The organism is Gilliamella sp. Lep-s35, assembly GCF_009795845.1.
GTDB lineage: Bacteria > Pseudomonadota > Gammaproteobacteria > Enterobacterales > Orbaceae > Gilliamella.
Genome location: NZ_WTEX01000004.1, coordinates 57,672 through 115,342, shown reverse-complemented (window position 1 = coordinate 115,342; position 57,671 = coordinate 57,672). Strand labels below are relative to the sequence as shown.

Here is a 57,671-nt window from a genome sequence, read left to right as displayed (position 1 = left end):
GTTTATTGTTTAATAATTTTAATTGAAATGCCTGCAAATCAATTTCGGGATTCCTTTGGTTATTTATTAGTATAGATAATCTTAAAATTTGTATTAATGATATGATATGTTTGTGTTCAAACAAGCTAAAATAAGGTATAGCATCAATATTAATCGATTTCCGATGATAACGAACAAGAGTTGATAGCAATAATTGTTGTTCTTCATTGAATCCCGGTAGATTACTATTTTTTAAAATATAACTTGAATGCTTATGAATTGAAGAAAAGTTAATCGTTAACCCCACTTCATGTAACAGGGCAGCCCAATATAAAATAGATTCAGTATTGGGGGGAATGGTAATTGACGCTTGTTGTTGCCATTGTGAGAAAAAATATTTTGCAGTTTTAACAACTTGTTTTGCATGGCGTTGATCTATGTTGTAATGTTCTGAAAGCGATTGTGCCGTGTTTTGTCTAATATCTTGGCAATTAGGACCGCCAATTAATTCATAAAATACACCTTCTCGTAATGCGCATGGGCTAAATTGTAAGGTTTTTAATCCCAATGCATTAAAAATACCACTAAATATAGCTAGCCCACTAACAAAGACATTTTTCCTTTCTTGGGACAGTGAAGGGTAGTTAATATCGTGAAAGGATTCAAATTCTAAAATATAACCAATTAAATCATCGAGCCTTTTAGGCGTAATAATGCCATCATAGACACAGACACCAAGATCTAATAATATTTGATAAATCGATTTTATGGTTCCTGATGTACCAAATGCGACAGTGATATTTAAGTTTTTTATGGTATTAACAATGCTTTCAATTTGTTGCTCTGCTGCAAGTTTTGCTTGTTGAAAAGAAGCCGCATTAATTTTTTGGTCATGAAAAAAACGTTTTGCATAAGTGACACACCCCATGGGGCGGCTAGCAGCGATCAACGGTTTTAAATCATTTCCTTTTCCTATTGCAATTTCAGTCGATCCTCCGCCAATATCAATTACGAATTTTGTATCAGTTGAAGACGTTGATTCAGCTGTCATTGTACCTAAATAAACAAGACGCGCTTCTTCTTGACCTGAAATAATTTCAATGGGGAAAGGAAATACGTTAGCTGCAGCCATTAAAAATTTATGCTTATTTTTTGCTACTCGTAATGTATGAGTTGCAACAACTCGAACATGTTCTGGAGGAAATCCATTTAGTCGCTCAGCAAATAGCGCAAGACACTGTGCTCCTCGCATTATGCTTGATTCACTTAGTTCATTATTAGCATTAAGCCCTGTCGCGAGATGTATATTTTTTTTATTTTTATAAATTACCTGTATCGCACCATTAATAAAACGGGCAATTACCATATGAAAGCTATTTGAACCAAGATCGACTACCGCATATTCATTGAATTTTTTCATTTTAAAAATCCTTATTCAAATGATTCTATCTGTTTCAAATAATCATAAATAGCATATTGAGCTCTAGTTTTTTTCTTATTGCCTCTTTGTACATAATTATTTGTTGCATCTTTATCAATGATGCGGGCTTTTACGTTATCATTGCACTGTATATCAAAAATATTATGAATTGTTGATTTTATTATTGGATCAAAAATCTTTACGCCCACTTCAATACGATTATCTATATTACGAGGCATCCAATCGGCAGAAGAGATATAGGTATCTTTTTTGCCATCGTTTTCAAAAATATAAACACGAGCATGTTCTAAAAATTGATCCACAATACTGGTTACATAAATATTCTCACTCAAATTGGGGATTTGTGGTACTAATACACAAGTTCCCCGTACAACCATTCTAATTTTTACACCAGCACACGATGCACGATAAAGCTCATCGATCATTTCTTTATCGGTAATGGCATTTAGTTTTAGATAAATTCCTGATTTTTTACCTGCTTTGGCGTTATTTATTTCTCGTTCAATAAATTCATTAAAGCGTAATCGTGTATTTTGTGGTGAAACAAGTAAATGGTTGAAAGTTACCGGTTTAAATGGATTTTCGATAAAATTAAAAACTTTTTTAACTTCTTCAGTAATTGCAGGATCAGCTGTTAACAGTGAAAAATCAGTATAAATTCGGGCGGTTCTTTCGTTAAAGTTACCTGAACCAATATGAGCATAACGAACAATTTCGTCGTTTTCTTTACGATCAATCAAAAATAATTTAGCGTGAATTTTGAGCTTTGGTTGTGAATAGATAACTTTAATTCCACTACTAATTAATCGTTTAGCCCATTTTATATTTGCTTCTTCGTCAAATCGGGCTTGTAGTTCAACCACTACGGTCACTTTTTTACCATTATTAGCGGCATTAATTGCAGCATGGATAAAGCGTGAGTCTTTGGCTACTCGATAAATGTTCATTCGAATATGAGTAACAGAGGGATCAAACGAGGCTTGCCGCATAATTTCTAGAACATGACCAAAAGAGTAGTAAGGGTAATAGAGCAATACATCTCTATCTTTAATTGCATCAAATGCATTACGAAACTGTTTAAATCGATTATAACTTAGGCTTGGGATTTTTTTATTTAATAGGCTTTTTTGTCCAAAATCAGGAAATCTGACAAGATCTTTAAAATTAGGATAACGCCCTCCAGGCATTGCATCTTGTTCGGTTAATCGTAATTTATTGATCAATAATTCAAATAAAGCTTTGGGCATATCTTTTTGATAAGTAAAACGTACGGGCTGTGCTGTTAAGCGTTGTTTTAAACCTTGAGACATGAGTTCAAGTAAGCTATCTAACTCAGTATTTAATTCGTATTCCGCATCTCTATTGATATTAATTGAATAAGCATTTAATTCTTTAGCATCAAAAAACTCTTTAAAAATGTCTGATAAACAGTATCGTAATATGTTATCTAGGAAAATAATAGACTTATTTTTAGTTGATACTTCTGACGGTAATAATACAAAACGAGGGATATTATCGGTTGGTAGTTCAAGAAGTGCATAACTGATGTTATCCTGACAAATAATTTCTACCGCTAAATAGGCATGATCATCTTTTAAAAATTGAATAAGCTCGGTATGACTATCAAGCAAAATAGGCGTGATATATTGTCTAAGATTTTGTTTATAATAATTTTTTATCCAATTCTCTTGATACGATGAAAGTTGTCTTTCATTAATCAGGAATATTTGATTCCTAGCCATTTCTAATAATAATTCATTATAAAGCTGATCAAATTGCAGTTCTAATTGGATAACTTTTTGATTTACTTGTCGTAATAAATTTTTAGCATTAGATGAAGAATGAACTTGTTCTTGTTCTATAAGTACATATTTTTTTAAGTTGGCAAACTGGACTTTATAAAATTCATCAAGGTTACTTGAGTATATACCCAGAAAATGTATTCGCTCGATAAGCGGATTGCTTTTATCGGCAGCTTCTTGTAAAACTCGCTGATTGAAAGATAACCAGCTAAGTTCTTTAGGTAAATATACTTTTTCTTCAATCATGGTCGTGTGTTAACTCTATCAATAATATTTCATACAGAATAACTTATGTAAATAAAAAAGCTAGCAGGTCGCTAGCTTTTTTTATTTTATATAAAGAAAATTTAACGTTAAATACGATGAACCGATGTTGTGTTAGTTGTTCCACTTGGTACCAATGCACCAGACACCATCACAATAATTTCACCTTGCTGTAAACCACATACTTTTACAGCCATCTCTTTACCTAAACGGTAAAAATCATCAGTTGAGTTAATTGAATCAATTAAAATTGGTTCTACACCTTTAGTTACAGCTAATTGATTAACTGTTTTTTGACTTGATGAAAGTGCTAAAATACGAGCTCTTGGGAAGTAATGACGGACTTCACGAGCAGATTTACCACTGCGAGTTGCAACCACAATTAACGGTGCATTTAAACGTTCTGCGATTTCTACAGCACCACAACAAACTGCTGAGGTTATACTTAATTTTTCATCTTTTGATGTTAATTCTAACGAAGCAGGAATTGTTTTGTCTGTGCGTTTACAGATAGTTGCCATGACATTGACTGTTTCAAGCGGATATTTACCTTTAGCACTTTCGCCTGAAAGCATAACAGCATCTGTTCCGTCAATAATAGCGTTAGCCACATCACCGGCTTCAGCACGAGTAGGGCGTGGATTTTTAATCATTGAATCAAGCATTTGTGTTGCGGTAATAACTGGTTTTGAAGCTTTATTACATTTTTTGATCATCATTTTTTGAGCAAAAATAACTTCTTCAACTGCAATTTCAACACCTAAATCACCACGAGCAACCATTATACCGTCAGAAGCTTCAAGAATTTCATCAAAGTTATCTAAACCTTCTTGATTTTCGATTTTAGAAATGATTTTAATGTCTTCTCCACCGTGAGCTTTTAAATGAGTACGAATATCTTCAACATCAGAACGTTTACGAATAAATGATGCAGCAATAAAGTCAACACCTTGTTCACAACCAAAAATAAGGTCATTTTTGTCTTTTTCTGCAAGTGCAGGTAACTTAATTGAAACACCCGGTAAATTAATACCTTTGTTTTCACCAAGATCACCATTATTTAAAACCGTACAGATAACTTCATTACCTTTGATTTCTTTAACATCCATTGCAATTAAACCATCATCGACAAGTACACGATTACCAGGTTTAAGGTCATGTGCAAAGCCATCATAAGTTACAGCTACCCGTTGGGCATTTCCAACAACGGTTTTGTCTGTGGTAAAGGTAAATGTTTGACCTGCTACAAGTGATACATCATTACCACCTTCTAACTTTATGGTACGAATTTCAGGTCCTTTTGTATCTAGCATAATAGCAGCTTTTAAACCTGTTTCTTGCATCACTTCACGTAAGTTTTTAATACGGTTGCCATGTTCTTCATAATCGCCATGAGAAAAATTTAAACGCATAACATTCATGCCTGCATTTAATAATTTTGCTAACATTTCTTTTGGTTCAGATTTTGGCCCAATAGTACAAACAATTTTTGTCTTTTTCATAATATTATCTACTAATAGTTAAGGTTAATGTTTAGATTTTAAATAAACTGAGTTTGCGCAAAAAAAAACCAATGCTGACGCATTGGCATATAAAAAGGTATAAGTACCTGATGGAGGTTACTTTTTTACATACAATATTTGAAAAATTAACTACTTTCATCAAAAATTTGGATCCTTTAAAAACTGGGTATATTATAGCCTTAACTACATTTTAAATAAAGTTTTTTATCATTAATTGGGATTGTCTTTGATGAAAATTAAGAAGAGAAACATCTTAGCGTTGATATTTGTTTATAAGATGTTTCTAAATGGATTACATTAAATCTTTGAGTTGATAAATAAGTTCGTTTTCCTGGTTCTTTAAAGTTAACTGTCCCTTATCCAAGCTTACTGTCGCCCCTTCTGTTATTAGTTTTGTGATAATACCATCTAAGTTATCTAGCTGAGCATCATTACAAATCATTTTAGTCATACCAACACTAGGAGCTTTGATTTTTTCGTTTTCCAATGTCACTTTAGCAACAAATCTGTTACACATTTTTCCAATAACGTTCATGTTTTCGCCAAATTCTATTTCAGTTTCTTTATCAGCAGGAACATCTTGCCCATTTGCTTTTATTAGCACAAAACGATGGTGAGTAAGATCTTCCGCTTTTATTTTGTTCGTTTCACCGCAGCCAGACAAAGTTAAGGTACTAGCAAATAGTGTTGTGGTAAGTATTAATGTCTTTTTCATATTAACTCCTAATGATAGGTAAAATTTGTTATAATTAATCTTATAGAAAATTTCATGATATTTATTTTACTCTTTATGTTATCTCAACAGCAATTAAAATTTTTAGAATCAATGACTTTCTTAGATAAGAATAAAATTTTAAGATCGTCTAAAAACAGCCAGAATAGAGTTGGAATGGATTTAGATATAACTCAAGCAGTGTTACATTATCAAACTAGGTTAAGATTATTACCAAGTCAAATTATATTTCCTAATAATTTACCTGTTGTTGAAAAAAAACAAGAAATTTATAACGCAATTAAACATCATCAAGTCGTCATAATTGCGGGTGAAACTGGCTCAGGTAAAACCACGCAAATTCCCAAAATCTGTTTAGAATTAGGTTTAGGCGTCAAAGGCTATATTGGTCATACGCAACCAAGACGATTAGCAGCACGTTCAGTAGCTAACCGTATAGCTGAAGAGTTAAAAACAGAAATAGGGCAGTTAGTTGGTTTCAAAGTTAGATTTTCAGATCATGTTAGTGATACAACACTAATCAAATTAATGACTGATGGCATATTGCTTGCAGAAATTCAAAAAGATAAACTGTTATTACAATACGACACCATTATTATTGATGAGGCTCATGAACGTAGTTTAAATATTGATTTTATTCTTGGTTATCTTAAACAATTATTACCGAAGCGCCCTGATTTAAAAGTTATAATAACATCAGCAACGATTGATGTTGAACGATTTTCAAAACATTTTAATCAAGCTCCAATTATTGAAGTATCAGGAAGAACTTATCCTGTTGAAGTGAGGTATCGTCCACCGATATTAGATAACGATGATAATTCGGATGATAAAAATAGCGATTTTCAACCTATTATTAATGCAATTGATGAGCTGTCAGCAGAAAGCTCTGGCGATATACTGATTTTTTTAACAGGCGAAAGAGAGATTCGAGATCTTGCTGATACATTGAACAAATTAGATCTTCGTCATACAGATATTTTACCTTTATATGCAAGATTATCAGCATCTGAGCAAAATCGAATTTTTCAGTCACACACTAAAAGGCGAATAGTTCTAGCGACTAATGTGGCAGAAACCTCTTTAACTGTACCTGGAATTAAATATGTTATTGATCCTGGTTTAGCTAGAATTAGTCGCTATAGTTACCGTACTAAAGTTCAGCGGTTGCCCATTGAACCAATATCCCAAGCATCAGCTAATCAACGTAAAGGACGATGTGGGCGAACTTCTGATGGTATTTGTATACGTTTATATGATGAACAAGATTTCTTGTCACGTCCTGAGTTTACTGAACCTGAAATTTTACGAACCAATTTAGCATCAGTGATATTACAAATGACTTCTTTAGGCTTAGGTGACATTACAGCCTTTCCTTTTGTTGAATCACCTAACGCAAAATATATTCGTGATGGTATCCGATTATTAGAAGAGCTCGGCGCAATATTTACCAAGCATCATCGATATCATTTAACCGAAATAGGAAAAATTTTAGCGCAATTACCAATTGATCCAAGATTGGCCAGAATGCTTGTTGAAGCAAGACGATTAGGTTGCACCAAAGAAATCATGATAATTACTGCAGCTTTATCGATTCAAGATCCAAGAGAAAGACCTTTTGATAAACAACAAGCTTCAGATGAAAAACATCGTCGTTTTATTGATAAGGAATCAGATTTTATTTCTTTGATTAATCTATGGAATTATATTAAAGAACAGCAAAATATATTATCAGGAAACCAATTTAGACGATTATGTCAAAAAGAGTTTCTAAATTATCTTCGTATTCGAGAATGGCAAGATGTTTATACACAAATAAGACAAACGATAAAACAATTGGCTTTTCCTATAAATAGTCAATTAGCTGATTATCGTTCACTTCATATAGCTTTATTGAGTGGTCTACTATCCCATATCGGTATGAAAGATCTTGAAAAAAACGAGTATATTGGTGCTCGTAATATTAAATTCGCAATTTTTCCTAATTCAGCTCTTTTCAAAAATCAGCCTAAATGGTGTATAGCTAGTGAATTGGTTGAAACAAGTCGCTTATGGGGAAGAACTGTCGCTAAGATAGATGCTGGATGGATTGAATCGATAGCAAAACATCTGGTTAAGTATAGTTATAGTGAACTAAGATGGTCAAAAAAGCAGGGCACCACAATAGCGAACGAAAAAGTAACTTTATTTGGTTTACCAATTGTTGCAAGTAGAATTGTAAATTATAGTAAAATCGATCCTATTTTAAGTCGCAGCTTATTTATTCGGCATGCATTAGTTGAAGGTGATTGGCTAACAAATCATAAATTTTATAAGCAAAATCAAAAATTGATCAATGAAGTTGAAGATCTTGAACATAAGTCCCGTCGACAAGATATTTTAATTGATGATAATGAACTTTTTGATTTTTATGATAAACGAATTGATAAGTCTGTCATTTCATCAAAACATTTTGACACATGGTGGAAACAAAAACAAAAATTGGCTCCTGACTTCCTTAATGTTGAAAAAGAAATGTTGATCAAACAATCGGTTGAACTAGTTAATTTAAATGATTTTCCAGATTTTTGGTATCAAGATAATTTTAAGTTAGCATTGAGTTATCAATTTGATATTGGACATAAGCGTGACGGTGTCACAATAAAAATACCACTTGATCTATTAAACCAAATTAAAAATAGGGGATTTGATTGGCAAGTACCAGGTTTTAGAAAAGATTTAGTTATAGCATTAATAAAATCATTACCAAAAGCATTGCGCCGAAATTTTGTTCCTGCGCCAAACTATGCTGATGCATTTTTGAGTAGAGTCGTTTCAACAGACATACCTTTACTTGAAAGTTTGGAAACTGAATTTCACAAAATAACCGGTGTGAAAATTACAACTGAAGATTGGCAGCTTAATCAAATTCCTGATTATTTAAAAATAACTTTTAGTATTGTTGATCAAAATAATAAAGAAATTGCGGCTAATAAAGACCTAACTTTCTTAAAAGAACAACTTAAAAATGAAGTTCAGCAAGTGTTATCCTCTTTAACAACTAAAAAAGCATCTCAACTTGAACGAACTAATTTAGTTGACTGGAATTTTGGTCATTTGCCTAGTGTCTATGAAGAAGCTAACAATAATTATACGATAAAAGCTTACCCAGCAATCATTGATAATCAACATTCTGTGAGCATAAAATTAGTGGATAATCAAGATGAACAACAAAGATTAACTAAATTAGGCTTAAGACGCTTATTTATGCTCAATATACCATCACCAATTAAATACTTACATGAAAAACTACCAAATAAATCTAAATTAGGCTTGTATTTCAATAGTTTTGGGACGGTACTAAGTTTGATTGATGACTGCATTGCTTGTGGTATTGATTATTTAATTGAAAAAAATGGTCAACTTATTCAAAGTGAAGATTCCTATCAGGCATTATTGGATTATATCAAAGGTAAGATTAATGAAATTGTAGTCGATATTGCAAAACAAGTCGAATCCATTTTAACTCTACATTATAACATTAGTAAAAAGTTAAAAGGGCGCATTGATTTATCATTGGCCTTCGCGTTATCAGACATAAAAAAACAACTCGATCATCTTGTTTATAAAGGATTTGTTGCACAGTCAGGTTACAAGAGATTGCCTGATATTTTTCGATATTTATCTGCAATTGAAAAAAGAATTGAAAAATTGATGTTAAATTTCACTAAAGATAAACAATCGATGAATGTAATTGAAGAGATCGAAAATCAATATGAAAAATGGCTTAATAACTTATCAGAAAATTCAAAATTACAAGAAAAAGTAATAAATATACGTTGGATGATTGAAGAATTAAGGGTAAACCTATTTGCTCAGCAATTAGGTACACCATATCCCATTTCAGCAAAACGTATTAAGCAACAAATCGATACGGTAAAATCAGAATTACAATAATCAAATAAAAAATATTTTATTCGATAAAAAGAGGGCGCATATGCGCCCCATTATCTATGTAAATTATCGATAAAGATCAACAAAAACAGTTATATTTGGGCCATTTGAATCATGAGCAATTCGAGCTATATGATAATATTTAGCACCCGCATCAATAGCTCGTTTACCAGCCTGATAAGAAATTTCTTGATCAGTGACATAGTATCCTCTAAATTTTATTGTATTAAATGCAACCATTTTTGCTGCAGTTGCATCATTCAATTCTTGAATTTTTCGCCCATCAGGAAGTGTGACAGTGTAACGATTAACGCGTTGAGGTTCTGATACTGGAGTAGCTTCAGATTTAGTGGTGCTAGTTGATATAGATGTTTCAGATTTGTTACTTGGCTGGTCAACAACTTTTACTTTATTATTAAATTTATCTGCATAAAATTTTTCATTAAAAGCAGAAGGGGAATAGTAACCTGGTTTTTCAACTTGCATTGCTGCATCACCACCTTGAGCAAGAGCTTTTTGCCCTGCTTCTGAATCGTATGGAATAGCATCTTCTGGTTGGAGTTTACGTTCTGGTGCATCTTTCTTAAATAAATAAGCAGCAACTTGTATATTACTACCAAATTCAGAACGTGAATCAATATAATAAGCATAAGCACCTTTTGATGAGGCTTCTTTAGCAACAGCCTGATTTATATCATATTCATTAGGAAAATATCCACGAATACGAACAATATTAAAAGGTTCTAAACGGATTGCTTTAGACTTTGGATATTCATATATACCTTCAAATTTACGCAAATTTTCAGCTTGCTCTTCTGCTTTTGGGGCATCAGCTTTATATAATTTAGCGTAAACAATGCGTAAAGTATCATTAGAGGGGCTAATATTGGTTGTAGTTATAAAAAAGGAAGCTGCACCTTCCTTATCTGCAGCTTTTGACATAGCTAAAACATAATCACTATCAGTATAAAATGCACCACGAATAGTTATGCTCTTAAACGACTGTAAATCTTTAGCTTGTTGCTCAGTTAGTTGTTGAGCCGCAAACGAGGAAAAAGGGATTGCTAGAGCCATAGTTCCTAAAATAAATGTTTTCTTTAAACTTGTCATACATTAAGACCTTACAATAAATTATTGCGATTATTTTAACATAAATAAATTTAATTACCTAAACTCATCAAAGCATTTAAGTCTTTAATAAATATATGTTTTCCTTTAGCTGATAAAATATTTTGCTCTTGTAATTTTGTTAAACTTCTACTAATAGTTTCAATTGTTAACCCCAAATAGTTAGCAATATCAGCTCGACTCATCATAAGCTTTATATTTAATGAAGAATGACCTTTTTGTTCATAACGTCGATAGAGAGAATAAATAAAAGTCGCAAGTCTTTCATCTGCTTTTTTTTGTGAATAGCATAATACCAATTTTTGATAATTATAAATATCAGAGCTTAGTAAATTAAATATCATATCCCTAACATTTTTTTGTGTATCAATTAGAGACATTAATTCATCATAATAAAGTTCGCAGACAAGACTATTACTAAGAGCTTGGATATTATTGTTATATTTTTTTGTTGAAATTGAATCTAAACCAACAATATCACCAGGTAAATAAAGGCCATTAATTTGTTGGTAATTATCTGAAGTTGTAACAAAAGTTTTTAATGCACCTGAATGTATAATATAAAATTTTGTAAAAGGTGTATTTTCTGTAACTAGTATTTCATCTTTGGCATAAGGCATTTTCCGATCTAATATATTACCTAAATTATTATTAAGTAACCTAGGAATACAAAGAGAACTTATACTACATAATTCACATGGTACTGAATAGCTTTTTGAACGTAATTTCTTAAAAATGTTTTGCATATCAACAAAAAATATTCATAGTTTATTATGATATTAGGTTACCATATTTTGTAGATAAAACAAAAATTACTCATTACTTTTATTTTACCTATAAATTCATAGCACCACATATTATTTAACATAATATAGATTATGCGAACCACGATAAACGTACGTGAATTCTGTGGATGTGAACCATAAAATCATGCCGTCAATTCAAATTAAGCCATCAAATCCACTAACCTTATAATTAATCTACAAATTAATAATACATAGACAATAAAGCAAATAAAATCAACACGTTAAAATAATCTATATTATGTTAAATAATATGTGGTGCTATGAATTTAATAACAAGTTATAATATTTATCTGAACTTTATAACTTGTTATTAAATATTTTAACTTTTAGTTATTAAAATAACTTCACTTCCTGGAAGTGGCATTTTTAAAATATGTTTTTTGATTTTCCCCCAAACTTGCATTTCACAAGCTTTACAATTGAATTTTAATAATAATTCCTCATTATTTTGAATCAATTTCATTGGTGTTACTTTAGTTTTCACTCCTTGAATACCTTTAGCTTGCTTTGGGCATAAATTAAATGCAAAACGTAAGCAATGTTTGGTTATCATTAATGGTGCATCTTCTTTAACCTCATGCGCTTCATAAGCACTTTCAATTAATTCTACACCATGCTGTGTATAAAATTCTCTTGCCTTGTAATTATAAACATTGGCCAAAAAACTCAACTGATGTTCAGGATAAATTGGAACAGGCTTTTGTTCTGGTTTACGTTTTTGTGGATGATAGCTTGCTAATCTTGCTATAGTTAATTTATCGATAGTATCTCTTCTAAGCTGATTTAATTGACTACTTGGAATAAAATAAATTTTTGATAAATTTAATTTAAAATCTGTTAAGTAATAGATACTTTGACCTAGCTTTGATAAATTATCTTTAAAATTTTTCAGTGATTTATCTGGTTGTTCTGCAAGTTCGAAAGAACCATTTAGTTCCATATTAACGCAAATACCCTCTTCACTTTTAGCTATTAATTCAATACCGTTTTCAGTATTATTTAATATAAATGATACACCAATACGACGAATGCTTGATTCTTTTAATAAGTTTTGTTGCCAGGTATGATCAAGGTTTCGATTTACCAAATAAGGTAATTTAACAGATAAAAGTGGTTCAGGAATTTCATTTGGATAAATTCTATATTGGTTAACCGAAAGTTTTTCAACTTTATCAGCTCTAAAACCAAAAATTTCTCGTTTAATAAGTACATTCAAACCATCACCATTAGATAATGTATTTTCTGACTTGATTTCAATAGATTGAGGTGTAACTTTAGTTATTTCACCAACTTGTAAGCCAATAAATTTAGGAGAATCAAATGCACCAATATTGGGTTTTCTACCATTAATAAAATAATCAGTACTACCTCGATGAAATGTTCGATTTGGATCTGGCGTAAAAAAATGCTCCGTCTTACCGCTTGAGGCTGGAAATAAGTCTGGTGATTCAGATAAAATCTTATCTAATTTTTGACGATAAAATGCAGTGATATTTTTAACATAACTTACATCTTTATAACGCCCTTCTATTTTAAACGATCTTACACCTGCTTGAATTAATTTTTGCAAATTGTCTGATTGATTATTATCTTTCATTGATAATAGATGTTTTTCATAAGCAACAATACGTCCTTGATCATCTTTTAAAGTAAAAGGAAGACGACAAGCTTGTGAACAATCGCCTCGATTTGCACTACGCCCTGTCTGTGCATGCGAGATATAACACTGTCCTGAAAATGCCACACAAAGTGCACCATGTATAAAAAATTCTATTTTTGCATCAATTTTCTCATGAATTTTAGCTATCTCAGTTAAATTAAGCTCACGAGCTAATACTATTTGCGAAAATCCTACATCAGATAAAAATTTGGCTTTTTCAGGTGTTCTTATATCCATTTGAGTACTAGCATGTAAATCAATAGGAGGAATATCCATACTCAAAATACCCATATCTTGCACAATTAATGCATCCACACCCGCATCATAAAATTCCCATATCAATTGCCTTGCTAGTTCAAGTTCATTATCGTGAAGTATGGTATTTAAAGTTACAAAAACTTTTGCATAATAGCGATGAGCAAATTCTACTAACTGAGCAATATCACTTACCGAATTACCAGCATTATGCCTAGCACCAAAGTTTGGTCCTCCAATATATACAGCATCTGCACCATGTAATATTGCCTGCTTTGCTATTTCGATATTTTTGGCAGGACTAAGTAATTCTAATTTATTATTGGTGATGTGATTTGACATTATTGACTCTTTGAAATATAGCTAATTGATAGTTTGTTCTTTATTTTACAAGCATTATTTATTCAATAACACTTGTAAAAAAGTTTCAGGAAAGTATGTGTTTGCGTATAAAATCTGTTATGAACTAGTTAATTATTAACTTTGATAAGTTCGGTTCCGTAAAGCTTCTATACGTTTTTCTAATGGCGGATGAGACATAAACAATTCAGAAAATTTTGCTTTTTTCGCACCATTAATGCAGAATGCTAAAATTGAAGTATCTTCACTTGGTTCATGGCTAGTTTTTAGTTTTTCTAACGCAGCAATCATCTTTATGCTGCCTACTAATTTAGCCGAACCAGCATCAGCGTGAAATTCTCGATAACGAGAAAACCACATTGCTATAAGGCTTGCTAAAATACCAAATACTGTTTCAAATACCATAACTATCAAGAAATACGCTAATTGTGATAAACCACGATTACGATCATCCAATGCTTGAGCTACAAGGGATGCTAACATTCTTGAAATAAAAATAACAAAAGTATTAAGTACACCTTGTAATAAAGTCATAGTGACCATATCACCATTAGCAATATGACTCATTTCATGACCAATTACCGCTTCAGCTTCATCTTGAGTCATAGTATTTAATAAGCCAGAACTTACTGCAACAAGAGAACTATTTTTAGTTGCGCCGGTTGCAAAAGCATTAACATCTTGAGCATGATAGATGGCAACATCTGGCATTTTTATATTAAGTTCTGTTGATAAACGACGAACAATATCAAGCAACCATTGTTCTTGACTATTACTTGGTTGAGTAATGATCTCTCCCCCTACTGACCGCAAAGCCATTCGCTTAGATAAAAGAAGGGATATAAAAGATCCTCCAAAACCAAATATTGCTGCAAAAATAAGTAAACCTAGCGTACTATGTGAATCAACGCCTAAGATACTTAGAATGATTCCAAATACAAACATAACGGCTAAGTTAGTTAGAATAAACAATCCAACTCGCATCATAATTTTTCTCTCTTTTGGTATAATAATTTTGAATAAAAAAATCGCAATACTGCAATTAAAATACATTTTATGTATGATCGCAAAAATAAATTACAGATACAACTATCAACGTAAGTATATTTTATAATGAGATAATATTTGTTTATTTAACAAACATAATATGAATGGTTAGATAGAAATTAAAAAATGATATGGAGGAAACCCTATCAGCCACATCCCACACACATATGTTTTACTTTGGCTGCTTCCTTCCGGACCTGACCTGATGAGCAAAAAAATGTTGCAAGAGGACCCATAGAGTCTCCATTGAGGAGGCAATATTATGCTTTATTTTAGAAATTAATACAACTTATTTTTGTTAAAAAAGAAATTAGCCTTTCAGGTATTTTAACAAAAGAAAGGCCATTGCATTGAAAATATAAATTTATAAACTTAGATGACTAAGTTTTTTTCTACACGTTCTCTAAATTTAATTCCTGGCCTAAATGTAACAACTCTTCGAGCTGAAATATCTACACTTTCTCCTGTTTTAGGGTTACGACCTGGGCGTGAATTTTTATCACGTACTGCAAAATTACCAAACCCTGATAATTTTACTGGCTCCCCTTTTTCTAAAGCCACGCGGATCTCTTCAAAAAAGAGTTCAACAAGGACTTTAGCTTCTTGGCGATCAATATTAAATTTTTCGGCAAGACGATCTGCTATATCTGCTTTAGTTAATGTCATATTATTATTCTCTTAATAAGGCTTTAAAACGATTTTGTAAAGCAATAACGCACTTGTTTACAATGTTTGTTATATCTTCATCTTCAAGTGTACGTGATTTATCTTGTAAAATCAAACTGATAGCAAGGCTTTTTTGATCTTCTTTGATATTTTCACCTGTATAAACATCAAAAAGATTAACTTTAATAAGTTGCTCACCACCTGCTTTTTTACACTCTAAAATAATATCTGCTGCTGATATTGTTTTTGAAACAATAATAGCAATATCTCGTTTATTAGACGGATATTTGGATAAGTCCTGAACAACGGGAACCTTTTTTCCAGTAATTTTATCTAAATTTATTTCAAAAACAAGAGTTTTACTATTTAAAGACAGTTTTTTTTCAATTTCTGGATGTAAGACACCAAAATAACCTATTGGTTCTTCATTTAAATAAATCGCAGCACTTTGTCCTGGATGTAAGGCTGATAATTGAGGTTTTTTAAACAGCACGTTATCAGCACATCCCAAAAGAGACAAAATTGATTCAATATCACCTTTAAGATCATAAAAATCCACGTTCTTTTTTGGAAGTCCCCAATGTTCTTCGTATAAATTTCCAGAAACAATGCCTGATAACATTAATTCTTGATGTACACCAAATTCACATTTTTCATCAGGTACAAAACGTAAACCAGTTTCAAATAATCGAATACGTGTTTGCTGACGGTTTTGATTATATAAAGCTGCATCTAATAAGCCTGACCATAGTGATAAACGCATAACTGACATTTCACTTGAAATAGGATTAGGTAATTTTATTTCATCTTGCTCAGGATGAAGAATTTGCTGAATTTTTGGATCAACAAAGCTGTATGTAACTGCCTCTTGATACCCCCTATCAACCAATAAATCTTTTACTCTTCGTAATGATATTTGACTTTCTGGTTTTGGTTTCATTATAGATTCAATTTTCAGGTTAGCATTTGGGATATTGTTATATCCGTAAATTCGAGCTATTTCTTCAACTAGATCTTCTTCAATTTGTAAATCAAATCGCCAACTTGGTGATTTTACAATCCAAACATTATTGTTATATTCAACATCACAACCAAGTCTGTTTAAAATATCACTAATTTTTTGCGTTTCGATTTGATAACCAATGATACGATCAATTTTATTACGGTGTAACTCAATAGTTGCCTGTGTAGGAAGATCATTTTGATTTGTGACATCAATAATTGGACCTACTTCACCACCACAAATTTCAATTACTAATTGACTAGCTCTTTCCATTGCCACCAACTGTAAAGCTGGATCAACGCCACGTTCATAACGGTGAGAAGCATCGGTATGTAGACCATACTCACGAGCTTTTCCTATTATTGCTAATGGATTAAAAAATGCTGACTCAAGAAATATATCTTTAGTTGATTGAGTTACGCCTGATTTTTCACCGCCCATAATTCCTGCTAATGCTAAAATTTTTTGGTGATCAGCAATAACTAAGGTTTTGTTATTAAGTTTAACTTCATTACCATTGAGTAAAACTAGTTTTTCATTTTCTTTAGCATAACGGACAACAATGCCCTTTTCTATCTGAGCCAAATCGAAGGCATGCATTGGATGACCAAGCTCTAATAACACATAGTTAGTAATATCAACAACAGCATCAATTGAACGAATTCCACCTCTACGTAATTTTTCTTTCATCCAAAGCGGTGTTGTAGCATTAACATTAATATTTTTTATAACTCTACCCAAATAACGTGGCGCAGCTTTAGTTTCATCGACCTGAATAGGTAATGTATCGGTCATTGTTGCTGGAACGCTGTCTACTTTCATTTCTTTCATAACTATATTGTTAACTGCAGAAATATCTCTAGCAATACCAACAATACCAAAACAATCTGCACGGTTTGGTGTTACACTAATATCAATTATTACATCATTAAGATTTAAATATTCGCGAATATCCATGCCTAAAGGCGCATCATCAGGTAATTCAATAATTCCATTATGATCATCAGAAATACCCAACTCAGAATAAGAACAAAGCATCCCTTCTGAAGGTTCTCCTCGCAGTTTGGCTGCTTTAATTTTAAAATCACCAGGTAATATAGCTCCGACTGTAGCACAAGCAACGGTTAATCCTTGACGGCAATTTGGTGCTCCACAGACAATATCAAGTAATTCTGGTTTACCTATATCAACTTTTGTAACACGTAATTTATCTGCATTCGGATGCTGCATACATTCAACAACTTTGCCAACAACCACGCCAGAAAAATCACCAGCAACCTTTTCAATATCATCAACTTCTAAACCAGCCATTGTTAATTGATCGGCTAACGTTTCGCTACTAATTTCTGGATTGATCCATTCACGTAGCCAACTTTCACTAAATTTCATGCTTTGATCTCCAGAATCAATTAAATTGTTTTAAAAAGCGTAAATCATTTTCAAAGAAAGAACGTAAATCAGTGACACCGTAACGTAACATAGTTAATCGTTCTATCCCCATGCCAAATGCAAAACCGCTATATACTTCAGGATCAATACCAACATTACGTAATACATTAGGGTGAACCATTCCACAACCTAATACTTCTAACCATTTACCATTTTTAGCTTTAATATCAACTTCGGCTGAAGGTTCGGTAAATGGGAAATAGCCTGGTCTAAAACGAATTTCCATATCATCTTCAAAAAAGCAATGTAGAAAATCGTGTAATAATCCTTTTAAATGAGTAAAGCTGATATCTTTATCAACAAGCAACCCCTCCATTTGGTGGAACATTGGCGTGTGAGTTTGATCGTAATCATTACGGTAAGTTCGCCCTGGAGCAATAATTCGAATCGGTGGTTTTTGGTTTTCCATTGTACGAATTTGTACGGTTGAAGTTTGTGTTCTTAATAATCGTTTTGCATCAAACCAAAATGTATCGTGATCAGCTCGAGCAGGATGATGAGCAGGAATATTTAATGCATCAAAATTATGGTAATCGTCTTCAATTTCTGGGCCTGTTTCAACAACAAAACCTAATTCACCAAAAAAATCGACTAAGCGATTGATTGTTTTAGTAACGGGATGCAATCCACCTAATTCAAGAGTTTTACCTGGTAAAGTAATATCTATTGTTTCATTAGCTAATTTTGCATCAAGAGCCTGACGCTCTAAAAAATTGCGCTTTTGATTTAATATTTCAACGACTTTTTGTTTTGCGTCATTGATTTTTTGACCGACAGCTGGGCGCTCATCAGCAGGAACATCACGTAATGAGGCCATTTGCATTGTAAAATGGCCTTTTTTACCAAAATATTCTACTCGAATTTGTTCGATCATATTAATGTCATTAGCACTTTCAATAGCGGATTTGGCTTTATTTACCAGTTCAACTAATTGAGACATATAGTTCTCCTGCTTATTGTTCATTATATAAAAAAAGCCTCTTTTTGAGGCTTTTATAATCATTTTTTGTTTTTTCTTTGCCTCACGAATTAGTATTACTAAAGAAGCCAAAAAAGAAACAAAAAACAACTAAATTCATAATTAAATTACTCTTTATGATAAAAATCAAAAATTAAAATAATAAAAGCCGAGATAACTCGGCTCTCATAAATATTATAGTGCAGCCTTAGCTTTTTCAACTAATGCAGCAAATGCATTTTTATCAAATACTGCAATATCAGCAAGGATCTTACGATCGATCTCAATTGAAGCTTTCTTTAAACCATTAATAAAACGGCTATATGAAAGACCACATTGGCGTGCTGCAGCATTGATACGCACAATCCATAATTGACGGAATTGACGTTTACGTTGACGACGGTCACGGTAAGCATACTGTCCAGCTTTGATTACAGCTTGGAAAGCAACACGATACACACGTGAACGAGCACCATAATAACCTTTTGCTTGTTTTAAAATTTTCTTGTGACGTGCACGAGCAATAACACCACGTTTAACACGAGCCATAAACTATATCCTCTAAATAATTAACCAATAAATTAAGCGTATGGAACACACGCAGTAACTAAACCTAAATCGCCTTTTGACACAGTTGTCAAACCACGTAAATGACGTTTACGTTTGGTTGATTTTTTAGTTAAGATATGACTCTTGTTAGCTTGCTTATGCTTAAAGCCACCAGAAGCTGTTTTTTTAAAGCGCTTTGCTGCGCCTCTTACAGTTTTAATTTTAGGCATTTTATTAATTTCCACTTCGCATTGTTAATAAAAATAAAATAATGGTGTAACTTTCAATAAATCAAAAATTAGCTTGTAAAACCATTATTTCTTCTTCGGCGCAAGTACCATTATCATTTGACGACCTTCGATCTTAGTTGGATAAGATTCAATGATTGCCAAATCAGCTAAGTCCTCTTTAATGCGATCAAGCATTTCAGAACCTAACTGCTGGTGAGCCATTTCACGACCACGAAAACGCAGCGTGACTTTAGCTTTATCGCCATCTTCAAGAAAGCGAATCAGGCTGCGGAGTTTTACCTGATAATCGCCTTCGTCTGTACCAGGTCGGAATTTAATTTCCTTGACCTGAACAACCTTTTGCTTTTTCTTTTGCTCTTTTGTTGCTTTACTCTTTTCGTAGAGGAATTTGCCATAATCCATAATTCGACAAACAGGTGGCTCTGCATTAGGGCTTATTTCAACTAAATCAAGAGTTGCTTCTTCCGCTTGTTTTAAAGCTTCGTCTAAGCTTACAATACCGAGCTGCTCACCATCGACGCCGGTTAACCTCACCTCGCGCGCAGTAATTTCATCGTTAATTTTATGCGCACGTGTTGACTGAATTCGTTTACTGACTTTAATATCTTATTCCTCCAAATTAATTTATCATTAATTCATTTGTTCTAATGAACGACTATGAATTTCGTTAAGCAACAATTCTATAACATGTTTCACTTCAAAGCTACCAAGATCTTTACCTTGGCGAGTTCGAACTGAAATAGTTCCCGATTCCATTTCTTTGTCTCCACAGACAAACATATATGGAACACGTTTCAATGTGTGCTCACGAATTTTAAACCCAATTTTCTCATTTCTCAAGTCTGCTTTTGCTCTAATACCAACTTTTTGTAATTGTTCGGATAATTGTTTGGCATATTGAGCTTGATTATCAGTAATATTGATTACAACAACTTGTAGTGGAGAAAGCCAAGTAGGGAAAAAACCTGCACAGTTTTCAGTTAAAATCCCCATAAAACGCTCCATTGACCCTAAAATAGCTCTATGGATCATAACAGGAATATGACGTTCATTATCTTCACCAACATAAGTTGCGTCCAAACGCTCTGGTAACATAAAGTCGAGCTGAACTGTACCACATTGCCACGCACGACCTAAACAGTCATGTAGTGTAAACTCAATTTTGGGTCCATAAAAGGCACCTTCGCCTGGTAGATATTCAAATTCGATACCATTTTCAGTTAAACATTCAGCTAAATCTTTTTCAGCAAGATCCCAAGTTTCATCTTTACCAATTCGTTTTTCTGGGCGAGTTGACAGTTTAACCGTAATATCGGTAAAACCAAAAGTACTATAAGTATCATAAACCATTTTGATACAACTATTCACTTCACTACGAATTTGACTTTCAGTACAGAAAATATGAGCATCATCTTGAGTAAAACCTCGAACCCGCATTAAGCCATGTAAAGATCCTGAAGGCTCATTTCGATGACAACTACCAAATTCTGCCATACGTAATGGTAAATCACGGTAAGATTTTAACCCTTGATTAAAAATCTGTACGTGTCCTGGGCAGTTCATTGGTTTAATACAATATTCGCGGTTTTCTGAAGATGTTACAAACATTAATTCTTTGTAGTTACCCCAATGTCCTGTTTTTTCCCACAAAATTCGATCCATCATAAATGGACCTTTTACTTCTTGGTAATCATATTCCTTTAATTTGGTACGAACAAAAACCTCAAGTTCACGGAAAATAATCCAACCATCATTATGCCAAAATACCATGCCTGGCGCTTCTTCTTGCATATGATAAAGATCAAGCTGCTTACCTATTTTACGATGATCTCGTTTAGCGGCTTCTTCTAAAAATTGTAAATAGCTATCAAGTTGTTTTTTATCTGCCCATGCTGTTCCATAAATACGTTGTAACATTTTATTATCACTGTTACCGCGCCAATAAGCTCCAGCAATTTTTTGCAATTTAAAATGATGGCAAAAACGCATATTAGGTACATGCGGTCCACGACACATATCAATATACTCTTCATGATGATAAAGTGCTGGTGTTGCATCTTTAGAGATATTCTCATCTAAAATTGCAATTTTATAAGGTTCATGACGATTCCAAAAAGTTTCTCTGGCTTGTTCCCAACTAACGACTTCCTTTTTCACATCGTAGTTTTTCTTTGCCAGCTCATGCATGCGTTTTTCTAGTGCATCAAGGTCTTCCTGAGTTAAAGAGTGATCTAAATCAACATCATAATAAAAGCCATTATCAATTGTTGGACCTATTGCCATTTGCACATTAGGCCATAGTTGTTTAATTGCGTGACCCAATAAATGTGCACAAGAATGACGAATAATTTCGAGTCCATCTTCATCTTTAGCTGTAATGATAGCTAATGTTGCATCTTCAGTAATGACATCACAAGCATCTTTACGTTCACCATTTACACGCCCTGCTATACAAGCTTTTGCTAGTCCAGCACCTATACTTTGAGCGACTTCTAAAATGGTAACAGGCTTATCAAATTGACGTTGACTTCCGTCAGGAAGAGTAATTATTGGCATAATAAATCCTTAAACAGTGGTGCGCCACACGAAAGCGCACTTGCATACATAAAAAATAGACCAAATATACTATCACTTGTCATCAAGATTTTAAATAAAAAAATCATTTTCATGCCGTTCTCAATAAATTTAGAAACATAAACTAAAATACATAGTTACTTGAAACATATTTACAAATATAGAAATTACTCACTTTACTTATATTATTTAAGAAACGCCTAAGTTAGTAACGCAATTTTCTACCTAAGTTTTATTTTTTCATGAGTCATTTACACAGCTGTTCCTTTTTAGATTATATTTCCTGTAAAAAATATTCAGGAGTCTATACCGTTTGGAGATAAAAAAATAAAAAAAGAGTAACATGCATATTTAATTGTGATGTGGCATAATCAGCAAATATTTAGCGACTCAAAAATATAATGCAAAGCTAAAAGTTATAACATGCGTAAACCACATAAAACAGTTTTTGATAAAACATCTTATACGTTTTTAGTGAATTATTTTAGCCATGAACGAATCTTGAGCAGATTGTTTTTTTATACGGATTAATAATATATAACTACTATGAATATTTGGATTGATGCAGATGCATGCCCTGCCCCAATTAAAGAGATTTTATATCGAGCAGCAAATCGTAAAGCAATTAATACCACATTGGTTGCTAATCAGCGGTTAACAATCCCTTTTTCGCCTTATATTAAGGCGTTACAAGTAGAGAAAGGGTTTGATATTGCTGATAATAAAATTATTGAGTTAGTCAAAACAAATGATTTAGTTATTACATCTGATATCCCACTTGCTGCAGATGTTTTAAATAAAGGTGCTTTTGTACTTACACCGCGAGGGGAAAAATATACACTTGATACAATTAAAGAACGATTAACTATACGAGATTTCATGGAAACCATGCGTGCCAGCGGAGTACAGTCTAAAGGACCTGCTACGTTTAACAGTAAAGACCGAGAAAAATTTGCAAACCAACTTGATATATTACTTAATCAAATATCCAAAAAAGTTTAACTATTTTATTACACATTATTTTAAAAATTGACAAAACTAAATTTTTAAAAATAACTCTCTACTTTTAAAAGGTTTTGAGCCAACATAAGGCTTTAACGCCATTCTGGTAAAACGCTTAGCTGCTTTTAGTGTCTCTTCATTATTAAATTGACGTTTTCCTAAAGCTAAAACTTGTTCACCTGTAAAACTAGTACTATTTTGTAATAAACTACTCATAAACCCTTTTTCAGATTGATATTGATAATGCATGGATTCAATAATGGCATCACCAGTGACATAACAATGGAAAAAATCAACTTGGTAACCTAAGTTTTCTAATAATGATAATTCGAATGTACGCAATACATTTTCAGCGGGTATTTGCTGAGCTAATTGCTGTAGGCTTTTTAAATAATTATCAAAAAGAGTGGGGATTTCAGTTTCTGCAACTAAAACCCGATGCAATAACTCATTTAAATAAAATGCACTATATAAGAAAACAGAAACCAACGGCAATGCAAGAGACATAGCTTCAACTTTCCGCAACGTTTTAATATTCCCTTGCCCTGAATATTGTACTATTAACGGCGTAAAAGGTTGCAACATCCCTTTTAATGCAGAACTTTTGCGTCTAGCTCCTTTCGCCAAAACAGTAACTTTGCCTACATTTTCAACAAACAGATCGGCCAATAAACTGCTTTCTGTATAAGAACGAGTATGTAGTATAAATGCTCTTTGCCAATTTTCCATTCATAATGCCTTTTAATTACATCACGATTTTTTGATTAATAATTGTATTTGACCAAAATTTAAATCATTCTATGAAATTTTCACCTGAAATTTAATTAAAGATCCGGTATAATCAACATAAAAAATAGGATTATAGGATAAATAAAAGATAAACTATGGAACTTTTCTCAATAATTTTACTTCTTGTGTTAATTGTATCACTTTCTGGTGTCGTTGTTAAAATGTTACCAATACAAATTCCACTGCCTCTAATGCAAATATTATTAGGTTGCATGTTAGCTGCCTTTGGTGTTTATGTAGAATTTGATCCTAAACTATTTCTTGTTTTATTTATTCCTCCTTTACTTTTTGCTGATGGACGCAAAACCTCGGTAAAGGACTTCATCTATAATAGTAGAGAAATTGTTGGACTGGCTTTAGTGTTAGTTGTTATTTCCATTATTGCCTTGGGTTATATTCTTCATTGGATATTACCAAATGTTGAATTAGCAGCAGGGTTAGCCTTAGCCGCTGTACTATCTCCAACCGATGCTGTAGCATTAAGCGGTATTGTGGGTAAAGGTCGTATTGAAAAAGAAAAAATGGAAATTATTGAAGGCGAAGCCTTAATGAACGATGCATCGGGCCTTGTTTCATTAAATTTTGCCATTGCAATCGCAGCTGGATTATTGCAGTTTGATCTATTACAAATTAGTGTTACCTTTTTTGTTGTTGCGATTGGTGGTTTAGCTATTGGTGTTGTATTTACTTGGCTATATGCACGTATTTTACGTAAAATAAATCAGCTGACTCACAATGATCCTGCGATTCAAATTGTATTATTATTCTTACTTCCATTTGCAGCTTATATTATGGCAGAAGAATGCCACTGCTCAGGTATTTTAGCTGCAGTAAGTGCAGGCATGACCGTAAACCATTCAGGTATGATGCGAAACGCTCCATTAACTACACGTTTACAATCAGATAGCACTTGGTCAATGTTAACTTTTGTGTTTAATGGATTTGTCTTTGTCTTATTAGGTATTCAATTACCAAAAATTTTGAGTAATACCTTTACCGAAAACCAAACTGACTCATCAATTGAAGTATGGCAATTATGTTTAATTGTTATATTTGTTTTTGCTGTATTAATGGGGACACGCTTTGCTTGGCTATGGGCAATGAAACATATGCCAACAATGCCATTTGGAAGCAAGCGACCTCTTGCATTTAAATCATACTCGAATCGAGATCTACTTATTTCAACATTTGCAGGGGTTCGAGGTGCTATAACTTTAGCTGGTGTATTATCTATTCCAATGACAATTGCTGGTCGATATCAACTTGTTTTTATTGCAACAGGTATTATTTTAATCTCGTTAATTGTAGCAGTAATTGTCTTACCTATTTTATTACGAGGTAGTGTTATTTTAGATAATTCAGAACAAGATAATGAAATATTGACAGTAAAAGGTCATATGGCCGAAGAGGCAATTATTAGTTTGGAAAAAATGCAAAATAATTTACTACAAGAAACAGCTGAAGACAGAATGGATCAAGAAATTATTCATGAAGTTGGATCTCGTGTTATCGGTTCATTACGACGTAGAACTGGCCTTAAAGATTTAGAGCAAAAAGCACTCGAAGCAGAAAATTTAGAAAGACGTATGCGTTTAGTTGCTATAGGTGCAGAACGAACAGCACTTTTACAAATGAAAGTTCGTAATGAAGTTAGTGAAGAGGTTTTTGAGCATTTAAATACTGACTTAGATATTTATGAAAAAATGATTTCTGGAGATGTATAAATGATAGAAAACCATCATTCCTTTATTGGAAAAATACATTCAGCATTTGTAGATAAAGCCCCACAAGCATTGGGGCTTACCTTACGTTGTATTCCATTTAACTTGAAAAAACAGGTTATTGAGCAATTATTACAATTACAATTTAAGCATTCTCTGGAAGATGGCGATCTTGATTTTTTAGAAAATCGCTGGCTTAAAATAGAAGTTACCGATCTAGGACTTATCTGGTTTGTTAGCTTGATCAACAATAAATTGGTTGTGAGTCGAGAAGAGATTCCCGATGTGAGTTTTACTGGTAATGCTAATGATTTAATTATGATAGCAACCAGACGACAAGATCCTGACACCCTATTTTTTCAACGTCGCTTAATTGTTGAAGGCGATACTGAATTAGGTCTTTACGTTAAAAATTTAATGGATTCAATTGAATTAGATACCATGCCTAAATTGTTAAGACTAACGCTTGAAAAGCTTGCAAACATCATTGAAAGTGCACCAACTAATTAAGTTTATTTTGTCCACTTTATCTTAAGAATAATATAATCACTCTTGTTGTCATTAGGGCCGTAAGGCTAACAATAAAATGATTTAGCCAAATCAGGAACTTTATATATAAGCACCCTATCTTTTACATATGATAAGGTGTTAGTTTTTTATGCATTTTTATTATTGTATTTTCTTAAGTTATTTAAAAAATATAAACAATGCATACATCTCACTTTGCCTTGGCAATTTGTGCTTTTAGCATGGCTAATCGGCTTTGTCCTTGTTGCATTTTCTTTTCGTGGGATAGTTCGTTACGTTGATCTTGCCATACTAAATCGTCTTGAGGCAGTTCTAATAAAAAACGGCTAGGTTCGGTATATATTGTTTCACCAAATTGTTTACGTTGCCGGCTAAATGAGAAAGTTAGTTCTTGCTGTGCGCGGGTAATACCAACATAAGCGAGGCGACGCTCTTCTTCAATATTATCTTCATCAATACTGTTTTGGTGTGGTAATAACCCTTCAGACATACCAACTAAATAGACGTAAGGAAATTCTAATCCTTTAGATGCATGCAGTGTCATAAGCTGAACTTGATCTAGCTCTTCTTCTGTTTCGTTACGTTCTAACATGTCACGCAAGGTGAACCTTGCCACCGCTTGTTCAAGGGTCATACTTTCATCAATATCATCACCTTGCAACATGTCATTTAACCAGCTAACGAGCTGCTCGACATTACGCATACGCATTTCACCTGATTTTGGGGAGGTTGAAGTTTCATAAATCCAACTTTCATAATTGATACCATGTAGTAGCTCATAAATTGCGTTCATTGGTTCGCTGTGTGATTTTTGAATTAGTGTATCAAACCAATGGATAAACGTATGCAGCGTTTCCATCCGTTTACCAGAAAGTAATTCAGTTAAGCCCATGTCGTGGCTAGCTTGGTATAAGCTAACACCACGATGATTTGCCCATTCACCTAGTTTTTGAACAGTTGCAGGACCAATTTCACGTTTTGGCGTGTTGATAATACGAATAAATGCATTATCATCATCAGGATTAGTCAATAAGCGCAAATATGCCATTAAATCTTTAATTTCTATGCGAGAAAAAAAGGAAGTTCCACCCGATACTCGATACGGTATGCGATATTGCATTAACATTTTTTCAATGAGACGTGCTTGGTGATTGCCACGATACAATATTGCGTATTGACCATATTGGCTATTATTAGCAAATCGGTGACCCACTAAGTCATTAACAACTTTTTCCGTTTCTTGCTCTTCACTATCAGCTGAAATAACTCTTAATGCCTCACCATAACCATGTTCTGAAAACAGTTTTTTTTCAAAAATATGTGGATTATTTTCAATTAAAATATTAGCCACTTTTAAAATTCGTCCCGAAGAACGGTAGTTTTGTTCAAGTTTTATGACTTCTAAATTGGGAAAATCTTGTTTTAGTAATACTAAATTTTGCGGTTTTGCCCCTCGCCATGAGTAAATGGATTGATCATCATCACCAACAACTGTAAATTTGGCCCGATTACCAACTAGCAATTTAATAAACTCATACTGACTTGTATTAGTATCTTGATATTCATCAACCAATAAATAACGGACTTTATTTTGCCACTTTTCACGCACTTCCTCGTTATTTTTTAGTAATAGGGTAGGAAGTAAAATAAGATCATCAAAATCGAGAATACTACATGCTTTTAACTGTTTTTCATAAAGCTGATAACAGTGAGCAAATAATTTTTCTTTATTTGTTTGCGCTCTTGCCATCGCAATCGTTGAATCAACAATATCATTTTTCCAATTAGAAATAGTCGAACGCAATTGATTAATCAGATCTTTATCACCTTCTAACCATTGGTGAGTTAACTCTTTGAGTAATGCGATTTGATCATGATCATCAAATAACGAAAAGTTGGATTTAATGCCTAAATGCTTATATTCTCGGCGAACAATATCCAAACCTAGCGTATGAAAGGTTGAAATTTTAAGTCCTCTCGCCTCTTGTTTACTAAGAGATTGTGCTATACGTTCTTTCATTTCACGTGCAGCTTTATTAGTAAAGGTAACCGCAACAATATGCCGTGGTAAATACTCTTTAACACGAATTAAATAAGCAATTTTGTTAATAATAACTCGAGTTTTTCCTGAACCTGCTCCCGCTAAAACAAGGCAAGGACCTGAAACATATTCGACAGCTTTTTGTTGACTTGAATTTAAACGCACAGAATAAAACCATTAGGAAAATTGTGAGCTAGTATATAACGATATACTAGCTTCGTGCAATTATCACATTATTAAGTGAAGAACATTGCTATTTTGTAAATTATTATTGGATGAAGGTTAAGGCCTGTTCAACCACCTCTATTCCCACACCTTTTTTATGAGCATTTTCGCTCAAATAACGCCGCCATTGTTTTGCGCCTTTAAATCCATTAAATAACCCTAAAGTATGGCGCATAATGTGGTTTAGTTGTGCCCCTTGCGTTAATTGTTGCTCAATATAGGGATACAGCGTTCGAATTGCTGATTTTGGCTCAATTATTGGCGCATTTAATCCAAAAATTTGTGAATCAATTTGGGTTAGTAAAAGCGGATTTTGATAAGCTTCACGCCCTACCATCACACCATCAACATGCTGTAGGTGATGTTTGATTTCATCAATGGTTTTAATGCCTCCATTAATCGCTATCGTTAAATTGGGATAATCTTGTTTGAGCTTATAAACACGATCATAGTCAAGTGGAGGCACTTCTCGATTTTCCTTTGGACTTAGTCCCGATAACCAAGCTTTACGAGCATGCACAATAAAGGTACTAGTATAAGGCATTACAGTTTCAATGAAGTGACATAAAAAATCATAACTATCAAAATCATCAATGCCAATTCTTGTTTTTACCGTTACAGGAATATCAACCTGGGCTTGCATCTGCTCAACGCAGTCAGCCACTAAATTTGCATTACCCATTAAACAAGCACCAAACATCCCATTTTGTACCCGATCTGATGGGCAACCTACGTTTAAGTTGATTTCATCATAACCACGTTCTTGCGCTAATTTTGCACATTGTGCCAATGCTTTGGGATCGCTACCGCCAAGTTGTAAACTAACAGGATGCTCTTCATGATTGAAATCTAAATAATCACTTTTCCCAAATAAAATGGCGCCAGTTGTCACCATTTCTGTATATAGCAATGTTTGTTTTGTTAGAATTCTATGAAAATAACGGCAATGTTTATCAGTCCAATCAAGCATAGGAGCGATAGAAAATTTATTTTTTGTTGAATTCATTGACACACCAATGTTTATAGCTGTTTTTACTGATTATTTCAGAAATATTATTTTTGCTTATTTTACCTATTTTGATATATTTTTTCATCATCAGGATCCCACACAGGCTCCCACGCAATAGGACAAAATAATTTAGGGTAAACAATTTATGGCTCATTATATCATAGAGAAACGTATTCGTGCAGACGGAACACCTCGATGTCGTTGTACCGTTGAAATAAAAGAAAAAACCAAGATTATTTATCGTGAATCAAAAACATTTAGCAAACAACAAATATAGCAAAAACATGGGGAACAAACCAGGTATCGAAAATAGAGCAATTCGGGATCCCACAAAAACGATATAACAAAATTAACATTAGGGAATCTTTTAGATAAATACTTATCTGATCCAAATCTTGGTGAAAAAGCAGGACTAACAAAAAGATATGTTAGCACAGTGTCCTTATACTACTACATGTATTTATTCCGATAATAAACGTGAATATCAAGGCACAAGTGAACACCTATTTGTTAAAACGTACCATAGCCATCGTATTAATCAAAAATTCACCAAACCCACCTGCCCACAAACGAATGGGAAAGCCGAAATAGTGATACGTGTATGTCAGATTAAGTTTGAGCTGATGCGGAAATTATAAAATCAACATTTACGTTACACGCATCAAAATATTTAAAAATTGTCGCCATGTTTGCCTTGTCTGGATGCTTTTCTAATTTGTTTAAGTTTGATGGTGCGACGTTCATTTTTCTAGCTAGCTCTGATTGTGTTAAGTTTGCATGTTCTCTTGCCTCAATTAACGCCTCACGCAATTTCCAAGCCCTGTCAGCATCTTCGTACGCTTTTTTAGCTTCAGGAGAATTGAGCATTTCTTTTTTTAATTCTTCCCATGTTGTGTTATGTTTAGTCATTTTCAATCATCTCCTTTAATCTTTCACGTGCTATTTTGAGTGACGCGCTCGGTGTTTTTTCTGTTTTTTTCACAAATGCATGTAGTAAAAATATTACGCTTCCTTTTTGATATGCGTAGATAGTTCTCGCTATATTATTTCGTTCTATGCATCTTAGTTCAAATAAACCATTTCCTAACGCTTTGCTGTCGGGCATTCTCAATTGCCCCCTGACCTCCAATTTGTCAATCAGATTAGCCATTTTACCTTTTAGCTCATCTGATAGCTCTAACAGCTCTTCTTTTGCTTGGTTATGAATAATTATATTAAACACTTAAATACTCCGCCAGTTATTTAAGTTAATAATACTATTATATATTATAAAGCAAAGTTATTCTTTTAAATAAAATTATATTAATATATAAAAATAAAGCTGAACTGTGTTTTTGATGAGAGTTGCATTATCGTTATTGAAACAGATAACAAGTTTTAAAAGGCTAATAAAATTAACGAGATAAAACCAGATGAGAAAGTTCAAAAATTACAAAAATTACAAAAATTACAACATGAATTGTATGAAGAATATGAAGAATTAATTGATAACAATGTTTTTATGAAAATGAACACTCGACTCGAAATATTGCAAACAATGCAACAAATACTAAAAATCGGGAAAACAACAGATAACCTAAAAAATAGCTTTTGACTCCATCCCAAATTTTGTGTATTTACCCGTTAAAGGTGACGGTGAACTCAGTCACCAAATTCTATCAGATTAAGTTTGAGCTACTACATTTGACAGTGCAACACACACACCCGAACACGCCAATCAATGCCGGCGCAATCATTGGCGTTAAAACGGACGCAATAAATCTAGATAAAAAATACTCGCCGGTAATTGCAAAATAATACGTTGTGCCCTCACCTCGCCCGCGATCGCGGGCTTTTTTATAGTGAACCTCTATATAACTTTATTGCTTCTTCGATAATTGCCCCTTGCGCCTTGCCCGTGCTTTTGCTTAGCTCCGCAATCATCTCTATTGTATTAATTGATAATTTATACCCTTTTGGTTTTACTCCTCTTTTTTCATCACTTCTTTTTTGAATTTCAGCTCTTGATAACGCCATGTGTTCCACCTTGATTTTTTATTAATCAGTTGTTATATTAAGGTCATCGGCGGGGCGGCCACCCCGCCTTTGATTGGAACTAGTAAACCGGTAGAGATACCGTTAATAGAACCAAGAGAATTAAGAATCTGTACATTCTTCTTCTCCCTTAAGCCCCCATCGAAAGCTGGGGGTTTGCTTCATCAGCGCCCTGCGGATGTTTATAATTATAGGCGCACCTACCTACAAAGTCAACACTTCTCTAACTATATTTCAAATAAAATCAAAATAAATCAATAACCAACCTGAGCTCTTGGCTATTTTTATATCTGAATTATTAAAAATAAATAATCGGAGACAAAATCGATCGGGTGACCTAATCCGGGCTACACCTCACCCACCTCCGGGGTTTTTGCATGAATTTTTTTCAGTTGGATTTTATTAAAAAACCTAAAGGCTTATTGAAAAAAGGATCTTAAAGGATCGTATAAAACTGAAATAAATGAAATATTTTTCAGTTTTTAACTTATAAAAAAGATCGGAGTGAATAATTAATGTTATAACTAATAATAACATTTTTATTTTATATGAGCAATAACAGGTGTATCAAAATTTCAAATAAAGCATAATTATTAAATAATTAAACTGAAATTTATAACGTGTATTAACTTTAGTAAGTTAAATCGATAAAACTCTATCAATAAAAAGTTTTGGAAAATTTTAACCGCCATTTTACCGCCACTTGTTATTTTTTGGTAATTTACGACGTAAGAAAAATTTAGATAAACTATTGATTTTATTGGTGCCAGTGGTCGGACTCGAACCGACACGCTTTTAAGGGCGGCGGATTTTGAATCCGCTGCGTCTACCAATTTCGCCACACTGGCATTTGAAGTGTAGATAAGTAAACGTTGGCATTATACTAAGCTTTGTAATATCTGCAACAGATATTATCCATAAAGCACTTATTTGCCTAAAAAAACGTCTAAAATTTCCGTTTCCAAGCGGGTAATTTTTTTAAAATAACATACGCAGTTTGTTTCGCCACAGAGTTATCAATATTGTGATTTTTAGTATAGTGTAATGCAACCTCATGCCATTTTTCGTCAAATGTTTTCATTGCCCCATCTTCATGGGCACAATGTTTACAATAATTTTTAGACATATCGAGCAATGGATAATCACCAATACTGGTCATTGGCATGCCACAAGCAATGCACATTTTCATATTTTAAATTCCATAATATTAAAAAAGGTGACTAAATAATTGCCATCTTTATATGTATAAAAATCCTACTCTGAGTTAGCTAACATTACAATACACAGTTTAAAAATAAATAATTAGATTTTAGAAATTCAGCTCAATTTGTGACGAGATTGAATTTAATTTTTGGCGTTGCTGCTGTAATAATAAATAATGACGTTTTAATGCTCGTTGTTTGCATAAGCGTAAAACTTCTTTCTTTTGGTTATTATTAAAGGTTAACCAATTAAATCTTTCTTGTCTGGAACGATAACAAGCAATACAATAACCTTGCTTGTCTGTTTCACAAATACGTTTACAAGGACTTGGGATATCAAAAAATTCGATCTGATCCAATTGATTATTTATCCTACTAAGAAAACTGTCATTCTGTTAATGTTCTTTTAACCCTAACCCTTTACTCAGCACCTTAAAACAATCATCACAATCATGTTTAGCGGCATGAAGTAATGTTTGTGTTGGTGCATGGATTAATTTATTGGTTAAACGATGCGAAAACTCAGAAAGTACATCATCAATATTAGCACCTTGCTTGATCGCATTTAAAGCCTTTATTTGTAACTCACGTTTAACACTTTCTGCATTGCTACGATACTGCTTAACATAAGCAACAGCATGTCTAGCTTTAAGCCAATCAATAAAATTTTCCGCATGTTCTTGAATGATATATTGTGCTTCTTTGGCAGCAATAGCCCGTTGTTCTAGATTGTTTTCAACCGTTTTTTGTAAATCATCAATAGTATAAAGATGTACATTATCAAGGTAATTGATTTCTTCTTCGACGTCACGAGGAACAGCTAAATCAATAAATAACATTTTACGATTATTTCTAGCCCATAAAGTACGCTCAACCATTCCTTTACCAATGATAGGTAAAGGGCTTGCGGTTGAACTAATCACAATATCAACATCTTTTAACCGATTAGCAATATCTGGTAATGAGATGATTTCTGCATCAATATTAGACGCAAGTTTTAATGCCTTTTCACGAGTGCGATTAGCAATAAAAACTTTATTAAATCCATGAGGCTTTAAGTAACGAGAAATAAGCTCTATCGTTTCCCCTGCCCCAACAAGCATGATATTTAAATGTGACACATCAACAAAAAGACGACGAGCAACTAAACAAGCCGCATAAGCAACTGATGCGGTATTAGCGCCAATATTAGTTTCACTGCGAACAATTTTAGCAACATGAAATATAGTCTGAAATAATTTTTCTAATTTAACTGATAAGCAATTTTGCTTTTGTGAAAAACTATATGCTTGCTTAACCTGTCCTAAGATCTGCGGCTCACCAATGATCATAGAGTCTAAACCGCTAGCAACCGACATCAAATGCTCAACAGCTTGTCGACCGTCATACCAATAAAATGAATTTTGATAATGCTCAAGATCAATATGATGAAATTGTCCCAACCAATATTCAACCGATTGTTTTAATTTTAGATAATCAGTTTGATGTTCATAGCTAAGATAAATTTCTGTTCGGTTACAAGTAGACAAAATAACACACCCTTCAACTAAAGGATGTTGGTATAAGCTATATAGTGCCTTATCGACAATCTCAGTAGGAAAAGCCAGCTTTTCTCTTAAAGCGATTGGTGCTGTTTTATGATTAACACCAAATATTGTAATTGACATTGCATCACTTCTTTTTTTGAAGGTTATATTAGATATAATTATCTTATTATATTAAATGTACTTTAAGCCTATATTATACATAAAAAAGAACAAAGATTAATTTACAGAGTTACTTTTTTCTTATTCAGATAATTATCGGTTATAATGCACACATAGCTAACAAAAAACATTAACAACTAAAGAGTTATTTCATGTCTAAAATCAAATATACTTTTGTTATCATTTTGTCTTTATTTATTGTAGCTTGCCAAGCTACTAAATCGCAAAATGCTGCTTCGATTGAACAACAATGGCAAGCTCACCAACAAAATCTACAACAAATAAATGCATTCCAAGTAAACGGCAGTATTGCTCATATGAGCGACAAGTCCCGTAATTATGGTCGATTTTTAATTACCCAACAGTCAACAGATAATTACGAAGTCAAATTAACTACACCTGTTGGTACCAATATTTTAACCTTAAAAGCTGAACCTAATTATGCGCAATTGATCGATAAAAACGGCGGAAGTTATCAAGATGTCAACGTTGAAAATCTAATGAAAAAAATTTCTAACGTAAATATACCATTAAATTCTTTACATAATTGGTTAAAAGGATTTTCAGACAATATTAATGCTGACAAATTAGACAATTCAGGACGATTAATATCAACCACCTTTATGCAAGGTAATAATAAATGGATATTAAAAATTCCAAGTTATAAAGCTTATACCTATAAAAATAAAAAAATTGATTTACCTGCAATTATTGAACTAACCCATGATGATGAAATTGTCCGCTTAAAAATTAGTGACTGGGTTCTAAAATAACGGATTATATTTATGAAACAATGGTTATCCCCCGCTAAATTAAATTTATTTTTATACATTACAGGTCGTCGTGCTGATAATTATCATAATCTACAAACGCTATTTCAATTTGTAGATTATTATGACATCTTGACGTTTACAGTCCGTCAAGATGATAAAATAAAGTTATTAACACCATTTGCCAACATTCCTGACGATAAGAATTTAATTATGATCGCCGCGGAACGATTAAAAAACTATACCAACAAAAAAAATCTTGGTGTAGATATTACAATTGATAAAAAAATCCCAATGGGTGGAGGATTAGGCGGAGCTTCTTCGAATGCTGCAACTGTATTAGTCGCACTAAATCAGTTATGGCAACTTAACTTATCGACTGACGAATTAATCAAAATTGGCCGTATCATTGGTGCTGATGTGCCTATTTTTATTCATGGGCATACAGCTTTTGCTGAAGGCATTGGTGATCAATTCCAAAGCGTCGACGTTCCTGAATACTGGTATTTAGTTGCCTGTCCCAATATTGAAATATCAACAGTCGAAATATTTAATGATCCTGAGCTAACTCGCAATACGCCAGCTCAAAGCATTACTGATTTACTTTCATTGAAGTTTAACGAATTAAAAAATAATTGTGAGGAAGTAGTTAGGAAACGTTATCCAACAATAGATAATATAATTACTTACCTTTCCCAATATGGTACAACTCGATTAACAGGAACTGGTGCATGTGTTTTTACCCAATGTGAATCAAAGCAACAAGCATTAGCCATTCAAGGCAAACTTAATGCAGCACTATCAGTTAATAGTTTTGTCGCAAAATCGTTAAACAATTCGCCTTTATACACAAATTAGACTAATGCAAAATAAAGTTTTTTATTATCAAAAGTACGATTAATGCCTATACCCTACACCATGAACTGTTTTGATCAAAACTGGGTTTAAGGGATCAATTTCGATTTGTTTGCGTAATTTCGAAATATGTTGATCTAGTGTTCGGCTGTTTGGCATATAATCATAGCCCCAAGCGTAATCAAACAGCATATCACGGGTAACCACGTTATTTTTATTTTTATAAAAACATTCCAGTATTTTTATTTCTCGTAACGAAAGCTCAATAGTTTGTTCCCTACGTTTAGCGCATAACTCAATTGGATAAACCTGCAAATCACCAAAAACAAAAGAATCATCAACTTTTGGATTGGATTGTTGTGATTTTAAATAACGTTTAGCTATAGCTTTAATTCTTGCCCTTAGTTCATGTACACCAAATGGTTTACTCATATAATCATCAGCACCTAGTTCGAGCCCTATTACGCGATCGATTTCTTCATCTTTTGCTGATAAAAATAAAATTGGCACATCATCATTTATTTTACGTATTTCACGACAAACGCTGTAACCATCAAGTTCAGGCATCATAATATCTAAAATAATAAAATCAGGTTGATTTTGCTCAAATAATTCTAGAGCAACTTTACCATTAGGTGCTTGAATAATTGAATAGCCTTCTTGTTCTAAAAGATCGGTCATACCTTGACGGATATGTAGATCATCTTCGGCAATTAAAATTTTCATTTTTACTCCATAATAATTAACGAAAAGGCAACACCAGGGGTTTCATTTACAACCTGAATGGTGCCATTCAATTGCTGTGCTAATTGATTAGCAATGGTAAGTCCAATACCTGTACCAGCAACACCTTCTGTTATTGATGAATTGATACGATAAAATGGTTTAAAAATCTGCCTGATTAAATGATTAGGAATACCACTACCATAATCTCGAACTGTAATGATTGTTTGTTTGTCATTTTTATTGAGTAACAAATCAACTTTTTTACCTCTTGCAGCATATTTTTCGGCATTACTTAAAAAATTATTAACAATTTGTAACACACTATCTTCATCGGTATTAATTATGCAATCTTTATCACAATTAATAATTAAATTAAGTTGCAAAGATTTCTTTGCTAACACAGGTTTAAAAGTAGTATAAACTCGTTCAACTAAGTGTATTAAATTGACGGGTTTTATATTTAGATTGGCAGTTTTATTAAAATTAAGCACATTTTGTACTAGTCTTGTCAATCTTTTGCTTTCACTCGTGATCACCTCTAAATAATCTGGAATTGGTACAGGTTCATCAATCAGCCTTTCTTGTAATAGTTCAGCATAAAGTGTGATATTAGTTAAAGGGGTTTTAAACTCGTGTGAAACCTGACCAACAAAGCTAACTTGTTGTTTTGCTAAGCGCAATGTTCGAGTATATTCACGGTAGCAATACAAAGCAATAAAACTAATGACAATGATAAATAAACCAATAAATCCACCACCAATTAAATACAATACTAATAATTTAGGCGATTGATAATAATAAATTAATTTCCAATTCTGTAATGGATAATCTAGCGTAATAGTGATACTATCAGCCAATTGTTCACCATTAACATAAATCTGTTTATCGTGATCTAATAACACAAAATTATCAACTAACATTTGATCGTCAAATAAACAAATCACATTTAACGAAAAATTAATGGTTGAAAGCTCAAAACCAATTATCGTGTCTGATTCAATTACCCAATAAATAAGATGATCATAGGATTGATACCAACCAAATTTAGGTTGAAATTGCTCAGATTGAGAATGATGATTAACTAAAATTGAACTATCGTATTCAATTGATTCAACAATATTGCTCCATTGCAGATCGGTTTTATTGCTAAAATAAACAATTTTATTATGTTTGATCTTAAAGATATTTTTAATATCGGTTTGTGATGCTAAAAAACCATCCATATCAGTTTGATCGCTATGTAAAAACTGAGCCAAACTATTAAAATAAACAGCTCGTTGATTTAACAGCGATTCAATTGATGATTTTATATTCTTCATTTGACTTTGTGCTAATAGCTTCTGATTAGTTTGGCGCATTAAGGCCTCATGCTCAATAGTTCGCCAACCTAAATAGCTAAAAGCAACTATTAATATAAAAAAAGACAAAATCGCTGTTAATTTTTTCATAGGTTATTTTTTTATCACACTTTTCATACTTTGCTTGGATTCATACTGTTTTTCAGTCACTTTTTTACGATAAGTGTTCTCATCATCAGTAAGAATTGCATCAGCCATTATATTATTTTTATTCATTTGCTCTTTTAATCTACTACTTACTTCTGGCTTACTTTTGCTTAACATATCTGCTCGTTCACTAAGCATTTTACTATTTTCTTGTAATAACTGTCTTGCTTCATCTACTTTACCTTCATTATAAAGCTTTAAAGCTTTATCATTTTCAAGTGTAACTTTTTGTATTTCTGATTCGGCAACGACTTCATGGACAATGGCTTTATTAACTACATCTTGATTATCAGTATAAGCAATTTTAACAACTTGGGTTTCATTTTCGGTTTTATTTTCTAATAAATTATCATATTGCAAATCAATTTGGGCGAGTGTTTTATTTTGCCCTACTTTACCTTTTTCTGGGATAACTTCTAATAATAGATATTTTTCTTGATTTGAATACAACTGATTCATTTTAACTGTGACTTGATTATCTTTAATTACACCATCACGACCAAGTAAACGCACAGGCTTAACACCTTCTTTCAAATGAATAGTAATAATTACATCTTGCGCAACAGCAGACATAACATCTTTAAATTCACGCACAAATACATTTTCAAGCTTTGCTGTATCATCAATAAATACATGATTACCATCACTATAACTTGCAATTGAGGACATTAACTGCTCATTATAATCACTACCAATACCTAACGTAGTAATAGCAATATTCTTTTTAGCTGCAATAATGGCTAACTCTGAAAGTTCGCCAACCGAAGATGGTCCAATGTTAGCTTGCCCATCAGATAACAAAATAATTCGATTAACTTTATCTTTAGTTAGTTGCTTTTCAACTTGATTAATACCTTTACTTAAACCAGCAAATAATGCTGTACCGCCACCAGCAACAATGTGTTTATTAATCAATCTTATAATTTTTTGTTTATTAGTAACTTTAGAAGATGGCACAATAACTTTAGCATCAGAATCATAAGCAACAATTGATAACATATCTTCATTATTAAGCATATTAACCGCAAGAATAGCCGCTTCTCTTGCTTTTTCAATACGGTCACCAGACATAGAACCAGAACGATCAATGACTAAAGCTAAATTAATCGGTACACGCTTAGATGAGTCAAACTCAATTCCAGTTAACGACACTTTTAAATAATTCTTTTCTTCTGAGTTTTCTAAGATAATAGGCGATGCCAATTCTGAACGAACCTGTATTTGATTATTTGTTTTGGCATTCCCCCAAAAACTCAATACAGAAATTCCAACAAAAATAAGTGATTTAATAAATTTCATGTTATTTCCTTTTTTATATGAAGTTTATTCAATTATCTGCTTTTTACAAAATAAACTGTCTGAATATTGTATTTATTTGCAAAAAAATGTAAAAAACCAAGTCAAGGATTTTAATTTATGCCGATATTGCTTTTTGTTTATTGCCATGCCAAATGGCGAAAGTATATAATAAAAAATTGTCCATTCTTATAGAAATGATATAGAGAACATTTAATATGACTCAATTACAAGAAAAACTTGCACTTATTAAAAATAGTATTATCACCATACCCGATTACCCTAAAAAAGGGATTCTATTTCGTGATATTACTAGCCTGCTTGAAGATCCTGTTGCATTTCGTACTTCGGTTGAGCTATTAATCGATCACTATAAAGATAAAAAAATAGATAAAGTGGTTGGCACCGAAGCGCGTGGGTTTATCTTTGCAGCTCCAATTGCATTAGCATTAAATATTGGTTTTGTACCAGTAAGAAAACCCAATAAGTTACCGCGTCACGTATTTAAAGAAGAATATCAACTAGAATATGGCACTGACACGCTTGAAATTCACTCAGATGCTATCAAAGCGGGTGAACGCGTATTAATCATCGATGATTTATTGGCTACTGGCGGTACAGTTGCGGCAACAGCAAAATTGATTCAAAAAGCTGGCGGCATTGCCCAAGATGCAGCTTTTGTAATTAATTTACCCGCTTTAGAAGGTAAAACTAAACTCACAGATATGGGCATTGATTGTTTCACATTAGTGGATTTTGAAGGTGAATAATCTATCTATTTAAAACATATCTTTTTAAGGGTAATTTATATTACCCTATTTATACACCCTCTATCACTTCTATCACTTCTATCACTTCTATACCGCTGTACAACTATCAATGGGTAACCTACTCACAACATCCCAGCAATTCAGAACAGCTATAATTCAAAGCACTACACCACAAAATAAAATTGAATAAAAAATCAAATTTAAGCTTGATTTAGTTTGTTTAGTGAATTATTATTCAAAAATAAAGCATAATTATAAATAAGAGTGGGTTAAAAATGAAAAAATTTAGTCATATTATTGCAAGAACACCAGCTAAATCACTAATTAATGGTTTAACATCATCCAACTTAGGCAAACCAAATTATCAAAAAGCCTTAGATCAGCACAATAATTACATTCGAGCATTACAACAGTGCGATGTCGATATCACCATCTTACCTGCCGATGAACGCTTCCCTGATTCAGTATTTGTTGAAGATACCGTTCTTTGTACACCGCATTGTGCCATTATAACAAGACCAGGAGCTGAAAGCCGTAGGGAAGAAACTGAAATCATTGTCGATACCATTGAAAGATTTTATCCAAATAAAGTAGAAAGGATTACCGCACCAGGTACCGTTGAAGCGGGCGATATAATGATGGTTGAAAACCACTACTACATAGGTTTATCAGCACGAACCAACCAAGCTGGTGCCAAGCAAATGATTGCTATTTTAGAAAAGTATGGACTAACAGGATCTATCGTAACACTAGAAAAAGTTCTTCACCTAAAAACAGGACTTGCTTATTTAGAAAATAACAACTTATTAGCCGCAGGCGAATTTATAACTAAACCCGAATTTGGGCACCTTAATATTATTGAAATTCCTGAACAAGAAAGTTATGCGGCCAATTGTATTTGGGTAAATGATAGAGTAATTATGCCAGCGGGTTATCCAATAACAAAAGCAAAAATTGAAAAGCTAGGTTACCAAGTAATTGAAGTAGATACCTCTGAATATCAAAAAATTGATGGTGGCGTAAGTTGCATGTCATTGCGATTTTAAAATAACTCAATGAAAACCAACTGATATTTAACTAAAAAATAAGTGAATCGATGAATACACCAATACGAAAAAAGCTAGGCATACTTCCCCTTACTCTATTAGTTGTTGGCAGTATTGTAGGAAGTGGAATTTTTAGTCTGCCGCAAAACATGGCCGAAGGTTCAGGTACTGGCGCCATTCTCATTGCATGGGTAATAACTCTATTCGGCATGTTTATGCTAACGCGGATATTTCAGTATTTATCGATTCGATTTTACAAAATCAATGATGGGCTATATGGCTATGTTCGTGAAGGTTTTGGTGATTATATCGGCTTTAATGCCGCATGGGGATATTGGATATCGGCATGGATGTCGTGCACCAGCTACCTAGTAATTTTATTTAGTGCATTGGGATCTTTTGATTGTTTGAGCTTCTTTGGTCATGGTACCACATTACCTGCCGTCATTACGGCTATCGTATTTTTATGGATAGTACACTATTTTGTATTAAAAGGAATATATCGTGCCTTTTTATTAAATTGCCTAGTAACATTAGCGAAAATCGTGCCTATTGGTTTATTTATAGTTTGTGTTAGCCTTGCCTTTAAAATATCGACATTTAAGATAGATTTTTGGGGAACACCGCAATTAGGCTCAATTATCGATCAAGTAAAAAACACCATGCTCTATACCGTATGGGTCTATTTAGGGATTGAAAGTGCAACTGTGTACGCTGCTAGAGCCAAAAATATCATCAGCATTAGTCGAGCCACTTTTTTTGGCTTTGCGATCACCAGCTTATTACTTGTTTGTGTCTCTGTATTATCGCTTGGCATTGTGCCACAACAAGAACTTGCTCAAATGAAAAATCCATCAATGGCCTTAGTAATTGAACGCGTAATTGGTAGCTGGGGAGCAACCTTAATTAATATTGGCTTAATTGTATCAGTGAGTGGTGGATTATTATCATGGCTAATGCTAGCGGCTGAAATGTTATTTTTAAGTGGTCAAGGCAAACAACACACAGTACCAAGTTGTTTTGGAAAACTCAACAAAGCAGGCACACCATCCAACGCATTATGGCTAACAACATGCTTAATAACGGTATTAATTATCCTTGCCCATTTCTACCAATCGGGTTACAACACCTTAATTCAATTGTCAACCTCAATGGTGCTGATTCCCTACTTACTTTCTGCGCTTTTTGTCTTTAAATTAGCCATTAAGCAAGGCAAATCCTATTTAATTATAATTGGCGCTTTAGGATCGCTTTATGGTATATGGCTCATTTATGCTGGGGGCATATCTTATCTATTATTATCAATGATACTTTATAGTGTAGGACTACTTTTTTACCTTTATGCCAGAAAGGAACGATCTTTACCAGTATTTAGTTATTTACACGACAAAGTGTATGCTATTGCAATTATCCTATTAGCTATCATTGCTATTTTATACTTCTTGATCTGATCATATTTAGTCTAGGTTTTTTGACAATCTCAAAAAGCCTCATATGAGCAAAAAATACGAATATATAAAAGGAATGCAAGCGACTTAAATAATAAGTTATATTTGTATATAACATTAATTTTATACTTTAACTTTTGAGGATGAAAATTTCTTTTATCAAGATTTATTACTTACTATTAAATAAGTTAGATTCACTATGAAATTAAAAATAAGTAAGCATCTAAGCGTTATTTTCGAAACAGATAAAAATCAGATAACAATCGTCTAAACTCTTGTGAATAACGCCCATCATCATCTCGCATACACAATTCCTGCGAATTAACCTTATTAGACTGAATTAATGAAAAAGCCATCAACGACAACGAAAAGCCTTTATCTGCACTATATCTAACATTCATCAATTGGTGTAAATATAACTGATTAGATTCACATAAAAACCTAAACTGATTGGATAAATGATAAGGTAAAACTAAACAAAATTGACCTGTAGGGTTTAATAAACGCTTAACCGTGTCAATAATCTGTTGAAAGTTTAAGCTTTCGGTATAACGTGCCAACTGTCTTTGCAAATTGCGACAATCAACGGCAGATTCAAAATAAGGGGGATTTGTTACAATTAAATCATAGCCTTCAACATGACTTGGCTCAAATTGATTAATATCGATATTAAATGCATTAATTGAAGCAAACCCAGCTTGCTGGCTATTTTGTTGACATTGTGCTACTGCCTGCATATCAATATCGATAGCATCAATTTGGCAGTTATCATGTTCTAACCGCTGAGCTAACATTAACGCAATTACGCCACAACCACAGCCAATATCGAGTATTTTTTGCGGAGCCGAATCAATCGGTACCCACGCCCCTAACAAACAACTATCGGTTGTCACTTTCATTGGACTTTTATCATGTGCCACAAAAAAACGTTTAAAGGTAAAGCCACCTTTTTTTAACGATAATGAATTATTATTCATGGATAAACTTCTTAAACAACGGTTTATTAGACGCAATTGCATCGGCCCAGCGAGTAGGCTCTGGCAAACGATAGCCTCGTAAACAAGCATTAACCCATTTTAAAGCACTATCTTGACTTATCCTATGCCCTGTCGAAACAAACAATGGATTGCAATTATCTTTACTACATAAAACCCAACCAACCTGTTCTTGCTTATCTTGTAAAGGTGTTACATTACCTGCTTGCTTAGGTAATATTTCGTATTGACCGCAAAGCCTTTTTTTAGCAACCCCAATTGTTGGCATATCTAACAACAAGCCTAAATGGCTTGCAATACCTAAACGCCTAGGATGTGCAACACCTTGCCCATCAACTAATAATAAATCAGGCTTTTGTTTTACCTGCTGCCAAGCGGCAAGTAATGCTGGGTATTCTCGAAAAGATAAATAACCAGGAATATAAGGAAACCCTGTCTCAACCCGAGCAATATGATACTCAACAACCTCGAAAGTTGGATACCGCAAAATGACGATTGCCGCTCGAGTAATCTTGCCATTATCTTCAAAACCAACATCGGTACCACCAATGTAATTTATTGACGAATTAAAGTCATCTGCACATTTAACCTGCTTGGCTAACGCCTGCTGTGTTTGCTTTAATTGTTGTAAATTGATAGACATTTTAAATCTGCTGAGTATTATTAAGCGCAATAAATTGATTTTACCAGAATTAACATGCCATATACATTAGCAAATCTAACCGAATTAACAGAAGAGATTAAAAAAAGTCGCTTTATTGTCAAGGCTGCGCCGATTACCACGGCCGATCAAGCAATGCAATTTATCGATCACGTTAGCGATCCCAACGCAACTCACAACTGTTGGGCATGGAAGATTGGTCAACAATATCGATTTAATGACGATGGCGAACCCACTAGTACAGCAGGTCGCCCTATTCTTTCCGCCATTGAAGGACAAGATTGCGATCAAGTTGTAGTAGTAGTAATACGTTATTTTGGAGGCATAAAACTCGGCACTGGTGGTTTAATTCGTGCCTATGGTGGATCAGCTAGTCACTGCTTACAACAAGCTGAACTTATTGAACTTATTGCTCGCATAACGCTACAATTTCACTGTTATTATAACGAATGGCCAATTATCGAAAACCGCCTAAAAGAGCTCGACGCCATTATTGAAAATCAAGAGTTTGATGCTGAAGGTGTAAAAGTAAACGTCGCTATCACAAAAGATAAATTACAACACCTACAAAAATCCATTAGAGACATTACACGTGGGCGAGTGATTATTGAGCTATAAATTAATGTTTAGTTTAAATAACAACAAAAAAGTGGTGAAATCACCTCTTTATCCCGACTGAACCTCGCCAAAATATTAGACAGTACCCACCTCTAATTTTATCGTTTTGGTAATATTGTTGTTCATATTGCTGCGGCGATATCTAGCCGTTGATTGAATTAGGGCGTATACGATTATAGTAGATTTGTCTCCTATGAGTTTTGTTTATATCATAGAAGCGACTTTTGTCCCACTTTTTGGCGAGGATCACCACAAAGAAGGAATGATTCCGACTGCAATAGCTTCTATTTCATGTGAGAAAAATTTATTATTTAAAAAATCACATTCTTCAGGTTGAACTTCAATGATAATCTAGGTATGAAGGATATTTTAATTGCTTAAAAGGTGATCTATTTAGCGATACAACAAGCATCTAAAAAAATGGACAATGCCGATTAAAAATGGGAAAAGCGCGATTACTCGATTTATGATAGAATTTGGTGACCGAGTTCACCGTCACTTTTAACGGATAAATAAACAAAATTTAGGATAGGATCTAACAAAAGGAAACTAATTTCAATAATTGGTAAAATGGTGTTAATTTTCTCAATCTCATCTTCAACTTTTTAGGTACGGTTTATTTTGCAGGTAACTCAAAAGCAATTTAAGATATTTATTCACTATATGGATTAATAAGTACTGAATAAGCCTGTTGATAACATTTTTAATGCAATGATTATTATTTGTTTTTTTGATAAGATTAAATATTAAATTACCATGAAATCCATTTTATTTTGACTAAAAAAGCAAGCTTTTTTTGACCTTTTTGAACTCCTTCGTCCGGTAGGTAAGCTAATATGTTTTATCAAAATAGCACACTGGAATAAATATTCAATTGAAGAGTAAACCAGATAGTAAAACATCTATCTACAAAAAGGCGATAGTCATAAGTACAGCAAATGGACTATCGCAATAGGCCAAGAATTTATTTTTATAAAATACAAATTATTAAATATTTATTAATAACTAATAAACATGGCGATATAACATTTCAATCTCTTTTTCATTAACCTCTCGTGGATTTCCGCCAGTGCAAACATCTTCAAATGCAGCTTTAGCAAGTTCATGAATATCTTGTTCTTTTACTCCAATATCACGCAACCTTTCAGGAATACCAACATTTTTATTGAGCTGTTTAACTGCTTCAACAACATGTTTACGAACCTCTTGTATTGGTTGATTTAAAACATCATTCAATCCCATTGCTTTGGCTATGTCACGATATTTCTCACCTGTTGATTCAGCATTAAATTCCATTATATGAGGTAATAAAACAGCATTAGCGACACCGTGAGGTGTTCCATAAAAAGCGCCTAAAGGATGAGCCATACCATGCACAAGTCCAAGACCAACATTAGAAAATCCCATTCCAGCAACATATTGCCCAAGAGCCATATCCTCTACCCCTTTGGGGTCACCTTTAACTGACGCACGTAATGCCCGATTAATGATTTCTATCGCTTTTAAATGCATCATATCCGATAGTTCCCATGCACCTTTAGTGATAAAACCTTCAATAGCATGAGTTAATGCATCAATACCTGTTGCAGCTTTTAAACTAGCAGGCATTGATGCCATCATTTCACTATCAATAATGGCAACAACAGGAATATCGTGTGGGTCGACACAAACAAATTTACGTTTGTTTTCTTCATCAGTAATAACATAGTTAATGGTAACTTCAGCTGCTGTGCCTGCTGTAGTTGGAATAGCAATAATTGGAACTGCTGGTTTTTCGGTATTAATTGCCCCTTCTAGACTACGCACATCGGCATGCTGTGGATTATTAATAATAATACCAATTGCTTTTGCTGTATCTTGTGGTGACCCTCCACCGATAGCAATTAAATAATCCGCACCTGATTGTTTAAAAATTTCTACGCCTTTTTTTACGATATTAATGGTTGGATTTGGAATCACTTCATCAAAAATATCATAACTCAAACCAAATTCATCTAATAAATTGGTGACTTTAGTGGCAACGTTAAATTGAATAAGATCTTTATCGGTAACGACAAGTGCCTTTTTAAAATGGCGCTTTTTTACCTCATCAATCAAATGATGAATTGAACCTGCACCAAAGTACGAAGTTTCATTTAATATCATACGATAAGCCATACTATTACTCCTTAATTTTAATATTTTTGGCAATATACTTACTAAATAAAGAGGTGATGATAGGAACCACAATCGAGGTTATTACGACTGATGCAGCAACAAGTGTTGTTGCCGCTGGTGCAGCCTCGGCAAAGGTTGGTGCAACTTCAGCCACTAAAAACGGTGTTGCAACAGCTGCACCAGCAGTACCCGATGCGGCAATTCCAGCAACTCCACGACCACCACCAATAAATATATCTGCCAAAATAAGTGGTATGCCTGAAACAACAATAACAAAAATAGCAACAAACACGCCTAATAATCCTGTTTTAAAAATAACAGCCAAATCAATGGTGTTACCTAATGCAAAAGCAAAAAAAGGAATTAGTGTTTTTGTTCCTACACTGAATAAACTTCTTAGGTCTTCATCTAAGTTTCCTAATATAAATCCAACAATAAAAGGAATTAATACCCCAACTAGATGTTCTGTTTGAAACGATGCAAAACCCGCAGAACCAAGGATGATCATGGTCATTAAAGGTCCAGATTCCATTGAGATTAATACTGACGCACCTGCTTCTTCTTTTGTGCCATATTCTTGCATCAACGACGCATATAAACCCGCGTTAGTCATATCTAGCGATGCAACAATCGCTAAAACGGATAATCCAGCAAAAAACCCCGTTTTGACTAAACCATTATCAGGCAATATTTGAGTAAAAATAAAGGCACATGCCCATGCTACTGCTAGCTTTGTCACAACTAATGTGCCTGATTTTTTCAATACTGTTCCAGTTGCACTGACATTGATTGATGCTCCCATGCAAAATAACCAAACCGCCAAAATAGGTACAACACCTGTAATAATACCATTAGTGAAAGAACCAAAATATTTAGCAGTCCCAGGAGCAAAAGTATGTAATAACGCACCTAAAAAAAGAGGTACTAACATCATGCCTCCTGGCACTTTGTCGATACATTGTTTAATTTTCATAAGTGAGCTCTCTTTTAATTAGCAATTAAAAAGTGTTTTTATTTTTGTAACTTGTTCATTATTTAGGCTTCCACCAAAATTTCGTGATATTGGTTCTAAATAATGTTGTTTTTGTTCAACTGCGACTTTAATAGTTGTTACAAAATCATCGCCAATGCTATAAATGTTAGATAATCGGCTAATTTCTTTATGTAACTGCATTAATTCATTAAAATCATTTTGTTTAAAAGCGGTCATTACATTAGCAAAAAGCTCAGGAACTACATTATTAAGACCAGACAAAACCCCTGCACCGCCGTTCATTAAATTTGGTACAAAATACTCATCAAAACCAGAAAATACCGCAAAGTCCTTACGAATTTTTTGCGCAGCTAAAACAATAGATCGGGTGTGCGATGCACAGTCAACCGTATCTTTAATGCCAATGAATTTTGGAAAATCAGTCATTAATCGAGTAACCAATTGAGAATCAACGTCACAACCTGTTCTAGCAGGGAAATTATAAATAAACCAATTGCCAGCAAATTTGGAGTCTAAATATTTATAGTATTCATATAGTTGATTTGATGTTTGTGCAAAATAGTAATGAGGTAATGCCATTACAGCGCCATAACCAGCATCAAATGCTGCATCAGCAAGTTTGACCATATCATCAATAACCGTAGTTGACACGTTAACAATCAAAGGTAAATCAGTAAATTGATGAGATTGTTTAATAATTTCTAAACGCTCATCAATAGTCATAGTGACAAACTCCCCTATAGTCCCCATAACTAAAATACCGTTTATTTTTGCATTAGTTAGCATTTTGTAGTGTTTTTCCATTGCCGCAAAATCGATTTTATTTTGGCTGTTAAATGGTGTGATAGCCGGGCAAATAGCCCCAAAGTAGGGATGAAAATGATTCATAATGACTCCTAATTAAATTTTACAACAAAATATTGAAATTAACTTCAATATATCGCTGCAAGCAAAGTGATTCAACTTAATTAAGACATAAATGAGTAACTATTTATTAAGAATGTGATGACGATCAAATATTAGGCAAAACGTTCAAAACAAAATTGCTGTTGTTGAAAATAAAAAAAATATTTATAATCACAATAGTTTCAACATATGAGCGTAATTTGTGACAACCGAAATAACAACGCAAGCCCCTGCCATAGATAAAGCAAACAGAATATTTCACTTTATTGCAAAACACGATGGTGCAACCTATACACAAATCTATCAAGGGTTATCGTTACCTCAAAGCTCAACATCGGCACTACTTGCTAGCTTAGTGACTAACGGATTATTACGACAAAACGAAGGAAAATATTTTTTAGGCCTTGTTTTTTATGAATTTGGGAATAAAGCAATCGAACAATTTAATATAAAAGATTTAGCCCTTGAACCACTTTCATTTTTACGGGATAAAACACAACTTGCCTGCCATTTAGGTGTATTAGACGGTAATTCAGCCATCTACTTAGCCAAAGTTGAAAGCCCTAGTGCCATTCAAGTCAAAAGCTGGTTAGGTCGCAAACTTTCTTTACACTGTTCTGCACTGGGTAAAGTGCTTTTAGCTTGGGAATCAGAACAACGCATTGATGACTTGTTCCCAAATGAAAATCTAACTATAAAAACACAAAATACTATCACCACAAAAACAGCGTACAAAAAAGAGCTACAAAAAATACGTCAACAAGGTTGGGCATTTGATAATGGTGAAGACTTTGACGAAGTCACCTGCTTAGCCGCCCCTGTTTATGATAAAAATGGCAAAGTCATTGCAGCCATTAGCATATCAGGGGTTCGATTCCAAATGCCAAATGAAAGAATAAGCGAATTTGTTCAATATTTGTTAGCTGCGACAAAAATGCTATCCGACAAAATTAAAAGCTAACAATCATGGTAATAAGCGGCTGAGTTAACAAACCACTTCCCCTTCAAAATGCCCATAACTTAACCTAATTATCCCTAGCTTATCGCCAAAACTACTACCTTGTGACACAATCACGCCGTCTAATAACAGTTGATTAAGCAAAGTTGATTCTTGCGCTACTGTGTTTACTGGTAAATGGGCATAAAAATGTAAACCGCCTAATGGGGCTTGATAGCTAATTTAATCACCAAAATAACTATTTAACCACAGCATCAACTGTTCGGCTTTGATTTGTAACGCTTGCCATAATTGTTGTTGATGACTTGCATGATGATGTTGCAAATACTCTTGAGCTAATAATTGTGGCAAAATGCTTAACCCAGAATAGATATGTTGTCGAATTTTGGCTAGGTTTTCGATAATATCCCGAGGTGCAACCATTCAGCCAACACGAATATTTCCCCCAATATATTTCGATAACGCCCCTAAATAGATAACTTGATTAGACTGTTCAAACTTTTTAATAGGCGATATGGGTAAATCACACTTAAAAGCTAAACTACTATAGGCATCATCTTCAACAATCCCTATGCAACGTGATCGACAAATAATGATGATAACACTCTCTTGTCATTCACCAAGTTTTTTTATTCAATCTGAAACAAAATTGAAATGCAATTGTTACTTTTTGTGATATTCTTACGCCCAACTATCACCATCGGTTAACTCAGGCAACCCTGTGCAAGGTTTATTTAATATTGATTTTGTATCACTTAACGCCATTTTATTTTCTACATTCTGTACACACATGAAAGTATAATTATGTACTCAATCTGTACATATTTGCAAGTGAACAACTAAAAAATGCTTAAATAGCTAAAAACAAAAATGAACAAAAATTTATTATATTTTATTGAATTTAAATAAATAAAAGAACAATTGCGAGCAAAGAAGCACAATGAAAAATAACCAAGAACAGCCAAGTTTTTACTTCCATGATTATGAAACCTTTGGGATTAACCCATCTTTAGATAGACCAGCTCAATTTGCCGGTGTTCGGACTGATGAAGATTTTAATATTATTGAAGAACCATTGGTTATTTATTGCTCACAAGCTCAAGATTACTTGCCAAATCCTGAAGCAGCATTAATTACAGGAATTACACCCCAAGAAGCAAATCAAAAAGGCCTGTGTGAAGCGGAATTTACTCGTTTAATCCATCAAGCATTTAGTGTGCCAAATACATGTATTTTAGGTTATAACAATATTCGCTTTGACGATGAAGTAACGCGAAATATTTTATATCGTAATTTTTATGATCCTTATGCCTATAGTTGGAAAAATGGAAATTCCAGATGGGATCTTCTTGATGTAGTTCGTGCTTGTTATGCACTTAGACCAGAAGGAATTAATTGGCCAATAAATGATGAAGGTCTGCCAAGCTTTCGTTTAGAACATTTATCAAAGGCAAATAACATTGAGCACGAACATGCGCATGATGCAATGTCAGATGTTTATGCAACTATTGCAATAGCCAAATTAATAAAAGAAAAACAACCTAAGCTTTTTAACTATTTTTTTACATTACGCAATAAAAATAAAGTTGCTGAACTTATTAATACCGTCAACATGACACCCATTATTCACATATCAGGTATGCTCGGTAACTATCGTGGCAATATGTCATTAGTTTGCCCCATTGCTTGGCATCCATTACAAAATAACGCAGTGATTGTTTGTGACCTAATGGGTGATATTGATTCAATTATTGACCTACCTGTAGAAAAAATTAAAGAAAAGCTCTATACCAAAACAGAAGATCTTGAGTTTAATGAATCACGAATTCCTTTAAAGTTAATTCATATTAATAAATGCCCCATTGTTGCTCCAATAAAAACATTATTATCAGAAAATAGCAAAAGGTTTAATATTGATGTAGATCTTTGTTTAATCAAGCAAAAAAAATTATTCCAACATCAAAAAATACTACAAAATAAAATGGCAGAATTATTTGCAATAAATGAAAATTATTCTACTCATCCTGATGTCGATACCCAAATATATAATGGATTTTTAAATAAACAAGATAGTTTACGTTGCGAAACAATTCGAACAACACCTGCTAATTTATTAGATACTTTATCATTAAAATTTGATGATTCTCGCTTAGCCCCTCTATTTTTCAGATACAAAGCTCGAAATTACCCACAAACACTAACAGAACAAGAACAAATAATCTGGCTAGATCATTGCCGTGACAAACTTAATACATTAAAAATACAAGATTATTTATTAACATTAGAACAACTTGCTGAAAACTATATTCAACACCCTCAAAAATTAGCAATAATTAAACAGCTTTATAACTATTGTCATTATTTAGTTGGATAATTAATTTTAGCAGGCGTATCATATAGACAAATATATTTCATCCTAACTATAGGGATAATCATCATAATTAAAGATTAAGATAATTAGCATTTATATTATGAAACATTTTTTAGCCAAGCACGCCACAATTAAACATCGACTATACTCTTTATACTATACTGCTTTTAGTTATGGTCGAGGCCTTCTTGTTTTAACTCTTTGTTTATGGATAGGTAATATAATCTCTAAATTATTACCAATAATAATTCCGGGTAGTATTATTGGATTGTTAATTTTATTTTTTTTACTGGCTTTTCAATTAATTCCCACTTGTTGGATAAAAAATAGTTGTAATCTTTTTATGCGCTACATGACATTACTTTTCGTTCCTGCAGCAATGGGCATTATGGATAATTATTCACTTTTATTACAAAATTGGGTGCCAATTATATTTGGCAGTGTTGGAGGTACCCTTATCGTACTACTTTTTACTGCTTTTTTAACAGAACATTTCCACAAAACAGTAACTCAAGATCCAATTGTATCACCCAAAAATGAGGATAATCAGCCATGATATGGATGCTACCATTAACGCTTTGTGTTTTTCTCATTGTTCGAAAAATATCATTTAAAATCAAAAATCCATTATTTAATCCTTTAGTGGTTACCGTCATTGTTTTAATCCCAATTTTACTAATAACCAAAACAAATTACACACAATATGTTGGTAATGTGCAAATCATTAATGATTTGTTACCTTATTCTGTTGTTGCTCTTGCCTACCCTTTATATGAACTTATTCCACAGATCAAAGCTAGATGGAAAACAATAATGATTATTACGTTAACAGCTTCACTTGCATCAATGATAACTGGGGTTTGTATTGTTTTTTGGCTAGGTGGAAACAACGAAATTGCCGCATCAGTGTTACCAAAATCAGTCACTACAGCTATTGCAGTAACCATTGCAAGTAACCAAGGTGGAGTACCATCAATAGCCGCATTATGTGTAATACTTGTTGGAACACTAGGTGGTATATTTGGGCATCAGATATTAAATTTGGTAAAAATAAAATCAGCTCCTGCAAGAGGATTATCCATTGGCGCGGTTTCGCATGCAGTCGGTACTGCTCGTTGTATTGAGATGGACTATAATGAAGGTGCATATAGTTCATTATCATTAGTTTTATGTGGTATCATAACGTCATTAACAGCTCCGTTTTTATTTCCAATAATGGTTTTTATTTTTAACTGGTTTTAGCATGAAATTTAAAAAAATTATTGCTTATATTGCTAGCTTCTGTTTTCTTTTAATGGCAGTAATTGTCAGTTTAGATTACTGGATCAGTTATAAAACGGCACCTTATATCTACCACGATGAAAATAAACTTCCCTATCGAGAGATTGGGGTTGTACTTGGTACATCTAAATATGTTCGTAATGGCGTTATTAATGGGTTTTACCAAAATCGTATTGATGGCGCTATCGAGCTTTATTTGCAAGGTAAAGTTAATTATCTTTTACTTAGTGGCGATAACGCTCTTTTGAGCTATAACGAACCCATTACCATGAAAAAAGATTTAGTAAAAGCAGGGATCCCTAATGATTCGATTGTTTTGGATTACGCTGGTTTTAGAACCCTTGATTCAGTTGTTCGAGCTAATAAGGTATTTGATGCGAATGATTTTACCATCATCACTCAAGAATTTCATTGTGAAAGAGCAATTTTCATCGCACTTGCTCAAGGAATACAAGCGCAATGTTTTGCTGTACCTTCCCCTAAAAGCATGAAGTTAGTTCGAATCCGCGAAATGTTTGCCCGAGTTAGTGCTTTTATTGATCTTTATATTCTTAAAAAAGAACCTAAATATCTTGGTCCTGTTATTCCAATCCTATCCAATACTCAATAGCCATTATTAATAATAAAGATTTTGTCAAAAAGCTTCAGAAAAACCATGTACTATGGTATAAGAACAAAATAAAAATGCGATAGTCTAATAAATTAGATTGCATTTTTATGCAAAAAAAAGTAATATTTAATCAATTTTAGCGTCATAAAAAATATCTAATTAACAATGAACATTGAATTAAACCATATTAACTGCTTTTATGGTGAGCATCAGGCATTAAATGATGTTTCACTTTGCTATCCATTGGGTGAAACCATTGTATTACTAGGTCAAAGTGGAGCTGGTAAAAGCTCTTTATTAAAAGTATTTAATTTACTTGAAATCCCAACATCAGGCAGCATGACTATAGCTAACGAACATTTTGATTTTTCAAAAAAAATCAATGAATCAACTGTTAGATTATTAAGAAAACATGTTGGCATGGTTTTTCAAAATTATAATTTGTGGCCACACTTAACAGTGCTAGAAAATTTGATCGAAGCACCTTGCCAAGTATTAAAATTATCAAAAAAAGAAGCAAGTGATAAAGCAATGGCTATATTAGAAAGACTGCAAATTAATGATATGGCTCATCGTTACCCTCTTCACCTTTCTGGTGGACAACAGCAACGTGTTGCAATAGCTAGAGCATTAATGATGGAGCCACAAATCTTATTATTTGATGAGCCAACAGCGGCATTAGATCCAGCTATCACTTCACAAGTTGCTGAAATTATTAATGAACTATCACAGACAGGTATTACTCAAATTATAGTTACTCATGAAGTCGATTTTGCTCGTAAAGTTGCTTCACAAGTAATTTATATGGAACAAGGTAAAATTATAGAGCAAGGTCAACTTGAATGTTTTGCTCATCCTAAAACTGAAGAATTTAAAGCTTACTTATCACATTAATTAAAATAAAATTGGGTGGATATATGAAAAAAACATTACTCGCTATTTTTCTTGCAAGCACAGCTTTTGTTGCTCAAGCTACAGAGACCTTAACTATCGGTACAGAAGCAACTTATGCACCTTTTGAATTTACGAATGAAAAAAATGAAATTGTTGGATTCGATATTGATGTGGTTAATAAAATTTGTGACGAAATCAAAGTTTCTTGCAAAATTGTTAATCAATCTTTTGACGGCTTAATTCCAAGCTTAAAAACACGTCGAATCGATGCAGCAATAGCTGGGATTGATGTGACACCTGAACGTCAAAAACAAGTTGATTTTACTAAAATTTATTATGACGATAGTTCGATCCAGTTTATTACCTTAAAAGATACCTTAACTAACCTTGAACAATTAAAAGGCAAACGTGTTGGTATTCAAAAAGGGACAACTTATACAAAATATCTAAGTGAAAAATACCCTGATGTTAAACAAGTCAGTTACGATAGCTATCAATTTGCTTTTTTAGATTTAAAAGCAAAACGAATTGATGCGATCGTATCAAGCTCAATTGTTGCTGGTGAATGGCTAGGTAAAGAGACTGATATTGTACCATTAGCTGACAAAATCACCGATCGCGAATTTTTTGGTGAAGGTTTAGGTATAGCGGTAAGAAAAGGTAATGATCAATTATTAAATCAATTTAACCAAGCTATTGATAAACTAAAAGCAAATGGTGAATTAGACGCCATTTATAAAAAATGGTTTAACAAATAGTTATTAAATAGCAAAAATCGACGTCATTATGATCTCGCCGCATACTTTGCGGCGAGTTTATTTTTTATTAAATAATGTTAATTTAACAACGGTTTTCTTATGTCAGACTTTCTAACAAATAAAATAAATTGGATTCTATCTTTTATGGATGGATATATATTGCCATTAACACAAGCGACATCAATTACATTATCATTAGCTTTAGTATCATTAGTGGTAGGCATATTTTTTGCCTTTATTTTTACGCTATTAGAATTGTCTTCAATTAAACCTGTTGCATGGTTAATGTCACTTTTTAATTTAACGATTCGAGCTTTACCTGAACTATTAATTGTTATCGCTATTTATAACGGATTACCGTTGTTACTCATATTATTAAATGATGGTTTTACCGTTAACCTTTACTTTACCTCATTAACAATACAGCTAGACATTCAAGATTTTAATGTTAGCCCTTTTTTATGTGGTGTTGCAGCCCTTTCACTTTTGTATGCTGTCTATGCTTCACAAACACTTCGTGGTGCATTTAAAGCAATTTCAAATGGACAGTGGCAAGCAGCTCAAGTACTTGGACTTAGTAAATCACGTACGTTTTTTCGTATCATAATGCCACAAATGTGGCGCCACGCATTACCAGGATTAAGTAATCAATGGCTAATTTTATTAAAAGATACAGCACTAGTATCAGCTATTGCCATTAATGATTTAATGATGCAAACAAAAGCAATTATAGCTCGAACAAATCAACCTTTTTTATGGTATTTCATTGCAATGATTATCTATTTAATCATCTCAATTTTAAGTCAAAAAGTTATATCTCGAATTGAAAAGTGTTCAACCTATTTTGAACAACCAACATCAGCAAAAAGTTAGTAAGGTCTTATTATGTTTGATACTTTTATTTATTACCTTAAAATCATACTCCAAGGTCTGCCTAATACATTAAGCTTAGGAATTTTAGGGATTTTATCGGCTGGATTGCTGGCAATCATTTTATCGTGTTTATTGTCATTAAATTCGTATGCTTTAACGAAAGCGATTCGTACATATATTATTTTATTTACGGGTTCCCCACTACTTGTACAACTATTTTTAATCTATTATGGCTCATCGCAATTTAGCGAGATGTTAAGTAAAGTACCTATATTTTATAAATTCGCTTCATCGCCTTGGTTTTGTGCATACTTAACCTTAATAGTTGAAACATTAAGTAAAGTACCTGCATTTTACAAATTCATTTCATCACCTTGGTTTTGTGCATACTTAGCCTTAACACTTAATAGTACAGCTTATACTACGCAAATTTTTTACGGCGCGCTAAAATCTTTACCAAAAGGCCAATGGCAAGCTTGTGAAGCACTTGGTATGGATAAAAAACAAACATTAAAAGTTATTTTACCTTATGCATTAAAAC

52 protein-coding genes, 1 tRNA gene, 1 other RNA gene and 1 pseudogene (2 of these 55 cut by a window edge) are annotated in these 57,671 nt (G+C 33.2%); 20 read left to right on the top strand and 35 right to left on the bottom strand.

The features are described from left to right. From GQ590_RS03080 to GQ590_RS03065, 4 genes are all read right to left on the bottom strand, one after another. Positions 1–1,399, bottom strand: partial view of an exopolyphosphatase gene (locus tag GQ590_RS03080; protein ID WP_160406453.1) — the 5' portion only. The gene continues 131 nt to the left of window position 1, outside the view; 1,399 of the gene's 1,530 nt are visible here — the first part of the coding sequence; its start codon is at positions 1,397–1,399; its stop codon lies beyond the left edge, outside the window. Positions 1,400–1,410: 11 nt separating this feature from the next. Next, the gene (gene ppk1 / locus GQ590_RS03075; protein ID WP_160406452.1) at positions 1,411–3,468 is read right to left on the bottom strand and encodes a polyphosphate kinase 1; all 2,058 of its coding nucleotides are present in this window, start codon (positions 3,466–3,468) and stop codon (positions 1,411–1,413) included. A 107-nt stretch (positions 3,469–3,575) separates the two neighbouring features. Continuing rightward, positions 3,576–4,988 (bottom strand): pyruvate kinase PykF, encoded by a 1,413-nt coding sequence (gene pykF / locus GQ590_RS03070; protein WP_160406451.1) that lies wholly within the window; start codon positions 4,986–4,988, stop codon positions 3,576–3,578. 313 nt (positions 4,989–5,301) lie between these two features. After that, on the bottom strand, positions 5,302–5,724 hold the full coding sequence (locus tag GQ590_RS03065; protein ID WP_160406450.1) for an META domain-containing protein: 423 nt from the start codon (positions 5,722–5,724) through the stop codon (positions 5,302–5,304). 54 nt (positions 5,725–5,778) lie between these two features. Between GQ590_RS03065 and hrpA the strand changes: the two genes are divergently transcribed. After that, positions 5,779–9,678: an ATP-dependent RNA helicase HrpA gene (hrpA, locus tag GQ590_RS03060; RefSeq protein WP_160406449.1), complete on the top strand. Its 3,900-nt coding sequence runs from the start codon at positions 5,779–5,781 to the stop codon at positions 9,676–9,678. A gap of 63 nt (positions 9,679–9,741) precedes the next feature. Here the strand turns inward: hrpA and GQ590_RS03055 are convergent, their stop codons facing one another. The 12 genes from GQ590_RS03055 to thrS form a co-directional block, all read right to left on the bottom strand. Continuing rightward, the gene (locus GQ590_RS03055) at positions 9,742–10,785 is read right to left on the bottom strand and encodes a YdgH/BhsA/McbA-like domain containing protein (RefSeq protein WP_160406448.1); all 1,044 of its coding nucleotides are present in this window, start codon (positions 10,783–10,785) and stop codon (positions 9,742–9,744) included. A 50-nt stretch (positions 10,786–10,835) separates the two neighbouring features. Continuing rightward, positions 10,836–11,423, bottom strand: coding sequence for a helix-turn-helix domain-containing protein (locus GQ590_RS03050; RefSeq protein WP_160406447.1), 588 nt, complete (start codon positions 11,421–11,423; stop codon positions 10,836–10,838). A gap of 505 nt (positions 11,424–11,928) precedes the next feature. After that, the gene (locus GQ590_RS03045; protein WP_160406446.1) at positions 11,929–13,866 is read right to left on the bottom strand and encodes a U32 family peptidase; all 1,938 of its coding nucleotides are present in this window, start codon (positions 13,864–13,866) and stop codon (positions 11,929–11,931) included. 135 nt (positions 13,867–14,001) lie between these two features. Beyond that, entirely contained in the window at positions 14,002–14,871 is an 870-nt protein-coding gene (gene htpX, locus GQ590_RS03040; RefSeq protein ID WP_160406445.1) for a protease HtpX, read from the bottom strand. Between the two features lie 201 nt (positions 14,872–15,072). After that, an RNA gene (ffs, locus tag GQ590_RS03035) (signal recognition particle sRNA small type) lies at positions 15,073–15,168 on the bottom strand. A 135-nt stretch (positions 15,169–15,303) separates the two neighbouring features. Next, on the bottom strand, positions 15,304–15,597 hold the full coding sequence (locus GQ590_RS03030; protein ID WP_065637551.1) for an integration host factor subunit alpha: 294 nt from the start codon (positions 15,595–15,597) through the stop codon (positions 15,304–15,306). Between the two features lie 4 nt (positions 15,598–15,601). Next, positions 15,602–17,989 (bottom strand): phenylalanine--tRNA ligase subunit beta, encoded by a 2,388-nt coding sequence (gene pheT / locus GQ590_RS03025; RefSeq protein WP_160406443.1) that lies wholly within the window; start codon positions 17,987–17,989, stop codon positions 15,602–15,604. 16 nt (positions 17,990–18,005) lie between these two features. Then, on the bottom strand, positions 18,006–18,989 hold the full coding sequence (pheS, locus tag GQ590_RS03020) for a phenylalanine--tRNA ligase subunit alpha (RefSeq protein WP_160406442.1): 984 nt from the start codon (positions 18,987–18,989) through the stop codon (positions 18,006–18,008). Between the two features lie 213 nt (positions 18,990–19,202). Next, a complete protein-coding gene (gene rplT, locus GQ590_RS03015; protein WP_024496189.1) occupies positions 19,203–19,556 on the bottom strand; it encodes a 50S ribosomal protein L20 in 354 nt (117 codons plus the stop codon). Positions 19,557–19,588: 32 nt separating this feature from the next. Then, complete coding sequence (gene rpmI, locus GQ590_RS03010; protein ID WP_025315575.1) at positions 19,589–19,786, bottom strand: 50S ribosomal protein L35; 198 nt, start codon at positions 19,784–19,786, stop codon at positions 19,589–19,591. A gap of 84 nt (positions 19,787–19,870) precedes the next feature. Next, positions 19,871–20,410, bottom strand: a complete 540-nt coding sequence (infC, locus tag GQ590_RS03005; protein ID WP_065587350.1) for a translation initiation factor IF-3 — start codon at positions 20,408–20,410, stop codon at positions 19,871–19,873. Positions 20,411–20,437: 27 nt separating this feature from the next. After that, the gene (thrS, locus tag GQ590_RS03000; protein ID WP_160406441.1) at positions 20,438–22,363 is read right to left on the bottom strand and encodes a threonine--tRNA ligase; all 1,926 of its coding nucleotides are present in this window, start codon (positions 22,361–22,363) and stop codon (positions 20,438–20,440) included. Positions 22,364–22,927: 564 nt separating this feature from the next. On the opposite strand from thrS, the gene GQ590_RS02995 reads away from it, so the two are divergent. After that, complete coding sequence (locus GQ590_RS02995) at positions 22,928–23,383, top strand: YaiI/YqxD family protein (RefSeq protein ID WP_160406440.1); 456 nt, start codon at positions 22,928–22,930, stop codon at positions 23,381–23,383. A gap of 36 nt (positions 23,384–23,419) precedes the next feature. Here GQ590_RS02995 and recO read toward each other — a convergent pair whose 3' ends face one another. Further along, positions 23,420–24,112 (bottom strand): DNA repair protein RecO, encoded by a 693-nt coding sequence (gene recO, locus GQ590_RS02990; protein ID WP_160406439.1) that lies wholly within the window; start codon positions 24,110–24,112, stop codon positions 23,420–23,422. A gap of 155 nt (positions 24,113–24,267) precedes the next feature. Between recO and GQ590_RS02985 the strand changes: the two genes are divergently transcribed. Together GQ590_RS02985 and GQ590_RS02980 are read left to right on the top strand one after the other, a co-directional pair. Continuing rightward, positions 24,268–25,896, top strand: coding sequence for a Na+/H+ antiporter (locus GQ590_RS02985; protein WP_160406438.1), 1,629 nt, complete (start codon positions 24,268–24,270; stop codon positions 25,894–25,896). Further along, positions 25,897–26,403 carry an SCP2 domain-containing protein gene (locus tag GQ590_RS02980; protein ID WP_160406437.1) on the top strand — a complete coding sequence of 169 codons (507 nt, stop codon included), beginning with the start codon at positions 25,897–25,899 and terminating at the stop codon, positions 26,401–26,403. 208 nt (positions 26,404–26,611) lie between these two features. Here the strand turns inward: GQ590_RS02980 and rep are convergent, their stop codons facing one another. Together rep and dusA are read right to left on the bottom strand one after the other, a co-directional pair. Then, complete coding sequence (gene rep / locus GQ590_RS02975) at positions 26,612–28,627, bottom strand: DNA helicase Rep (RefSeq protein ID WP_160406436.1); 2,016 nt, start codon at positions 28,625–28,627, stop codon at positions 26,612–26,614. Positions 28,628–28,730: 103 nt separating this feature from the next. Further along, positions 28,731–29,693 carry a tRNA dihydrouridine(20/20a) synthase DusA gene (dusA, locus tag GQ590_RS02970; protein WP_160406435.1) on the bottom strand — a complete coding sequence of 321 codons (963 nt, stop codon included), beginning with the start codon at positions 29,691–29,693 and terminating at the stop codon, positions 28,731–28,733. 148 nt (positions 29,694–29,841) lie between these two features. Between dusA and GQ590_RS12825 the strand changes: the two are divergent. Further along, positions 29,842–30,126: pseudogene (locus tag GQ590_RS12825) on the top strand (site-specific integrase); the annotation flags it as partial. A 179-nt stretch (positions 30,127–30,305) separates the two neighbouring features. Here GQ590_RS12825 and GQ590_RS02965 read toward each other — a convergent pair. The 7 genes from GQ590_RS02965 to hemA form a co-directional block, all read right to left on the bottom strand. Then, positions 30,306–30,605: a helix-turn-helix transcriptional regulator gene (locus GQ590_RS02965; RefSeq protein WP_160406434.1), complete on the bottom strand. Its 300-nt coding sequence runs from the start codon at positions 30,603–30,605 to the stop codon at positions 30,306–30,308. After that, entirely contained in the window at positions 30,598–30,918 is a 321-nt protein-coding gene (locus tag GQ590_RS02960) for a type II toxin-antitoxin system RelE/ParE family toxin (RefSeq protein ID WP_065580295.1), read from the bottom strand. Before GQ590_RS02960 ends, GQ590_RS02965 begins: the two co-directional genes overlap by 8 nt. A 614-nt stretch (positions 30,919–31,532) precedes the next feature. Then, positions 31,533–31,712, bottom strand: a complete 180-nt coding sequence (locus tag GQ590_RS02955; protein WP_160406433.1) for a hypothetical protein — start codon at positions 31,710–31,712, stop codon at positions 31,533–31,535. A 779-nt stretch (positions 31,713–32,491) separates the two neighbouring features. Next, positions 32,492–32,578: transfer RNA gene (locus GQ590_RS02950), tRNA-Leu, on the bottom strand. A gap of 98 nt (positions 32,579–32,676) precedes the next feature. Continuing rightward, a complete protein-coding gene (locus GQ590_RS02945) occupies positions 32,677–32,919 on the bottom strand; it encodes a zinc ribbon domain-containing protein (RefSeq protein ID WP_160406432.1) in 243 nt (80 codons plus the stop codon). Positions 32,920–33,039: 120 nt separating this feature from the next. After that, on the bottom strand, positions 33,040–33,291 hold the full coding sequence (locus GQ590_RS02940; RefSeq protein WP_160406431.1) for a DUF1289 domain-containing protein: 252 nt from the start codon (positions 33,289–33,291) through the stop codon (positions 33,040–33,042). Positions 33,292–33,327: 36 nt separating this feature from the next. Continuing rightward, complete coding sequence (gene hemA, locus GQ590_RS02935; protein WP_160406430.1) at positions 33,328–34,599, bottom strand: glutamyl-tRNA reductase; 1,272 nt, start codon at positions 34,597–34,599, stop codon at positions 33,328–33,330. 191 nt (positions 34,600–34,790) lie between these two features. Here hemA and lolB point away from each other — a divergent pair, with 191 nt between their 5' ends. Further along, positions 34,791–35,411 carry a lipoprotein insertase outer membrane protein LolB gene (gene lolB, locus GQ590_RS02930; RefSeq protein WP_160406429.1) on the top strand — a complete coding sequence of 207 codons (621 nt, stop codon included), beginning with the start codon at positions 34,791–34,793 and terminating at the stop codon, positions 35,409–35,411. Between the two features lie 12 nt (positions 35,412–35,423). Then, entirely contained in the window at positions 35,424–36,266 is an 843-nt protein-coding gene (gene ispE / locus GQ590_RS02925) for a 4-(cytidine 5'-diphospho)-2-C-methyl-D-erythritol kinase (RefSeq protein WP_160406428.1), read from the top strand. A 39-nt stretch (positions 36,267–36,305) separates the two neighbouring features. Here the strand turns inward: ispE and GQ590_RS02920 are convergent, their stop codons facing one another. The 3 genes from GQ590_RS02920 to GQ590_RS02910 are packed head-to-tail and all read right to left on the bottom strand — an operon-like array spanning position 36,306 to position 39,793. Further along, complete coding sequence (locus tag GQ590_RS02920) at positions 36,306–36,989, bottom strand: response regulator transcription factor (protein WP_160406427.1); 684 nt, start codon at positions 36,987–36,989, stop codon at positions 36,306–36,308. A gap of 2 nt (positions 36,990–36,991) precedes the next feature. Then, positions 36,992–38,437, bottom strand: coding sequence for a cell wall metabolism sensor histidine kinase WalK (locus GQ590_RS02915; protein ID WP_160406426.1), 1,446 nt, complete (start codon positions 38,435–38,437; stop codon positions 36,992–36,994). A gap of 3 nt (positions 38,438–38,440) precedes the next feature. Then, entirely contained in the window at positions 38,441–39,793 is a 1,353-nt protein-coding gene (locus GQ590_RS02910) for a VWA domain-containing protein (RefSeq protein ID WP_202112848.1), read from the bottom strand. 215 nt (positions 39,794–40,008) lie between these two features. Between GQ590_RS02910 and apt the strand changes: the two genes are divergently transcribed. The 3 genes from apt (at position 40,009) to GQ590_RS02895 (ending at position 43,057) form a co-directional block, all read left to right on the top strand. Next, positions 40,009–40,560, top strand: coding sequence for an adenine phosphoribosyltransferase (apt, locus tag GQ590_RS02905; RefSeq protein WP_160406425.1), 552 nt, complete (start codon positions 40,009–40,011; stop codon positions 40,558–40,560). A 275-nt stretch (positions 40,561–40,835) separates the two neighbouring features. After that, positions 40,836–41,606: a dimethylargininase gene (gene ddaH, locus GQ590_RS02900; protein ID WP_160406424.1), complete on the top strand. Its 771-nt coding sequence runs from the start codon at positions 40,836–40,838 to the stop codon at positions 41,604–41,606. A 50-nt stretch (positions 41,607–41,656) separates the two neighbouring features. Next, positions 41,657–43,057 carry a basic amino acid/polyamine antiporter gene (locus GQ590_RS02895; protein ID WP_160406423.1) on the top strand — a complete coding sequence of 467 codons (1,401 nt, stop codon included), beginning with the start codon at positions 41,657–41,659 and terminating at the stop codon, positions 43,055–43,057. Positions 43,058–43,284: 227 nt separating this feature from the next. Here GQ590_RS02895 and GQ590_RS02890 read toward each other — a convergent pair whose 3' ends face one another. Together GQ590_RS02890 and nfi are read right to left on the bottom strand one after the other, a co-directional pair. Further along, entirely contained in the window at positions 43,285–44,031 is a 747-nt protein-coding gene (locus tag GQ590_RS02890) for a tRNA1(Val) (adenine(37)-N6)-methyltransferase (RefSeq protein ID WP_160406422.1), read from the bottom strand. Beyond that, positions 44,024–44,692, bottom strand: coding sequence for a deoxyribonuclease V (gene nfi, locus GQ590_RS02885; RefSeq protein WP_160406421.1), 669 nt, complete (start codon positions 44,690–44,692; stop codon positions 44,024–44,026). Before nfi ends, GQ590_RS02890 begins: the two co-directional genes overlap by 8 nt. A gap of 54 nt (positions 44,693–44,746) precedes the next feature. On the opposite strand from nfi, the gene GQ590_RS02880 reads away from it, so the two are divergent. Next, positions 44,747–45,328 (top strand): YigZ family protein, encoded by a 582-nt coding sequence (locus GQ590_RS02880; protein WP_160406420.1) that lies wholly within the window; start codon positions 44,747–44,749, stop codon positions 45,326–45,328. Between the two features lie 1,005 nt (positions 45,329–46,333). Here GQ590_RS02880 and fucO read toward each other — a convergent pair. The 3 genes from fucO to GQ590_RS02865 are packed head-to-tail and all read right to left on the bottom strand — an operon-like array spanning position 46,334 to position 49,367. Then, positions 46,334–47,485 carry a lactaldehyde reductase gene (gene fucO / locus GQ590_RS02875; protein WP_160406419.1) on the bottom strand — a complete coding sequence of 384 codons (1,152 nt, stop codon included), beginning with the start codon at positions 47,483–47,485 and terminating at the stop codon, positions 46,334–46,336. Between the two features lie 4 nt (positions 47,486–47,489). After that, complete coding sequence (kdgT, locus tag GQ590_RS02870) at positions 47,490–48,458, bottom strand: 2-keto-3-deoxygluconate transporter (protein WP_160406418.1); 969 nt, start codon at positions 48,456–48,458, stop codon at positions 47,490–47,492. An 18-nt stretch (positions 48,459–48,476) separates the two neighbouring features. Continuing rightward, complete coding sequence (locus tag GQ590_RS02865) at positions 48,477–49,367, bottom strand: dihydrodipicolinate synthase family protein (protein WP_160406417.1); 891 nt, start codon at positions 49,365–49,367, stop codon at positions 48,477–48,479. A gap of 220 nt (positions 49,368–49,587) precedes the next feature. Between GQ590_RS02865 and GQ590_RS12630 the strand changes: the two genes are divergently transcribed. Then, entirely contained in the window at positions 49,588–50,346 is a 759-nt protein-coding gene (locus GQ590_RS12630; protein ID WP_202112847.1) for an IclR family transcriptional regulator, read from the top strand. Positions 50,347–50,565: 219 nt separating this feature from the next. Here GQ590_RS12630 and GQ590_RS02855 read toward each other — a convergent pair whose 3' ends face one another. Then, entirely contained in the window at positions 50,566–50,766 is a 201-nt protein-coding gene (locus GQ590_RS02855; RefSeq protein ID WP_160406416.1) for a hypothetical protein, read from the bottom strand. A 517-nt stretch (positions 50,767–51,283) separates the two neighbouring features. Here GQ590_RS02855 and sbcB point away from each other — a divergent pair. From sbcB to GQ590_RS02815, 8 genes are all read left to right on the top strand, one after another. After that, positions 51,284–52,717: an exodeoxyribonuclease I gene (gene sbcB, locus GQ590_RS02850; RefSeq protein WP_160406415.1), complete on the top strand. Its 1,434-nt coding sequence runs from the start codon at positions 51,284–51,286 to the stop codon at positions 52,715–52,717. 97 nt (positions 52,718–52,814) lie between these two features. Then, a complete protein-coding gene (locus tag GQ590_RS02845; protein ID WP_160406414.1) occupies positions 52,815–53,270 on the top strand; it encodes a CidA/LrgA family protein in 456 nt (151 codons plus the stop codon). Continuing rightward, positions 53,267–53,956 carry a CidB/LrgB family autolysis modulator gene (locus GQ590_RS02840; RefSeq protein WP_160406413.1) on the top strand — a complete coding sequence of 230 codons (690 nt, stop codon included), beginning with the start codon at positions 53,267–53,269 and terminating at the stop codon, positions 53,954–53,956. Before GQ590_RS02845 ends, GQ590_RS02840 begins: the two co-directional genes overlap by 4 nt. A gap of 1 nt (position 53,957) precedes the next feature. Continuing rightward, positions 53,958–54,605: an ElyC/SanA/YdcF family protein gene (locus GQ590_RS02835; RefSeq protein WP_160406412.1), complete on the top strand. Its 648-nt coding sequence runs from the start codon at positions 53,958–53,960 to the stop codon at positions 54,603–54,605. Positions 54,606–54,770: 165 nt separating this feature from the next. Next, on the top strand, positions 54,771–55,499 hold the full coding sequence (gene artP / locus GQ590_RS02830; protein WP_160406411.1) for an arginine ABC transporter ATP-binding protein ArtP: 729 nt from the start codon (positions 54,771–54,773) through the stop codon (positions 55,497–55,499). Between the two features lie 23 nt (positions 55,500–55,522). Next, a complete protein-coding gene (locus tag GQ590_RS02825; RefSeq protein ID WP_160406410.1) occupies positions 55,523–56,257 on the top strand; it encodes a transporter substrate-binding domain-containing protein in 735 nt (244 codons plus the stop codon). A 144-nt stretch (positions 56,258–56,401) separates the two neighbouring features. Beyond that, positions 56,402–57,130, top strand: coding sequence for an arginine ABC transporter permease ArtQ (gene artQ / locus GQ590_RS02820; RefSeq protein ID WP_160406409.1), 729 nt, complete (start codon positions 56,402–56,404; stop codon positions 57,128–57,130). Positions 57,131–57,142: 12 nt separating this feature from the next. Further along, a protein-coding gene (locus tag GQ590_RS02815; protein ID WP_160406408.1) for an ABC transporter permease subunit crosses the window boundary here: on the top strand, positions 57,143–57,671 show its 5' portion. Its footprint extends 227 nt past the window's final position; only the first 529 of its 756 coding nucleotides appear in the window; the start codon lies at positions 57,143–57,145; the stop codon falls past the right edge of the window.

Bases quoted from the DNA above. Each gene is read 5' to 3' on its own strand.
- ispE (WP_160406428.1), top strand. From the start codon at position 35,424: ATGAAACAATGGTTATCCCCCGCTAAATTAAATTTATTTTTATACATT.
- nfi (WP_160406421.1), bottom strand. From the start codon at position 44,692: ATGTCTATCAATTTACAACAATTAAAGCAAACACAGCAGGCGTTAGCC.
- GQ590_RS02965 (WP_160406434.1), bottom strand. From the start codon at position 30,605: ATGACTAAACATAACACAACATGGGAAGAATTAAAAAAAGAAATGCTC.
- ppk1 (WP_160406452.1), bottom strand. From the start codon at position 3,468: ATGATTGAAGAAAAAGTATATTTACCTAAAGAACTTAGCTGGTTATCT.
- lolB (WP_160406429.1), top strand. From the start codon at position 34,791: ATGTCTAAAATCAAATATACTTTTGTTATCATTTTGTCTTTATTTATT.
- GQ590_RS02865 (WP_160406417.1), bottom strand. From the start codon at position 49,367: ATGAATCATTTTCATCCCTACTTTGGGGCTATTTGCCCGGCTATCACA.
- GQ590_RS02835 (WP_160406412.1), top strand. From the start codon at position 53,958: ATGAAATTTAAAAAAATTATTGCTTATATTGCTAGCTTCTGTTTTCTT.
- GQ590_RS03065 (WP_160406450.1), bottom strand. From the start codon at position 5,724: ATGAAAAAGACATTAATACTTACCACAACACTATTTGCTAGTACCTTA.
- GQ590_RS02915 (WP_160406426.1), bottom strand. From the start codon at position 38,437: ATGAAAAAATTAACAGCGATTTTGTCTTTTTTTATATTAATAGTTGCT.
- GQ590_RS03050 (WP_160406447.1), bottom strand. From the start codon at position 11,423: ATGCCTTATGCCAAAGATGAAATACTAGTTACAGAAAATACACCTTTT.
- GQ590_RS03045 (WP_160406446.1), bottom strand. From the start codon at position 13,866: ATGTCAAATCACATCACCAATAATAAATTAGAATTACTTAGTCCTGCC.
- GQ590_RS02910 (WP_202112848.1), bottom strand. From the start codon at position 39,793: ATGAAATTTATTAAATCACTTATTTTTGTTGGAATTTCTGTATTGAGT.
- apt (WP_160406425.1), top strand. From the start codon at position 40,009: ATGACTCAATTACAAGAAAAACTTGCACTTATTAAAAATAGTATTATC.
- GQ590_RS02985 (WP_160406438.1), top strand. From the start codon at position 24,268: ATGGAACTTTTCTCAATAATTTTACTTCTTGTGTTAATTGTATCACTT.
- pykF (WP_160406451.1), bottom strand. From the start codon at position 4,988: ATGAAAAAGACAAAAATTGTTTGTACTATTGGGCCAAAATCTGAACCA.
- rplT (WP_024496189.1), bottom strand. From the start codon at position 19,556: ATGGCTCGTGTTAAACGTGGTGTTATTGCTCGTGCACGTCACAAGAAA.
- fucO (WP_160406419.1), bottom strand. From the start codon at position 47,485: ATGGCTTATCGTATGATATTAAATGAAACTTCGTACTTTGGTGCAGGT.
- GQ590_RS02845 (WP_160406414.1), top strand. From the start codon at position 52,815: ATGAAACATTTTTTAGCCAAGCACGCCACAATTAAACATCGACTATAC.
- hemA (WP_160406430.1), bottom strand. From the start codon at position 34,599: ATGTCAATTACAATATTTGGTGTTAATCATAAAACAGCACCAATCGCT.
- GQ590_RS02945 (WP_160406432.1), bottom strand. From the start codon at position 32,919: ATGAAAATGTGCATTGCTTGTGGCATGCCAATGACCAGTATTGGTGAT.
- pheT (WP_160406443.1), bottom strand. From the start codon at position 17,989: ATGAAATTTAGTGAAAGTTGGCTACGTGAATGGATCAATCCAGAAATT.
- pheS (WP_160406442.1), bottom strand. From the start codon at position 18,989: ATGTCTCAATTAGTTGAACTGGTAAATAAAGCCAAATCCGCTATTGAA.
- GQ590_RS03030 (WP_065637551.1), bottom strand. From the start codon at position 15,597: ATGACATTAACTAAAGCAGATATAGCAGATCGTCTTGCCGAAAAATTT.
- thrS (WP_160406441.1), bottom strand. From the start codon at position 22,363: ATGCCAATAATTACTCTTCCTGACGGAAGTCAACGTCAATTTGATAAG.
- GQ590_RS02920 (WP_160406427.1), bottom strand. From the start codon at position 36,989: ATGAAAATTTTAATTGCCGAAGATGATCTACATATCCGTCAAGGTATG.
- GQ590_RS02825 (WP_160406410.1), top strand. From the start codon at position 55,523: ATGAAAAAAACATTACTCGCTATTTTTCTTGCAAGCACAGCTTTTGTT.
- GQ590_RS02980 (WP_160406437.1), top strand. From the start codon at position 25,897: ATGATAGAAAACCATCATTCCTTTATTGGAAAAATACATTCAGCATTT.
- kdgT (WP_160406418.1), bottom strand. From the start codon at position 48,458: ATGAAAATTAAACAATGTATCGACAAAGTGCCAGGAGGCATGATGTTA.
- GQ590_RS02840 (WP_160406413.1), top strand. From the start codon at position 53,267: ATGATATGGATGCTACCATTAACGCTTTGTGTTTTTCTCATTGTTCGA.
- GQ590_RS02955 (WP_160406433.1), bottom strand. From the start codon at position 31,712: ATGGCGTTATCAAGAGCTGAAATTCAAAAAAGAAGTGATGAAAAAAGA.
- GQ590_RS02995 (WP_160406440.1), top strand. From the start codon at position 22,928: ATGAATATTTGGATTGATGCAGATGCATGCCCTGCCCCAATTAAAGAG.
- hrpA (WP_160406449.1), top strand. From the start codon at position 5,779: ATGATATTTATTTTACTCTTTATGTTATCTCAACAGCAATTAAAATTT.
- rpmI (WP_025315575.1), bottom strand. From the start codon at position 19,786: ATGCCTAAAATTAAAACTGTAAGAGGCGCAGCAAAGCGCTTTAAAAAA.
- htpX (WP_160406445.1), bottom strand. From the start codon at position 14,871: ATGATGCGAGTTGGATTGTTTATTCTAACTAACTTAGCCGTTATGTTT.
- GQ590_RS02895 (WP_160406423.1), top strand. From the start codon at position 41,657: ATGAATACACCAATACGAAAAAAGCTAGGCATACTTCCCCTTACTCTA.
- artP (WP_160406411.1), top strand. From the start codon at position 54,771: ATGAACATTGAATTAAACCATATTAACTGCTTTTATGGTGAGCATCAG.
- dusA (WP_160406435.1), bottom strand. From the start codon at position 29,693: ATGAATTCAACAAAAAATAAATTTTCTATCGCTCCTATGCTTGATTGG.
- recO (WP_160406439.1), bottom strand. From the start codon at position 24,112: ATGGAAAATTGGCAAAGAGCATTTATACTACATACTCGTTCTTATACA.
- GQ590_RS02880 (WP_160406420.1), top strand. From the start codon at position 44,747: ATGCCATATACATTAGCAAATCTAACCGAATTAACAGAAGAGATTAAA.
- ddaH (WP_160406424.1), top strand. From the start codon at position 40,836: ATGAAAAAATTTAGTCATATTATTGCAAGAACACCAGCTAAATCACTA.
- artQ (WP_160406409.1), top strand. From the start codon at position 56,402: ATGGATGGATATATATTGCCATTAACACAAGCGACATCAATTACATTA.
- GQ590_RS02855 (WP_160406416.1), bottom strand. From the start codon at position 50,766: ATGGTTGCACCTCGGGATATTATCGAAAACCTAGCCAAAATTCGACAA.
- sbcB (WP_160406415.1), top strand. From the start codon at position 51,284: ATGAAAAATAACCAAGAACAGCCAAGTTTTTACTTCCATGATTATGAA.
- GQ590_RS03055 (WP_160406448.1), bottom strand. From the start codon at position 10,785: ATGACAAGTTTAAAGAAAACATTTATTTTAGGAACTATGGCTCTAGCA.
- GQ590_RS02890 (WP_160406422.1), bottom strand. From the start codon at position 44,031: ATGAATAATAATTCATTATCGTTAAAAAAAGGTGGCTTTACCTTTAAA.